At 74.8% G+C, this 54,216-nt stretch carries 58 protein-coding genes and 1 pseudogene (1 of these 59 running past the window's edge); 27 read left to right on the top strand and 32 right to left on the bottom strand.

Going from position 1 to position 54,216, the window contains the following annotated elements; all coding sequences use genetic code 11:
• Both IE172_RS07560 and IE172_RS07555 read right to left on the bottom strand, forming a co-directional pair.
• On the bottom strand, positions 1-226 hold the beginning of the coding sequence (locus IE172_RS07560) for a glycosyltransferase family 2 protein (protein WP_229885854.1). Its footprint begins 755 nt before the window's first position; the window shows 226 of its 981 coding nt (coding positions 1-226); the start codon lies at positions 224-226; its stop codon lies off the left edge, out of view.
• A 54-nt stretch (positions 227-280) separates the two neighbouring features.
• Positions 281-1,036, bottom strand: coding sequence for a HalD/BesD family halogenase (locus IE172_RS07555; RefSeq protein ID WP_190096302.1), 756 nt, complete (start codon positions 1,034-1,036; stop codon positions 281-283).
• Positions 1,037-1,386: 350 nt separating this feature from the next.
• Between IE172_RS07555 and IE172_RS07550 the strand changes: the two genes are divergently transcribed.
• Positions 1,387-2,370, top strand: coding sequence for a UDP-glucuronic acid decarboxylase family protein (locus IE172_RS07550; protein ID WP_190096301.1), 984 nt, complete (start codon positions 1,387-1,389; stop codon positions 2,368-2,370).
• 72 nt (positions 2,371-2,442) lie between these two features.
• On the opposite strand, the gene IE172_RS07545 is transcribed toward IE172_RS07550, so the two are convergent.
• Positions 2,443-3,429, bottom strand: a complete 987-nt coding sequence (locus IE172_RS07545; RefSeq protein WP_190096300.1) for a LuxR C-terminal-related transcriptional regulator — start codon at positions 3,427-3,429, stop codon at positions 2,443-2,445.
• Between the two features lie 161 nt (positions 3,430-3,590).
• Between IE172_RS07545 and IE172_RS07540 the strand changes: the two genes are divergently transcribed.
• From IE172_RS07540 to IE172_RS07500, 9 genes are all read left to right on the top strand, one after another.
• Entirely contained in the window at positions 3,591-3,887 is a 297-nt protein-coding gene (locus IE172_RS07540; protein ID WP_229885851.1) for a hypothetical protein, read from the top strand.
• A gap of 241 nt (positions 3,888-4,128) precedes the next feature.
• Positions 4,129-4,311, top strand: a complete 183-nt coding sequence (locus tag IE172_RS07535; RefSeq protein WP_190096298.1) for a hypothetical protein — start codon at positions 4,129-4,131, stop codon at positions 4,309-4,311.
• Complete coding sequence (locus tag IE172_RS07530; protein WP_190096297.1) at positions 4,308-6,203, top strand: AfsR/SARP family transcriptional regulator; 1,896 nt, start codon at positions 4,308-4,310, stop codon at positions 6,201-6,203. The genes IE172_RS07535 and IE172_RS07530 overlap by 4 nt, the downstream gene beginning before the upstream one ends.
• Before the next feature lie 116 nt (positions 6,204-6,319).
• Positions 6,320-6,550, top strand: a complete 231-nt coding sequence (locus IE172_RS07525; protein ID WP_190096296.1) for a hypothetical protein — start codon at positions 6,320-6,322, stop codon at positions 6,548-6,550.
• A gap of 30 nt (positions 6,551-6,580) precedes the next feature.
• Entirely contained in the window at positions 6,581-7,912 is a 1,332-nt protein-coding gene (locus tag IE172_RS07520) for a UDP-glucose dehydrogenase family protein (protein ID WP_190096295.1), read from the top strand.
• Between the two features lie 116 nt (positions 7,913-8,028).
• Positions 8,029-8,430: a protein-tyrosine phosphatase family protein gene (locus IE172_RS07515; protein WP_190096294.1), complete on the top strand. Its 402-nt coding sequence runs from the start codon at positions 8,029-8,031 to the stop codon at positions 8,428-8,430.
• A 272-nt stretch (positions 8,431-8,702) separates the two neighbouring features.
• On the top strand, positions 8,703-9,353 hold the full coding sequence (locus IE172_RS07510) for a DedA family protein (RefSeq protein WP_190096293.1): 651 nt from the start codon (positions 8,703-8,705) through the stop codon (positions 9,351-9,353).
• Between the two features lie 104 nt (positions 9,354-9,457).
• Positions 9,458-10,678 carry a sensor histidine kinase gene (locus IE172_RS07505; RefSeq protein ID WP_435808747.1) on the top strand — a complete coding sequence of 407 codons (1,221 nt, stop codon included), beginning with the start codon at positions 9,458-9,460 and terminating at the stop codon, positions 10,676-10,678.
• Positions 10,669-11,313, top strand: a complete 645-nt coding sequence (locus tag IE172_RS07500; RefSeq protein ID WP_190096291.1) for a response regulator transcription factor — start codon at positions 10,669-10,671, stop codon at positions 11,311-11,313. The genes IE172_RS07505 and IE172_RS07500 overlap by 10 nt, the downstream gene beginning before the upstream one ends.
• 114 nt (positions 11,314-11,427) lie before the next feature.
• Here the strand turns inward: IE172_RS07500 and IE172_RS07495 are convergent, their stop codons facing one another.
• Entirely contained in the window at positions 11,428-11,601 is a 174-nt protein-coding gene (locus IE172_RS07495) for a CsbD family protein (RefSeq protein ID WP_190096290.1), read from the bottom strand.
• Positions 11,602-11,739: 138 nt separating this feature from the next.
• On the opposite strand from IE172_RS07495, the gene IE172_RS07490 reads away from it, so the two are divergent.
• Entirely contained in the window at positions 11,740-11,910 is a 171-nt protein-coding gene (locus tag IE172_RS07490; RefSeq protein ID WP_145872017.1) for a hydrophobic protein, read from the top strand.
• 128 nt (positions 11,911-12,038) lie between these two features.
• Here the strand turns inward: IE172_RS07490 and IE172_RS07485 are convergent, their stop codons facing one another.
• Positions 12,039-12,473: an ATP-binding protein gene (locus tag IE172_RS07485; RefSeq protein ID WP_190096289.1), complete on the bottom strand. Its 435-nt coding sequence runs from the start codon at positions 12,471-12,473 to the stop codon at positions 12,039-12,041.
• Between the two features lie 162 nt (positions 12,474-12,635).
• On the opposite strand from IE172_RS07485, the gene IE172_RS07480 reads away from it, so the two are divergent.
• Positions 12,636-13,139: a TspO/MBR family protein gene (locus IE172_RS07480; protein ID WP_190096288.1), complete on the top strand. Its 504-nt coding sequence runs from the start codon at positions 12,636-12,638 to the stop codon at positions 13,137-13,139.
• 154 nt (positions 13,140-13,293) lie between these two features.
• The gene (locus IE172_RS07475; RefSeq protein WP_190096287.1) at positions 13,294-14,067 is read left to right on the top strand and encodes a polysaccharide deacetylase family protein; all 774 of its coding nucleotides are present in this window, start codon (positions 13,294-13,296) and stop codon (positions 14,065-14,067) included.
• Between the two features lie 57 nt (positions 14,068-14,124).
• On the opposite strand, the gene IE172_RS07470 is transcribed toward IE172_RS07475, so the two are convergent.
• Positions 14,125-15,585, bottom strand: coding sequence for a DUF5933 domain-containing protein (locus tag IE172_RS07470; protein WP_229885888.1), 1,461 nt, complete (start codon positions 15,583-15,585; stop codon positions 14,125-14,127).
• A gap of 493 nt (positions 15,586-16,078) precedes the next feature.
• Here IE172_RS07470 and IE172_RS07465 point away from each other — a divergent pair, with 493 nt between their 5' ends.
• Positions 16,079-16,654 (top strand): TerD family protein, encoded by a 576-nt coding sequence (locus IE172_RS07465; RefSeq protein ID WP_190096286.1) that lies wholly within the window; start codon positions 16,079-16,081, stop codon positions 16,652-16,654.
• Between the two features lie 152 nt (positions 16,655-16,806).
• Positions 16,807-17,391 carry a TerD family protein gene (locus IE172_RS07460; protein WP_190096285.1) on the top strand — a complete coding sequence of 195 codons (585 nt, stop codon included), beginning with the start codon at positions 16,807-16,809 and terminating at the stop codon, positions 17,389-17,391.
• Between the two features lie 152 nt (positions 17,392-17,543).
• On the opposite strand, the gene IE172_RS07455 is transcribed toward IE172_RS07460, so the two are convergent.
• The 6 genes from IE172_RS07455 to IE172_RS07430 all read right to left on the bottom strand — a co-directional run bounded on the left by IE172_RS07455 (position 17,544) and on the right by IE172_RS07430 (position 23,206).
• Positions 17,544-18,263, bottom strand: coding sequence for a ferritin-like domain-containing protein (locus IE172_RS07455; RefSeq protein WP_190096284.1), 720 nt, complete (start codon positions 18,261-18,263; stop codon positions 17,544-17,546).
• A 63-nt stretch (positions 18,264-18,326) separates the two neighbouring features.
• Complete coding sequence (locus IE172_RS07450; RefSeq protein WP_190096283.1) at positions 18,327-19,451, bottom strand: caspase, EACC1-associated type; 1,125 nt, start codon at positions 19,449-19,451, stop codon at positions 18,327-18,329.
• A complete protein-coding gene (locus IE172_RS07445) occupies positions 19,448-19,867 on the bottom strand; it encodes an effector-associated constant component EACC1 (protein ID WP_190096282.1) in 420 nt (139 codons plus the stop codon). The genes IE172_RS07450 and IE172_RS07445 overlap by 4 nt, the downstream gene beginning before the upstream one ends.
• Positions 19,868-19,920: 53 nt before the next feature.
• Complete coding sequence (locus IE172_RS07440; protein ID WP_190096281.1) at positions 19,921-21,150, bottom strand: hypothetical protein; 1,230 nt, start codon at positions 21,148-21,150, stop codon at positions 19,921-19,923.
• Positions 21,151-21,179: 29 nt separating this feature from the next.
• A complete protein-coding gene (locus IE172_RS07435) occupies positions 21,180-22,097 on the bottom strand; it encodes a hypothetical protein (protein ID WP_190096280.1) in 918 nt (305 codons plus the stop codon).
• Positions 22,098-22,234: 137 nt separating this feature from the next.
• Positions 22,235-23,206 carry a LysR family transcriptional regulator gene (locus IE172_RS07430; protein ID WP_229885849.1) on the bottom strand — a complete coding sequence of 324 codons (972 nt, stop codon included), beginning with the start codon at positions 23,204-23,206 and terminating at the stop codon, positions 22,235-22,237.
• 75 nt (positions 23,207-23,281) lie between these two features.
• Here IE172_RS07430 and IE172_RS07425 point away from each other — a divergent pair, with 75 nt between their 5' ends.
• Positions 23,282-24,190, top strand: a complete 909-nt coding sequence (locus IE172_RS07425; RefSeq protein ID WP_190096503.1) for a serine hydrolase — start codon at positions 23,282-23,284, stop codon at positions 24,188-24,190.
• 83 nt (positions 24,191-24,273) lie between these two features.
• Positions 24,274-25,302, top strand: coding sequence for an MBL fold metallo-hydrolase (locus tag IE172_RS07420; protein ID WP_190096279.1), 1,029 nt, complete (start codon positions 24,274-24,276; stop codon positions 25,300-25,302).
• Between the two features lie 16 nt (positions 25,303-25,318).
• Here IE172_RS07420 and IE172_RS07415 read toward each other — a convergent pair whose 3' ends face one another.
• The 6 genes from IE172_RS07415 to IE172_RS07390 form a co-directional block, all read right to left on the bottom strand.
• Positions 25,319-25,663, bottom strand: a complete 345-nt coding sequence (locus IE172_RS07415; protein ID WP_229885847.1) for an SCO4225 family membrane protein — start codon at positions 25,661-25,663, stop codon at positions 25,319-25,321.
• A 16-nt stretch (positions 25,664-25,679) separates the two neighbouring features.
• Positions 25,680-26,363, bottom strand: a complete 684-nt coding sequence (locus IE172_RS07410; RefSeq protein WP_190096278.1) for a response regulator — start codon at positions 26,361-26,363, stop codon at positions 25,680-25,682.
• Positions 26,360-28,642 (bottom strand): sensor histidine kinase, encoded by a 2,283-nt coding sequence (locus IE172_RS07405; RefSeq protein ID WP_190096277.1) that lies wholly within the window; start codon positions 28,640-28,642, stop codon positions 26,360-26,362. The genes IE172_RS07410 and IE172_RS07405 overlap by 4 nt, the downstream gene beginning before the upstream one ends.
• Before the next feature lie 724 nt (positions 28,643-29,366).
• A complete protein-coding gene (locus IE172_RS07400; RefSeq protein ID WP_190096276.1) occupies positions 29,367-30,578 on the bottom strand; it encodes an NAD(P)/FAD-dependent oxidoreductase in 1,212 nt (403 codons plus the stop codon).
• 91 nt (positions 30,579-30,669) lie between these two features.
• A complete protein-coding gene (locus IE172_RS07395; protein WP_190096275.1) occupies positions 30,670-31,614 on the bottom strand; it encodes an RNA polymerase sigma-70 factor in 945 nt (314 codons plus the stop codon).
• 87 nt (positions 31,615-31,701) lie between these two features.
• Positions 31,702-32,838 carry a sugar ABC transporter substrate-binding protein gene (locus IE172_RS07390; RefSeq protein ID WP_190096274.1) on the bottom strand — a complete coding sequence of 379 codons (1,137 nt, stop codon included), beginning with the start codon at positions 32,836-32,838 and terminating at the stop codon, positions 31,702-31,704.
• A gap of 305 nt (positions 32,839-33,143) precedes the next feature.
• On the opposite strand from IE172_RS07390, the gene IE172_RS07385 reads away from it, so the two are divergent.
• Both IE172_RS07385 and IE172_RS07380 read left to right on the top strand, forming a co-directional pair.
• Positions 33,144-34,046, top strand: a complete 903-nt coding sequence (locus IE172_RS07385) for an SCO2400 family protein (RefSeq protein WP_190096273.1) — start codon at positions 33,144-33,146, stop codon at positions 34,044-34,046.
• Between the two features lie 42 nt (positions 34,047-34,088).
• Positions 34,089-34,409: an antibiotic biosynthesis monooxygenase family protein gene (locus IE172_RS07380; RefSeq protein ID WP_190096272.1), complete on the top strand. Its 321-nt coding sequence runs from the start codon at positions 34,089-34,091 to the stop codon at positions 34,407-34,409.
• 24 nt (positions 34,410-34,433) lie between these two features.
• Here the strand turns inward: IE172_RS07380 and bla are convergent, their stop codons facing one another.
• From bla to IE172_RS07360, 4 genes and pseudogenes are all read right to left on the bottom strand, one after another.
• The gene (bla, locus tag IE172_RS07375) at positions 34,434-35,357 is read right to left on the bottom strand and encodes a class A beta-lactamase (protein WP_438817006.1); all 924 of its coding nucleotides are present in this window, start codon (positions 35,355-35,357) and stop codon (positions 34,434-34,436) included.
• A gap of 152 nt (positions 35,358-35,509) precedes the next feature.
• Positions 35,510-35,713, bottom strand: a complete 204-nt coding sequence (locus IE172_RS07370) for a cold-shock protein (protein WP_004985680.1) — start codon at positions 35,711-35,713, stop codon at positions 35,510-35,512.
• A 241-nt stretch (positions 35,714-35,954) separates the two neighbouring features.
• Positions 35,955-36,333 (bottom strand): annotated as a pseudogene (locus IE172_RS07365) (MerR family transcriptional regulator).
• A 168-nt stretch (positions 36,334-36,501) separates the two neighbouring features.
• Complete coding sequence (locus IE172_RS07360; RefSeq protein WP_190096270.1) at positions 36,502-37,239, bottom strand: TetR/AcrR family transcriptional regulator; 738 nt, start codon at positions 37,237-37,239, stop codon at positions 36,502-36,504.
• Between the two features lie 116 nt (positions 37,240-37,355).
• Here IE172_RS07360 and IE172_RS07355 point away from each other — a divergent pair, with 116 nt between their 5' ends.
• Together IE172_RS07355 and IE172_RS07350 are read left to right on the top strand one after the other, a co-directional pair.
• The gene (locus IE172_RS07355) at positions 37,356-38,552 is read left to right on the top strand and encodes a cytochrome P450 family protein (RefSeq protein ID WP_190096269.1); all 1,197 of its coding nucleotides are present in this window, start codon (positions 37,356-37,358) and stop codon (positions 38,550-38,552) included.
• 265 nt (positions 38,553-38,817) lie between these two features.
• Positions 38,818-39,189 (top strand): DUF6479 family protein, encoded by a 372-nt coding sequence (locus IE172_RS07350; protein WP_190096268.1) that lies wholly within the window; start codon positions 38,818-38,820, stop codon positions 39,187-39,189.
• 92 nt (positions 39,190-39,281) lie between these two features.
• On the opposite strand, the gene IE172_RS07345 is transcribed toward IE172_RS07350, so the two are convergent.
• The 3 genes from IE172_RS07345 to IE172_RS07335 all read right to left on the bottom strand — a co-directional run bounded on the left by IE172_RS07345 (position 39,282) and on the right by IE172_RS07335 (position 43,028).
• Entirely contained in the window at positions 39,282-40,034 is a 753-nt protein-coding gene (locus IE172_RS07345; RefSeq protein WP_190096267.1) for an Ig-like domain-containing protein, read from the bottom strand.
• 161 nt (positions 40,035-40,195) lie between these two features.
• Complete coding sequence (locus IE172_RS07340) at positions 40,196-41,899, bottom strand: glycoside hydrolase family 13 protein (protein ID WP_190096266.1); 1,704 nt, start codon at positions 41,897-41,899, stop codon at positions 40,196-40,198.
• A 142-nt stretch (positions 41,900-42,041) separates the two neighbouring features.
• Positions 42,042-43,028, bottom strand: a complete 987-nt coding sequence (locus tag IE172_RS07335) for a nucleoside hydrolase (protein WP_190096265.1) — start codon at positions 43,026-43,028, stop codon at positions 42,042-42,044.
• A 276-nt stretch (positions 43,029-43,304) separates the two neighbouring features.
• On the opposite strand from IE172_RS07335, the gene IE172_RS07330 reads away from it, so the two are divergent.
• Entirely contained in the window at positions 43,305-44,108 is an 804-nt protein-coding gene (locus IE172_RS07330; protein ID WP_190096264.1) for a hypothetical protein, read from the top strand.
• A 31-nt stretch (positions 44,109-44,139) separates the two neighbouring features.
• Here the strand turns inward: IE172_RS07330 and IE172_RS07325 are convergent, their stop codons facing one another.
• The 3 genes from IE172_RS07325 to IE172_RS07315 form a co-directional block, all read right to left on the bottom strand.
• On the bottom strand, positions 44,140-44,415 hold the full coding sequence (locus tag IE172_RS07325) for a hypothetical protein (protein WP_190096263.1): 276 nt from the start codon (positions 44,413-44,415) through the stop codon (positions 44,140-44,142).
• 98 nt (positions 44,416-44,513) lie between these two features.
• The gene (locus tag IE172_RS07320) at positions 44,514-45,272 is read right to left on the bottom strand and encodes a GAF and ANTAR domain-containing protein (protein WP_190096262.1); all 759 of its coding nucleotides are present in this window, start codon (positions 45,270-45,272) and stop codon (positions 44,514-44,516) included.
• A gap of 81 nt (positions 45,273-45,353) precedes the next feature.
• Positions 45,354-46,697, bottom strand: a complete 1,344-nt coding sequence (locus IE172_RS07315; protein ID WP_190096261.1) for a helix-turn-helix transcriptional regulator — start codon at positions 46,695-46,697, stop codon at positions 45,354-45,356.
• A gap of 97 nt (positions 46,698-46,794) precedes the next feature.
• On the opposite strand from IE172_RS07315, the gene IE172_RS07310 reads away from it, so the two are divergent.
• A complete protein-coding gene (locus tag IE172_RS07310) occupies positions 46,795-46,962 on the top strand; it encodes a hypothetical protein (protein WP_190096260.1) in 168 nt (55 codons plus the stop codon).
• 41 nt (positions 46,963-47,003) lie between these two features.
• Here the strand turns inward: IE172_RS07310 and IE172_RS07305 are convergent, their stop codons facing one another.
• Both IE172_RS07305 and IE172_RS07300 read right to left on the bottom strand, forming a co-directional pair.
• Positions 47,004-48,083 (bottom strand): hypothetical protein, encoded by a 1,080-nt coding sequence (locus IE172_RS07305; protein WP_190096259.1) that lies wholly within the window; start codon positions 48,081-48,083, stop codon positions 47,004-47,006.
• A 64-nt stretch (positions 48,084-48,147) separates the two neighbouring features.
• Entirely contained in the window at positions 48,148-49,278 is a 1,131-nt protein-coding gene (locus IE172_RS07300) for a PP2C family protein-serine/threonine phosphatase (RefSeq protein WP_190096258.1), read from the bottom strand.
• Positions 49,279-49,493: 215 nt separating this feature from the next.
• Here IE172_RS07300 and IE172_RS07295 point away from each other — a divergent pair, with 215 nt between their 5' ends.
• The 3 genes from IE172_RS07295 to IE172_RS07285 all read left to right on the top strand — a co-directional run bounded on the left by IE172_RS07295 (position 49,494) and on the right by IE172_RS07285 (position 51,987).
• Positions 49,494-49,934, top strand: a complete 441-nt coding sequence (locus IE172_RS07295) for a hypothetical protein (protein WP_190096257.1) — start codon at positions 49,494-49,496, stop codon at positions 49,932-49,934.
• A 93-nt stretch (positions 49,935-50,027) separates the two neighbouring features.
• Entirely contained in the window at positions 50,028-50,942 is a 915-nt protein-coding gene (locus tag IE172_RS07290; RefSeq protein WP_190096501.1) for a hypothetical protein, read from the top strand.
• Positions 50,943-50,985: 43 nt separating this feature from the next.
• The gene (locus IE172_RS07285) at positions 50,986-51,987 is read left to right on the top strand and encodes an endonuclease/exonuclease/phosphatase family protein (protein ID WP_190096256.1); all 1,002 of its coding nucleotides are present in this window, start codon (positions 50,986-50,988) and stop codon (positions 51,985-51,987) included.
• A 66-nt stretch (positions 51,988-52,053) separates the two neighbouring features.
• Here the strand turns inward: IE172_RS07285 and snpA are convergent, their stop codons facing one another.
• On the bottom strand, positions 52,054-52,728 hold the full coding sequence (gene snpA, locus IE172_RS07280) for a snapalysin (RefSeq protein WP_190096500.1): 675 nt from the start codon (positions 52,726-52,728) through the stop codon (positions 52,054-52,056).
• A 213-nt stretch (positions 52,729-52,941) separates the two neighbouring features.
• On the opposite strand from snpA, the gene IE172_RS07275 reads away from it, so the two are divergent.
• Positions 52,942-53,967 carry a LysR family transcriptional regulator gene (locus IE172_RS07275; RefSeq protein ID WP_190096255.1) on the top strand — a complete coding sequence of 342 codons (1,026 nt, stop codon included), beginning with the start codon at positions 52,942-52,944 and terminating at the stop codon, positions 53,965-53,967.
• Here the strand turns inward: IE172_RS07275 and IE172_RS34385 are convergent.
• On the bottom strand, positions 53,907-54,216 hold a 310-nt coding region (locus IE172_RS34385), incomplete at its 5' end, for an alkaline phosphatase PhoX (RefSeq protein WP_229885845.1). The two genes, IE172_RS07275 and IE172_RS34385, sit on opposite strands and share 61 nt — an antisense overlap.

Genomic DNA, 54,216 nt, shown 5'->3' with positions numbered 1-54,216 from the left:
AGGCGGATTCGAGGCCGAAGTTCCGGGCGAAGGAGAGGTACCGGACACGCGGGTCCTCGCGGGCGATCCGCTTGATGATGCCGAGCGTTCCGTCGGTGCTTCCGTCGTCGACGAAGAGGATCTCGGAGTCCTCGTACCGGTATATCTCCCTGCTGATTTCCAGATATGCCCGCTCGATGCATTCCTCCTCGTTGTAACAGGGCACCATCGCGGTGATGGAAAGCATGGCAGGCATTCTGGTCATCCTCTTCTCCCCGCTCTTCCTCCCGCCTTTCGTGAATCAGTCGAACATCGCGTTCATCGTCTCGTGGGTGGTCGCCTTCTGGCTGTCGGTGCGGCTCGCCCAGCAGGTGTTGAGGATGATGCGGGTCCTGTCGGCGTTCAGCGGGACGGTGCGGTGCAGCGTGGTGTCCGAGCGCAGGAAGTACAGGTCGCCGCGGGCGTGGCCGTACGAGCGGATCGGGTGCTGCTGCAGGTACTCCTCGACGCGCGGGTCGTCCTTGTTCCAGTCGGTGTGCGGAACGCACTGGAGCATGCCGCCGTACTCCAGGGAGGGCGCCTCGATCAGCCAGATGACCGTGAAGCTGAAGTCGCCCCAGTGCCAGCCGTGGGTGTCGCCCTTCTGGTGCTGGCGGGTGATGATGTACTTCTCCTCGTCCCACGGGCAGTCCATGACCTCCTCCTTGGCGAGGCGGGAGAGGAAGCCCTTGAGCGCCGGCGACTCGTAGACGGCCGGGATCAGCGACCCGTCGGTGGCGATCGCCTTCTGGCCGACGGTGGACATGAAGCGCGGCGAGTCGCCCGTCTCCTTGAGGCGGATGTCGATGCGCTTCTGGTGGGTGTCGATCAGCTGGTGGGTCTCCGCGGCGACCGCCTCGAAGACCTCCTCGGAGACCAGGCCGGGCAGCTTGACGTAACCCTCGCGGCGGAAGTGCTGGGAGAGCTTGAGGACCTCGTGGTCGTTGTCGAACCGCTCCGTGATGTTCTTGGCGATGAGCTCTTCGACGTTCGCTGCGGTAATCGCGTTCTGCGTCATGCGGGCTGCTCCTCGTGTGGCGTGCGGCCGGATCTCCATCCATCGGTCCGGTGACCCGGATCCTTTTCTGCCGCTGTCGGTGCACCGATTCTGTGGCGCGGGCCCGCGCGTTCGGTAGTGCTCGCCTCACCGATTTCACATGAAGAAACCACCCGGCCCCCGGCATGAGTTCTTCACCCCCGACATGAGGACCTCACACCGCCGTCCAGCGTGAAGAACGCAGCGTTGCGCCGACATTCTCCATGCGGTCCAATACCGGGACCCCGGGGGGTTTCACCGAATTCCCCCGCGAGTATCACGGGCATGCCCTGCACACGGATATTCCGCAGGGATTCAGGGAGGGATCGGGAATGACCAGGACAGCGGTGGTGGCCGGTGGCGCGGGCTTCGTCGGCTCGCATCTGTGCGAGCGGCTGCTCACGGACGGCTGGCGGGTCGTGTGCGTCGACAACTTCGTCACCGGGAGCGCCCGGAACGTGGCCCACCTCGCCGGCGAGAGCGGGTTCCGGCTGATCGAGGCCGACCTCGTCGAGGGGGCGCCACCGGTCGCGGGGAAGGTCGACGCCGTACTCAACCTGGCGTCGCCCGCCTCACCCGTCGACTACCTCGAACTCCCGCTGGAGACCCTGCGCGTGGGATCGGAGGGCACCCGGCACCTGCTGGACCTCGCCCGCGCCAAGGGCGCCAGGTTCGTGCTCGCCTCGACGTCGGAGACGTACGGCGACCCGCTGGTGCACCCCCAGCCGGAGAGCTACTGGGGCAACGTCAACCCGGTCGGCCCGCGCTCGGTGTACGACGAGGCCAAGCGGTACGCGGAGGCCCTCACCATGGCGTACCGCAGGAGCCTCGGTGTCGACGCCGGCATCGTGCGGATCTTCAACACCTACGGTCCCCGGATGCGCGCCCACGACGGCCGCGCCGTCCCCACCTTCATCCGGCAGGCGCTCGCCGGGCAGCCGCTCACCGTCGCCGGCGACGGCTCGCAGACCCGCTCGCTCTGCTACGTGACCGACCTCGTCGACGGACTGGTGCGGATGACCGGGGCGCGGCTCGCGGGACCGGTCAACCTCGGCAACCAGGAGGAGATCCCGGTGCTCCGGCTCGCCGAGTGGATCCGCGAACTGACCGCGTCCGCCTCCGGCGTCGTCCACGTGCCCCGGCCGGTCGACGACCCCTCCGTGCGCCGGCCCGACATCACGCGGGCACGCGAACAGCTCGGCTGGAGGCCGGAGTTCGGCACCGAACGTGGTCTGATCGAGACAATCGAATGGTTCCGCGGGCAAGCCGGGGCCGACCGCGAGACCCTGCAGTTGGCCGGTGCAGAGGAAAAGTAGGAACCGCTGACACCATGGGCGCGCGGCCGCACGAGGAGAACGGGACGGTGAGCGGGCATGCAGGACGGGACGTCAGCGCTGCACCCAGCCCTTGCTGTGCGCGAGCACACCCGCCTCGAACCGGCTGCGCGCGCCCAGACGCTGCATCAGGTCGGCGGTGATCCGCCGGACGGTGCGCACCGACACGCCCAGCTGGCGCGCCATCGCGTCGTCCGTCATCCCCTCCGCGAGCAGCCCGAGCACGGCCTGCTCCGGCGGCGAGGGCCGGTCGTCGTCGGCCCGCGCCGCGACGGTCTCGCCCAGCGGGCACGACTGCTGCCAGATCTGGTCGAAGAGGGTCATCAGGGCGGTGACCGCACCGGTGCCGTGCAGCACCAGGGCGCCCAGATCGGCGGCGGCGGGATCCATCGGCAGGATCGCCGTGGCACGGTCGTAGATCAGCATCCGGGGCGGCAGCCGGGGCACGGTGCGCACCTGGCCGCCGCGTTCGGTGAGCCACTGGGCGTACGCCCGGGTGGCCGGGCAGTTGCGGGCGCTGTCCAGGAAGACGTACCGCAGCCGCACCCCCCGGTCGGCGGCGGCCCGGTCCAGCGGCCGGGCCGCCTCCAGGTGCCGTTCGCTCTGCCCGCCGCCGGGCACGAACGCCGCGATCTCGGTGGTGCAGGTGTCGGCGAGGTGCTCGATCCTCGACTGGATCTCGTCCATGCTCCGGAGCTTGTGCACCTCGGTGGCCCGGCCGCTGGAGGCGCGGATGTCGGCCACCATCCGGGTCACCGCGAGGCGGCTCGCCCTGATCTGCCGCTGCCGCTCCAGGACTTCGGCCTCCTGGTCGATGAGCAGCGACGTCAGGCCGACCTCCGGGTCGACCGCCCGGCCGGGACCGCCGTCGGCCGACGGCCGCACCAGGGAGAGGGCGGCCAGCCGGTCGAGCGCCGCGCGGGCGCGCTCCTGACTCCAGCCCAGTCCTTCGCAGAGGCCGGCCACGCCGCCTGCCCCCTCCGCGAGCATGGTCCGGTACACGGCCTCCTCGTCAGGACCGAGACCCAGTTCCCCAAGCATGCTTCCCTCCCCCAAGGGTGGCGGCCCGGGCGACCGCCGACGTTTCCGGCGATTTCGGGCCGGAGTGCCGCTGTGGAGCCACACTCTATGCGATGGCCGGAAATCTGTGTTGATTCAATATGCATCAGGAAAATCTTTGCGGGGCAACCATCGTGTATCTAGTGAATGTCCGGCTTGACATCGTCGACGGCGTTCGCTCGCCCTCGCCCCCGGAGACCCGGGCCCTGCTGTGGGCGGCCGTCCGCCCGGGCGACGGCGTGGAGCACATCTACGCGCAGCCCTTCGGCCGGTCCGTGGAAGCGGTGCTCTTCGTGGAACGGCCCACCCTCGCCGAGGCGGAGCGGTGCTGCGACACCGTCCTCGACCGCTGCGCGGCCGGCGGCCCCCGGTTCAGCAGGCACTCCTGCGTGCCCCTGCCCCTCCTCGTCGAGCTGCTCACCGAGCAGAGCGAGCACTGAGGACCACGCTTCCCCGCACGTCCGGCCCACCCCGCCCGCCTGGTCAGCGTTGTCAGGGTCCTGCCACTGCAGCTCCCTGACACGCGTAACCCCTGTCCCCGACCGCCGGTGACGATCACAGTGATCTCACCGAAAGGGGCACCGGGTCCACGACACGGACCGCCCCGGAAGGATCCGGCCGGAACACGTCCGCGTGCACCCCGGCCGGAGCCAGACGACCGTTTCGTCCACAGGGGTACCGATGAAACTCTCGCTCCGCTTCCTCACCACGTCCACCGTCGCCCTCACCGCGGCGTTCGCCGCTGCCGTCACCCTCGGGGGCACCACCGGCGGCGACCCGGCGTCCGACCCGCACGTGGCCACGGTCGGCGCCCCGCAGGGCCCGCCCGCCACGGCCAAGCCCGTCAACATCTGGGGCCCGTGAGCACCGTGGCCGCGGAGGACAGCCTGACCCTGAACCTGCTGGGTCCCCTCGAGGCCCACCGCGACGGGGAACCGGTCGACCTCGGCGGGGCCAAGCCCCGGACCGTACTGGCCGCCCTGCTGCTCGCCCGGGGCCGGGTCGTACCCGACACGGAACTCACCGCACTGCTGTGGGGCGAGTCGCCGCCCGTCACCTGCTCGGCCCAGATCCACACCTACGCCTCCCGGGTACGCCGGCTGCTCGGCCCCGCCGTCACGGTGGAGCGCCGGCGTCCCGGATACCTGCTCCGGCTGCCGGAACACGGCGTCGGGGTCGACCTCCTGGAGTTCCGCCGGCACGCGGCGCGCGGCGCCGGGGCGCTCACCGGCGGCGCTCCCGGTACCGCCGCCCGGGTGCTGCGCCGGGCGCTCGGCGTCTGGCGCGGCACCGCCCTCGGCGGGGTCTGCGACCCGCTCGCCGACCTGGAACGCGACCGGCTCGAGGAAGAGCGGCTCACCACCCTGGAGCAGCGCCTGAGCGCCGACCTGGAACTGGGGCGGCACGCCGAGGTCGTTGCCGAACTCATCGCGCTGGTCGCGGCCCACCCGCTGCGCGAAGGGCTGCGCGGCCGGCTGATGACCGCCCTGTACCGCTCCGGGCGGCAGGCCGACGCGCTCGCCGCCTACCGGGCCGCACGCGCCACGCTCGCCGAGGAGCTGGGCCTGGAACCCTGCGCCGAACTCCAGCGGCTGCACCAGGCGATGCTCACCGGGAGCCCGTCGCTGCTGCCGCGCGCCACCGCACGGGCCACGGCGGCCGCGGACCGGGCCGGGCCGGCCGTGCCCGCCGAACTCCCGCCCGCGCCCTCCGACTTCACCGGCCGCGAGCAGGAGGTGGCGCGGCTGGCCGGGGCCCTCACCGGGGACCGCACGGGCCCCGCCGTCCACACGGTGACCGGCATGCCCGGTGTCGGCAAGACGGCACTCGCCCTGGTGAGCGCCCACCGCGTCGCGGACCACTACCCGGACGGGCAGATCCACCTCGATCTGCGCGGCTCGGGACCCGACCCGCTGCACCCGGCGGACGCGCTCGGCGCGCTGCTGCGCCTGCTCGGCGTCCCGCCCGGCCCGGCACCCGGCACGCTCGACGAACGGGTCCGCGCCTACCGGACCCGGATCGCGGGGCGCCGGCTGCTGCTCGTCCTCGACGACGCGGCGGACGAGCGGCAGGTCCGTCCGCTGCTGCCCGCGACCGAAGGCTGCGCGACCCTGGTCACCAGCCGTGCGGGCCTGTACGCCCTCGACGGACCGGGGCGCACCCCGCTCGGGCCGCTGCCCGCGGCCGACGCGCGCGCCTTCTTCGACACGCTCGCGGGAAGCACCCGTACCTCGGCGGAGCCGGGGGCGACGGCCGGCATCGTCCAGGCCTGCGCCGGGCTCCCCCTCGCGCTGCGCATCGCCGGGAGCCGGGCGGCGGCCCGGCCCCACTGGCCGCTGGCCCGGCTCGCGGACCGGCTGGCCGAACCCGGGCGCGTCCTGGACGAACTCACCCTGGCCGACCTGTCCCTGGCCGACCGCCTGTGGTCCGGCTACCGCGGGCTGGACCCGCACAGCCGGCGCGCCCTGCGGTTCCATTCGGCCCTCGGCCCGCACCCGCTGCTGCCGCACGTCGCGGCGGCGGCACTCGCGACCGCTCCCGGCCGGGCGGAGGAACTGCTCGCGGGACTCGCCGAGGCCCACTGGTGCGAGGCGGTCCGGTGGCGCGGCGGGTACGGGTACCGGCTGCATCCGCTGGTGCGCCTCTTCGCCCGCGCCCGCCTCGCCGAAGAGGAGGGGACGGTCCCGCTGCCCCTCCCGGTGCACCACTCGGCCCCACCGGCCGTGCCCGGCGGGGCGGTCCGCCACACCGGTTAGAGTCCGCGCGTACCGCCGCTCGCCTGCCGCCGGTCCCGCACCGGCGGGCGCCCCCCACGGCGTTCGCGCACCGACACCGCACCGCACGACACGACAGACACGAAGTGGAGCCGGCCATGCCCGCGCCGTTCGGATTCAGCTACGAGACGCGTGCCGACGGCACCGTCGTCATCACCCACCGGGGCCGCAAGGCCACCACCCTGCGCGGCCAGCGCGCCGTCCGCTTCACCGAGGAGGTGGAGGCCGGCGACGAGCAGGAGGTGATGGCGCGCTGGACCGGCTCGTACAAGTTCGGCAACGAGCGCACGGCCCGCAACCATCCAAGGAACCAGGGACGCCGGAACTGAGGGCGTCATGACGGAGGACGACTTCCGCCCATGAGCGACATCCCACGCAACATTGCCGTCTTCGGCGCGGGTTACATCGGCCTGGTGACGGGTGCGTGTTTCGCCCAGCTCGGTCATCGGGTGGTGGTGCGCGACATCCAGCCGGAGCGGATCCGGCTGCTGCGCTCCGGGGAGGTGCCCCTCTTCGAACCCGGGCTCGGCGATCTGATCGCCCAGAACAAGGAGCGGCTCTCGTTCACGCTCGACGCGGCCGACGCCCTGCGGGACGCCGAGGCCGTGTACGTCTGCGTCGACACCCCGCCCACGGCGTCGGGCGACGCGGACCTGACCCGGGTCTGGTCGGTCGTCGACGCGATCGGGGACGTCCCGGCCCTCGTCGCGGTGGTCGTGAAGAGCACGGTGCCGGTGGGCACCGGCGCCCGGGTGCGGGCCGCGCTCGACCGGGCCGGGCTCGGCCACGTGGGATACGCCTCCAACCCCGAGTTCACCGCCGAGGGCAGGGCCGTCGAGGACTTCCTGCGCCCCGACCGGGTGGTGATCGGCGCCGCGGACGAGGCCACGGCCCACTGGGTGCGGGACCTGTACGCCGGCGTGGACGCGCCGGTGGAGATCATGGACGTGGCCTCCGCCGAGATGGTCAAGCTCGCCTCCAACGCACTGCTCGCCACGAAGATCACCTTCATCAACGAGATCGCCACGGTGTGCGAGACGACCGGCGCGGACATCCGGCGGGTCTCCCGGGCCGTCGGCATGGACCAGCGCCTCGGCCCGCACTTCCTCGACGCCGGTCTCGGCTACGGCGGCTCGTGCTTCCCCAAGGACACCCGTGCGCTGCGGACCATGGCCAGCAACTCCGGTTACCCCTTCCAGCTGCTCAACGCCGTCATCGAGGTCAACGAACTGCAGCCGAGGCGGGCGGTGCGGCGCCTGAAGGAGGAGCTCGGCGGCCTCCGGGGCAGGCGGGTCGCGCTGCTCGGCCTGACCTTCAAGCCGGGCACCGACGACATGCGCGAGGCCCCCAGCGCGGTGATCGCCTCACGGCTGCTCGCCGAGGGGGCCGAGGTGACCGGCTGGGACCCGATGGGCCGCCCCGGACCGGTCGAGCCGTGGACATCGGTGACGCGGCACGCCTCACCGCTGGAGGCGGTGACGGGCGCGGACGCGGCGATCGTGGTGACCGAGTGGCCGGAGCTGAGGACCGCCGACTGGCGGGCCGCGGCCCGCCGCATGCGCCGCCCGCTGCTCTTCGACGGCCGCAACCTGCTCGATCCGGCCACCCTGTCCGCGGCGGGCTTCACCGTCATGGGCGTGGGCCGGGCGACCCGGCCCGCGGCGCGCGACGGGTTGCCGCGAACGGGCTGAGGGCGCGGCGCCGCGCGCTACCGTGTCCTGCCCGACAGGTGTGACGCCCCGCCCCGCCCGGGAGGCGGCGACCGCCGGCACGTCATCCGATCGAGCCGACCGGAACGGGACACCTCATGACCGGACCGTGGAACACCGCCACTCCCGCGGTGATCACGCTCCCCTCGGGGCGGAGGATCCGCGGACGCGGACGGAGACACGGCCTGCCGGAGGGCCAGCCCCCCACGCCGGCCGTGCACCTGACGGGTCGCCGGCCGCCCGCGCCGCCCTGGGAGTCCGTCTGGATCCCCTGGCGGGACTTCTGGCTCCCCGCCGACCCCGGGGAGGCCATGCGCACGCTCCGCACCGCCTACGACCGTGCCGGGGACGAACGCGTGGAGGTCTGCTGCGGGGGCGGCGTCGGACGGACCGGCACGGCACTCTCCGCGCTCTGCGTCGTCGAGGGCATGAACCCCGAGGAGGCCGTCACCTGGGTGCGGCGGAACCACCACCCCCGCGCGGTCGAGGTGCCGTGGTAACGGCGTTTCGTCCGTCAGGTCGCCGGCACGGCCGGACCGGGACGGCCGTAGGCACGAGCGGCCCGGCCCGTCCGCGCCCGGCCGGCCGGCCCCGGGACTCCGCGTCACCCCCGGGACCCTGCGGTTTCCCGCAGGGTCCCGGTGCGGGGAACCGCACCGGACCGGACGGCAACCCTCGTACCGCCGCCGGCACCCGGTTCCTAGGTTGGAGGTCATCGGGGGCAGCCGCCCCGCTGCCCCCGCCCCCACCTTGGAGACCGACTGTGCATCACATGACCCTGGCGCTCCCCCAGGAGCCCGCGGACGGTGTCGCGGGATGGGCCGCCGACCTCGTGGACGCGCTGGGCGGCCCCGGAGCCGGCCTGTTCGTCGCCCTGGAGAACGTCTTCCCGCCGCTGCCCAGCGAGATCATCCTCCCCCTGACCGGCTTCGCCGCCGGTCAGGGAGTGCTGAGCCTCGCCTCGGCACTGTTCTGGACGACACTGGGTTCGGTGGTCGGCGCGCTCGCCCTCTACTGGATCGGCGCGCTCATCGGCCGGGAGCGGATGTACACGCTGTGGGCGAGGCTGCCGCTGGTGAAGACCTCCGACCTGCGGCGCACCGAGGAGTGGTTCGCCCGGCACGGCACCAAGGCAGTCCTCCTCGGCAGGATGGTGCCGATCTTCCGCAGCCTGATCTCGGTGCCCGCCGGCATCGAACGGATGCCGGTGCCGGTGTTCGCCGCGCTCACCACGCTCGGCAGCCTGGTCTGGAACAGCGCCCTGGTGCTGGCCGGTTACTGGCTCGGCGGGCGGTGGAGCGAGGTGGAGACCTATGTCGGCGTCCTGAGCAAGGCCGTCCTGGTCCTGGCCGTCGTCGCCCTCGCCGCCTTCGTGACCGTACGGGTCAGGAGCCGCGGCACGGCCCGGCACCGCCGCGCCTGATGCGTACCGGCCGCCGCTCCCCCGCCGCCCCTCGCCCCGTGCTCCCGCCGACGGCCCCCGGCGATCTTGCCCGGGGCCGTCCGGCCGCCCTAGGCTCGGGCGCTGTGCAGGAGCACGTGACCGGCGCCGCGTCCCACGGCCCCGCGGCAGCCCTCGGCCCCGCGGACCCCGGCGACGACCGGAGCGCCGCCCCGCCGGCCCCGCGGGCGCGCCGGGTCCTGGGTGTGCTGCTCGGCTGCGCCACCGCCCTGCTCGGCACCCTCCACTTCCTCCTCGCCGGAGTCGTCCTCGGCCCGTTCCTGCTGTGGCCGCGCACCCGCCGCGACGCCCTGCGCGTGCTGATGGCCGGAGCGCGCCGCCTCACGGCGCTCGAACGGAGCCGCCGCTCGGTGTTCTTCGGCGACCGCTTCCCCGCGCACTACCGGGCCTCCGACCGGAAGGTCCTGCGCTACCTCGCCGTCCGCTGCTCCACGGGACTGCTGTGCGCCGTCGTGACCGGACTGCTCGTGTTCGGCGCCGTGCTGGCCTCGCTGCTGGTCAACGGGGCGGTCCGGGGCGGCCTCGGCTGGGAGGAGCTGCTGACCCAGGCGGTGCTGGGCGGCGTCCTGCTCTTCCTCGACGTGCAGGGCCTGTACTCGCTGGCCGCCCTGGACGCCCGCACCGCCCGCGAGTGCTTCGGCCCCTCCGAGCGGGAACTGCTCCGGCAGCGGATCGACGAACTCGCCGCCAGCCGGGCCGCGGTGGTGCGGGCGGTCGACGTCGAACGCCGGCGCATCGAACGCGATCTGCACGACGGCGTCCAGCAGCGTCTGGTCGCGCTGGCCATGCTGCTCGGCCGGGCCCGTCGCAGCCGTGACCCCGAGCGGGCCGACGCGCTGCTGCTCCAGGCGCACGAGGAGTCCCAGGGCGTCCTCACCGAACTGCGCGAAGTGGCCTGGCGGGTCTACCCCTCGGCGCTGGACAGCCTGGGTCTGGAGGAAGCACTGGGCGGGGTGGCCGAACGGTGCGGCATCCCGCTGCGCATCCGCTTCGAGGCCGGCGCGCCGCTGCCCCAACCCGTGGAGGCGGCGGCCTACTTCGTGGTGTCCGAGGCCGTCACCAACGCCGCCAAGCACTCCGCGGCCACCGCCGTCGAGGTGCGGGTGGCGCTCGACGGGGCCCGGCTCGCCGTACGGGTGGAGGACAACGGCCGGGGCGGCGCGGACCCGGCCGGCAGCGGGCTGGCCGGACTGCGCGGGCGGGTGGCCGCCCTCGACGGCGTGCTGCGCGTCGACAGCCCCCTCGGGGGACCCACCACCATCTCCGCGGAGCTGCCGTGCGCCTGATCCTCGCCGAGGACTCGACCCTGCTGCGCGAGGGCCTGGTCCGGCTGCTCGCCGACGAAGGCCACGAGGTGGTGGCGGCGCTGGGCGACGCGGTGACGCTCCTCGCGGAGGTCGCCAGGCACCGGCCGGACGTCGTCGTCGCCGACATCCGGATGCCGCCGACCCACACCGACGAGGGCCTGCGGGCCGCCGTGGAGATCCGCGAGCGCTTCCCGGACGTCGGTGTGCTGGTGCTCTCGCAGCACGTCGAACGCAACTACGCCGCCCAGCTGCTGGCCTCCACCGCCGAGCGGGTCGGCTACCTGCTCAAGGACCGGGTGGCCCAGGTCGAGGAGTTCCTGGACGCCCTGGAGCGGATCCACGCGGGCGGGGCCGCCATCGACCCCGAGGTCGTACGGCGGCTGCTCGTGCGCACCACGCACGGCGATCCGCTGACCCGGCTCACCCCGCGCGAGCGCACCGTGCTGGAGGCGCTGGCGATGGGGTACACCAACACGGGCATCGCGCGGAAGCTGCACCTCTCGCTGAGTTCGGTGGAGAAGAACCTCAACGCCGTCTTCACCAAACTGGACCTCCCGCACACCACCGGGTACAACCGGCGCATCCTGGCGGTCCTGCGCTACCTGGAGTCGTAGGGGGTCTCCGTCCCCACCGGGCGGCCCGGCGCGTCCGGGAGCGCCACGCCGCGCGGACACGCGGAAGGGCCGCCCGGGTCGGACCCGGGCGGCCCCTCGCTCGGCGCGGCGGCCTCAGTGCTTGAAGGCGTCCTTCGCCTTCTCCTTGGACTCGCGGGCGTCGCCCTTGCTCTTCTTGGCCTGCCCCTCGGCTGCCATGCGCTCGTTGCCGACGGCACGGCCCAGGGTCTCCTCGGCCTTGCCCTGCGCCTGCTCGGTCTTCGCCTTGGCCTTCTCGCCGGAACTCATGGAACACGCCTCCTCGTAGCGTTCTTGCCGCTGTCGTGGTGCAGCCCGGGTGCCCGCACTTCTCCTTCACAAACAAGGCGTCAATGAGGAGTGAGGGTGCCGACCGAGGGCATCCGGTGGCCCAGGAGGTTGATAACTATGGTTCCCCTGTTGCTCGTTCTGCTCCTTGCCCTGATCCTCTTCGGCGCGGGTTTCGCCGTGAAGATCCTCTGGTGGGTCGCCATCGCCGTGCTGGTGATCTGGCTGCTCGGCTTCGTCATGCGCTCCACCTCGGCGGGCGGTGGTCGCGGCCGCTGGTACCGATGGTGAGGCGTCCCTGCGCCCCACCACGCCCGTGAAGGGCCCGGCCACCGCGGTGGCCGGGCCCTCGGCGTGTCACAGGGCCCCGGCGCGTTGCCCGGCCGGGGGGGCGGGACGGCGGTGTGCCGTCCCCACCCTCAGATCAGGCGCATGCGGGCCATGACCTGCTTGCCGATCCGCAGCCGGCTGGTGTGCAGGTACTCGCACAGGCGGGTGACCAGCAGCAGGCCGTGGCCGCCTATGCGGTGCGGGTCGCGCGGCCGCACCACGGGCGGGTGCGGGGAGCTGTCACGGACGGCGATGTCGAGGCGGTCCGCGCCGGGCGCGAGGACCAGCAGGAGCGAGCCGGGGCCGGGTGCGTGGCGGACCGCGTTGGTGACCAGCTCGCTGACCACCAGGTGTGCGCTCAGGGCCGACTCCCGGTCGGCGGCGCGGCCGGCGCGCGCCAGCAGGGCGCTCACGGCGTCCCGCGTGTCCGCGATGGGGACACCCGTCAGATCCCAGGCGGTGGTGAAGCGCAGCGGTTCCGGCCGGGCGTCGTCCCCGGCCTGCGGCATGAGCGGGATGACCATGGAAGTGTCTCCGTCATTGCTCGGCGTCCTTCTGATCACGGATTGTCGCCTTCGATTGCGTTCGCTTACCCACTGTGTCCGTTTTCATGGGTCCCCTGCGGCGGATGCGGCGTCCGGTACCGGTCGTGAGCTGTCGGGGCGTCCGACGGGTACCCGTACGGGATGAGGCTCATCAGTGAGGACGCGCGACCGTCCGGCCGTGCCGCGTGGACGGCCGGTTCCGCCGTCGCCGTGGCGGCCGCGGCGGTGGCCGGCGCCCGGGCGGTCGACGCCGACAGCACCTGGTACCGGTCCCTGGACAAGCCGGCCTGGCAGCCGCCGGGCTGGACGTTCGGCGCCGTGTGGACACCCTTGTACGCGACCATCGCCTGGAGCGCGGGCCGCGCGCTGAGCGGGACGCGCGGCCGGCAGCGGGCGGGGCTGGCCGCGGCCCTGGCGGCGAACCTGGTGCTCAACGCGGGCTGGAACCACGCCTTCTTCCGCCGGCGCAGTGCGCGCGCGGGACTGGCCGGCACCCTGGCCCTCGACCTCAGCAACGCGCACCTCGTCCGCCGGGTGGCCGCCGCGGACCGCACCGCCGCGGCCGCGCTGGCGCCCTACGCCGCCTGGTGCCTGTTCGCGACCGCCCTGAACCTGTCCCTGGTCCGGCGCAATCCGTCCGCCTGAGCCGCATGGCCGGTCCGTCGCGCCGTTGTCCGTGAACTCCTGCGGAATCGTCCGTGATCGGTAACGGACGCATCCGCGGCCGTCCGTCCCCCGTCCCCCCAGGTGGTTCCCGAGGGGGACCGGGGTCGATCGACGGTGCGGAAGCGGGGCGGGCATGGCACGGCACGGTGGCGGGCGGGGCTGGTACGGCAAGGTGGCCGGTGCGGCACTCGGGGTGACGGCGCTGGCCGTCGGCGCGTCGGTGTGGACGGCGCAGGCCGAGGTCACGGGCGGTCCGCCGTCGCGGGCGGCCGCGTCCGCGTCGCCGGGCAGCGGTGCCGCGCGCGTCTCGGAGACCATCGTGCACGCCTCCGACGCGGGGCCGCGCGGCGTCAACGTCACCATCGACGACGGCCCCGACCCCCGGTGGACCCCGCAGGTGCTCGACCTGCTGCGCGAACACGGGGTGAAGGCCACGTTCTGTGTGACGGGCACCCAGGCCGAGGCCCACCCGGACCTGGTGAAGGACGTGGTCGCGGCCGGTCACCGGCTGTGCAACCACTCCGTCTCCCACGACACCGCCATGGACCGGAAGTCCGAGGCCTACCAGTCGCGGCAGATCCTCGACGCCGAACGCACGATCACCGAGGCGTCCGGGGGCGTGCGGCCGCTGTACTACCGGGCCCCCGGTGGGGCCTTCACCCCCTACAGCCGCGAGCTGGCCGCCTCCCGGGGCATGCGCCCGCTGGGCTGGAACGTCGACACCAAGGACTTCGAGCAGCCCGGCGCGGACGCCATCGTCGCCACGGTCGAGCGGGAGCTGCCGAACGGGCCGACGCTGCTCTTCCACGACGCGGGCGGCGACCGCTCCCAGACCGTCGACGCGCTGCGCCGTGTCCTCCCCTGGCTCAAGGAGCAGGGGTACACCTTCGGTTTCCCGGTGCGCTGATTCCCGGTGCGCCGAGGTCCGGCGCACCGGGCGTCCGGCCGTCCGGGGTCCGGCCGGTCACGTGCTGTCGACCACGTCCTGGGCGCGGTCGCCCGGCACGGGGTCGGCGGGCGCGGGGCGCACGGGGTCGGCGGGAGCGGGCGGCACGGGGTCGGCGGGAGCGGGCCGCACAGGGCCCGCGGGGGCGGGCAGCACAGCCCGGGCCGGCTCCGGCCCCGGGCCGGGGAGCGGGGCCGGCGCGGTCTCCCGCGACCACGCCCCGGTGACGCGCACGTAGCCGTACACGACCGAGGCCGTCGCCAGGAGGAGCAGCGGGCCGGCCACCCACGGGAGCCGGGCCATCTCCACGGGCAGCCAGCGGTACGACAGCAGCAGCGCGGTGAAGACCAGGGTGCCGTGGCCCGCCAGCCGGATTCCGGCGCGGTCCCAGCCGCGGTCGTACGCGCGCAGGGCCGCCTCGATGGTGAGGGTGAAGACGACGCCGGCGAGCAGGTCCACGCCGTAGTGGTAGCCGAAGCCCAGCGTCGCGCAGAGGGTGGCGACCAGCCAGAACGTCCCCGCGTGGCGCAGGGGGCCCGGGCCCCTGCGGGTGTGGATGAAGATCGCGACGGCCCACGCCGTGTGCAGGCTCGGCATGCAGTTGCGCGGGGTGATCCCGTCGAACGGCATGGACCTCGGGTCGTCGGCCGGCGGCAGGGTGCCCGGCCACAGGTCCCCCACGGACCAGGGGGCGGTGGCCGGCATGTCCGGGGCCCAGAGGCTGATGGCCGACCAGTGTTCGGTGCCCGTGCCGTAGGCGAAGAGCGGGCCGACCACCGGGAAGATCATGTAGAAGGCGGGTCCGACGAGGCCGATCACCAGGAACGTGCGCACCAGGTGGTGGCGCGGGAAGCGGCGCTCGGCCGCCACGTGGCGCAGCTGGTACAGCGCGGCGACGACGGCGGCGACCGCGAGATTGCCGTAGACGAAGTCGAGGAAGTTGAAGCCGACCGCCCCGGTGGCCTCCACCACCCGGCCCACCAGCCACGACGGGTTGCCCAGCGCGTGGTCGGCGGCGGCCAGGTACTGGTCGAGCACCATCGGGCGGGTCTTGGAGGTGATGAGCAGCCAGGTGTCGCCCGTCTTGCGGCCCGCCATCAGCAGCAGGGCCAGGCCGACGCCCTTCAGCAGCAGGGTGCGTTCCGGGCCGGTGCGGCGGGTGACGGCGACGACCGCGACGCCCAGGGTCACCCAGAGGGCACCGTTGCCGAAGGGGTGGCCGCCGGCGGTGTCGATGTCGGCGGCCCACCGGACGGCGAGGAAGGCGAGGTCGATGCCGGCCGCCGCGCCCACCGCCACGAACCGCTGCCGCCAGGTGAGCACCACCGTCATCAGCGCCATGGAGGCGTACAGCAGGCCCCCCGACTTGGGGGCGTGGATCACCTCGCGCGCCTGGAGGGTGAGCGGCCCCGGTGTGCCGTAGTGGCGCGCGGCCAGCTCCAGCCCGACGAGGAAGCCGAGGGTCACCACGGCGGCCAGGGTCCACAGGACGGTCCGCGGCCGGCGCCGTACCGGGGCCTCGACGGCCTCGGTCGTCCCGCTGGCCCCGGTCGTCCCGGGTATTCGTGTGCGCTGAACGTTCTGCGGCGGTATGTGTCTCAACTTCTGTCAGCTTTGTTAGAAGGTGCTCGCGTCGGGGCGGATATCGTCCCATCTTCTGATCAGGACCGTGCCCTCCCTGCGAGGAACAGCCGTTCGGGAACAAGACGGGAGGGACGCGCCGGGCGTTCCGTCCTCACCTCTCACCCGCCCCGCCTCACCACCGCGCCCACCACCTCACGCTCTACATACGTGTAGAAGATAGGGTGTACGGACCCGCGCCGAGGGACGCGGCGGTGGAAGGGAGCGCCGGAGCGGCTGTCGGGCAGGTCCCGGAACTGACCGACCCCTCAGGACGTCTTCCATGTCCTCGATACACCTGGTCCCGTCCGCCGCACGGACCGTGACCACACCTGCCGAGAAGGAGTACGCAATGGGAATCTCCCTGGCCAAGGGCGGCAACGTCTCACTCAGCAAGGAGGCACCGGGCCTGACCGCCGTGCTGGTCGGCCTGGGCTGGGACGTACGCACCACGACCGGCACCGACTACGACCTCGACGCCTCGGCCCTGCTCCTCGACGCGTCGGGCAAGGTGCTCTCCGACGGGCACTTCGTCTTCTACAACAACCTCACCAGCCCCGACGGCTCGGTCGAGCACACCGGTGACAACCTCACCGGTGAGGGCGAGGGCGACGACGAGGCGGTCAAGGTGAACCTCGCCGCCGTGCCCGGCACCGTCGACCGGATCGTCTTCCCGGTCTCCATCCACGACGCGGAGAACCGCGGCCAGAGCTTCGGCCAGGTCCGCAACGCCTTCATCCGGGTCGTCAACCAGGCCAACAACGTGGAGATCGCCCGCTACGACCTGTCCGAGGACGCATCGACGGAGACCGCCATGGTCTTCGGCGAGCTGTACCGCAACGGCGCCGAGTGGAAGTTCCGCGCCGTCGGACAGGGCTACGCCTCGGGACTGGCCGGCATCGCCGCCGACTTCGGCGTCAACGTCTGATCCGACCGCCCCGGCCGGGCGGGGGGCAGCCCGGCCGACGGGCTCCCTGCCCCCGCCCGGCCGCCGCGGCTGTGACAGACCCGCCATTTCGGATCTTCACGGCACCAGGCAGACTCTGGGCTGTAGATCCGCAGACGGAGGATGACTCACGCATGATCACGCTCACCAAGGAAGACGGACCCGCGGACCTGGACGGGGTCACCCACCTGTCCATCGGTGTCTCCTGGGACCCCACCGCCGGCAGCAGCGGCGGAGTGCTCGGCAAGCTGCGCCGCAAGACCGGCACCGACCTCGACCTGATAGCCGTCGCCATGCAGGGCGGGGACCCGGTCCGCCTCGCCGGCCTCGACTCGCTCGACCCCATGGGCAACGGCTCGCTGCTCCACAGCGGCGACAACCAGACCGGCCACGGCGACGGGGACGACGAGACGGTGACCGTCGAGTTCGCCCGGCTGCCCTCCGCCATCACGTCGGTCGTATTCGTCGCCGCCGCCTACAAGAAGGGCAGCTCCTTCCAGAAGGCCCGCAACATCAGCTTCAAGGTCTACGACGCCACCGGCGGGAGCACCCAGCAGGTCGCCGACATCTGGCCCAGCCTGCTCAGCCAGGACAACGGCTGTGCCGTGGCGAAGGCCGTGCGGGTCAACGGCTCCTGGAAGCTCGAGGTGATCAACGAGACGGGCAAGGTCAAGCAGGGCGACGAGCACGCCCTGATGCGCTTCGCCGTCAGCAAGTAGCGCGTCCGCGAGGGGCGGGCGCGGGCAGCGCGTCGCCGCTCGCGGAGGCCTCTGCCCCGGGTCGCTCCCGGCACCCGCGGGTGCGCGCCCCGCTCCACCAGGGGTCCCGGACGCCCGGCCGGCACGGGAGCGACCGGACGGACCGCACCCGGTCAGGACGGATCGGCACCGGGCGTCAGCACCGCGGTGACGACCTCGCCGGACGAGGCGGCGACGTCGGACACGAAGCGCCGCCGGGTCAGGCCGAACCGCCGCAGGGCCGGACCGTGGTCGACCGCCACGACGAGGGAGGCCGCGAGGAGGAGGAGCCGCCACAGGCTCATCACCGGGCGGCGCAGAGGGCCCGGCAGCTCCGCCAGGGAGACGCGCAGGCGCGCGCAGTGGAACGGGACGTGGCGCAGCTCGTCGGCGAGGATCCGGGCCGCCACGTCCGTGGTGAGCGGATCGTCGGTGCCGTCGCGCAGGGCGCGGTAGTAGCGCAGTGCCACCACCTCCGCGACCATCAGCACCAGCAGCTCCGTGCGCAGGCCCATGAGGCGCCGCAGCCGTACGAAGACCGTGTCGCTCCAGTGGCGGGTGAGTACCGGCACCCCGCCCGCGGCCAGCAGGCGGGCGAGGAGACGCGCGTGGTTCTGCTCCTCCGCCACGAAGAGCCGGACCGCCCGCGCGTAGTCGGGGTCGCCGGCCGCGTCCGCCTTGGCCACGAGGTCGGCGCCGTCGCCGTCCTCGCCGACCTGGAAGCGCCGGATCCCGGCCCACACCGCCGGCGGGAGCGTCGCTCCCCGCTCCCAGTCCGGATCGCCCTGCGCCCGTCTGCGCCCGCGCTCGTCCTCGAACCGCCCGGTCCACTCGGCGAAGCCGCCCGTCCGCACCCGATCTCCCCTCCGCCGTACCCCGGAAAGGGGAGACGCTCACCGGCACCGAAGCGTTCCCCGTTACCCGGGCCCCGAGGGCCGGAGCCGCCCGTTCCAGTGGGTCAGGGCGCGTTCCGTGGCGGGCAGGGCCGGGTGGGCGGGGGAGGCCGCGCGGAGGGTGTCGGCCAGGGCGGAGAGGAGGGCCGCGGCCCGCGCGGGGGAGCCAGCGGCACCGGTCATGACGGCGTGGTTGCGGCAGGCGCTGATGGCGAAGTCGTCCAGGGGCCCCAGGACTTCCGGCGCGTCCCGGGCCAGGCCGGCCAGGACCGTGAGGAGTTGGGGGAGCCGCGCCGGGTCGGGTACCGGGGTGTCGGGTGACGGCTCGGTGAGCTTCTTGAGCCGCTGGGCGAAGGCGCCGCGGGCGCGCAGCCCCGCCGGTGTCCGGTGGGTGCCGTGGGCGGGGTTGACCGCCAGCGCGAGGTGGCCCGAGCCGTCGACGGTCTGCTGGTGGGGTGCGGGGTATCCGGTGGGGACGATGCCCGTCCGCGGTGCGGGGGTGGTCGGCAGGACCACCGCCAGCCGGTCGTAGAGGGTGGCGAGGGACAGGTCGCGGGGGCCGTCGGGTATGCCCTCGTCGAGGATCCGGAGCAGTTCCCCGCCGAAGCCCGTCAGGGTGCCCCCGGGCGGGAACAGGGCCTTCTGGGTGCGGCCGCACGCGGTGAGCAGGTGGATGCCGTGGCCGTCCGCGCCGAGGGCGCGGCCGGAGAAGCAGCAGTCGAGGAGGGCGACCTTGTGCCGCGCCGGTGACTCCCGCAGCAGACCGGCGACTTCGGCGAACGGCAGGGACGGGCTCGGGTCGCCCCCGCCGCCGTCCTGGCCGGACGGGGTGAGCGCCAGACAGAGGCGGTCGCCCCGGCCGAGCAGACCGTGGCCGCAGTAGGAGAAGAGCAGCAGGTCGGCGTCCGGCCGGCGGACCATCCGGCGCAACGGTTCGAGGACGTGGCGGGCGTCGGCGGGGTCGGGGACCACCGTGGTCCGCCGTGCGTCGAACACCCCCCGGTCACCGCTGAGGGCGGCGCCGAGGGCCCGGGCCGTGGTCACCGCCTGGGGCATGGCGGGCAGGGAGCTGGGCCGGACGTGCCGGCCGGTGCCGACGAGCAGCGCGTACGCGGCGGTGGGGGCGGGAGGCCACACGGCCCAGGTCACTCACCGGCTCCGGGCGGCTGCGGGGGCACCGCGAATCGTGACAACCGGTCCATGACCTGCGTCAGTTGGGCGTCGTCCTCGACCGTGCCACTGATCCGGGTGCCGTCGGGCCGCACCGCCTCGAACTCGATCCGCCGGTGGGTGGTCCGCCGCTGCTGGAGCCAGAGGAAGAAGGCGTTGGTGGCCGCGGCGATCACCGCGGCGGAGGCGTTGACGATGTCCACGGCGACGGCGACGTCCCCCTGCTCGCCGGGGGCGGGCGGCGCGGTGCGCAGGCCGGCCCTGCCGCCCAGCTGTTCCGTGTCGTTGATCCACTCGGCCAGGTCCCGGTTCAGGGCGTCGGCGTGCCCCTGCGGTCCCGGGAAGGTGAAGGTCAGAGCGTTCTCCGGCGCCTTCGGCGCGGGGGTTGCGGACATCTCCAGTGGCTCCTGTTCGTCAACGGGTCGTCGGGCGGCCGGCCTCCGGGCGGTCAGTCACCGGGACCGAAGTCGGTCCAGCCGGCGTCGGTCCAGCCGGTGCCGGTGCCGCCGGTGGGCACGCGGGAGGGGTCCGCGGCCCGGGGCTGCGGGGCGAACAGCTCGGGCTCGCCGGGCTCCTCGTGCGGCAGGCGGAACACGGCGGCCGCCTCGTCGGCGTCCACGAGGTCGGCGAGGGCGGTCACCGTCCCCGGATCGCTCAGCCACAGCTGTCCCGCGGCCGGCGGCCGCAGGAACGGGGGGACCTCCTGCCAGGAGGCGTCCGGCTGCCAGTCCCGGTTGACGCCCAGCAGGTTGCCGCAGGCCACCCGGTGGTCCTCCTGGCCGCGCGGACGCACCACGACCGCGCCGGCGCTCCGCGGTGCGAGGGTGTGGCCGACCAGGCCGGCCAGCACCTCCGGGAACGGGGCCTCCCCCTCGACGGCCACCGAGACCCGCACCCGGTGCAGCCGCCCGGTATAGCGCCGTGCGGCGGCGTCGTACAGACGGTGCGCCTCCCGGGCGAAGGGGTCACCCGGCACCGGAAGCCCGTACAGGGGGTCGGGTGTGCCCGGTGCCGCGAGCGTCCCGAACGCCTGCGCCCTCATCGTCAGGCCCTCGACGAGCCCGGCCGGGGCGGAGCACGGTTCGAGGCACACGCTGACCACCGTCCGCCGCGGCTCCGCGGCCAGCTGGGTCCACACCGGGGTCCAGGACGCGGCGGCGGCGTCGAACAGGGAGACCGCGGTCGCGACGCGTTCCGCTCCCCACGGGCGGGTCAGGGTCCGGCAGGTGAGGCGCTTGCGGATCTCGGCGACCCCGCCCCACCCCGGCGCGAACGGGGCGAGCAGACGGGCGATCCGGTCGGTGTCCCCGACCCGGGTCGCCGTCACGTGCGCCGGGAACCGCTCCAGGACGGGGAGCGCCTCCCGCACGGCCCGCAGCGCGGCCGCCCGGTCCGCGCCGTACACCTGGGCGACGAGGAAGGCCCCGATCCGGCCGCTCTCCGGGTCGCCGATGAACCTGAGGTCCCAGCGGGCGGTGGTGCGGTCCGTCCACAGGGCCGCCAGCCAGGTCCGCTCGGCGGCGACCCGGTCGGCAGCGCGCCGGGCCTCGGAGAACTCGGGGTGCAGGCCCCCGGGCAGGGCGGCAGGACTCAGCGAGAAGGCGGCGTACGCCCAGGTCTCCCCGCCGGGGGCGGCACGCAGCAGCACGCTCCCCGCTCCCGCTCCCGCTCCGGCCATCGGCCCTCCCCCTCCTTGTCCGCTCCGCCTCAGCTCCGGGGCGGGACGCCGTCCGCCCGCGGGCCGGCCTGCGGCGGACCCCAGGACCCCGTGGCGCCCGGGGCCGTGTCCGGGACCGGCGGCGCGGCCGGCGCCACGCCCGGAGCCGGGGCCGACCGCGCGGGGGCGGGCTGCACCGGCGGCAGCCCTTGCGGGAAGGCGTAGGCGGCGGGCACCACGACCTGGTCCACCGCCGTCGCCAGTCCCTCCCGGCAGGCCGCGTGCACCGCCTCGCGCATCGCCCGCACCCCCTCGGTCCGCATCATGATCCGCTCCGGGCCCAGCCGGCCCGTGATCGACGCCAGCAGGTCCGACACGAAGCCGCCGATCAGGGCGTACCCGCGGCGCGAGCGCCACATCTGCCATCCCAGGTACAGGCTCGTGCCGTACGAGAAGACCGAGACGTAGACCTGGCACCTGCCCTCGGAGAGCACCAGGCGGTTGCGGACCTGGTCGCGGCCCAGCCCGGTCGCGATGATCCGTTCCGCGCGGTCGACGGGGACGTAGCGGCGGGCGAGCGTGCCCGCGATGGAGACGTACGCCGAGTCGAGCGATCCGCTCCGGTCCGCGAGCAGGACCCGCCACTCGGCGATCGGTTCGACCAGCCGCATCCCGAGCAGGGTCACCCAGAAGGCGAGGCCCGACGCGACGTACGCCAGCCCGAGCACGACGGCGAACCCCTCGCCGCTGCCCCCGACGAGGAGCAGCAGGGCGAGGAAGAAGAGCGGCAGGAACGCCAGGAACGAGGCGAGCAGGGCGTAGACGAACAACTGGAGCAACTGCCGCCAGCCGACGGAGTCGTCGAGCTCCGTCTCCACCGGCAGGTGCTTGAGGTTCTTGTCGAGATACGCGGCGTTGGCGTCGCCGCCCCGCCATCCCGGCAGGCTGGTGTACCCGTTCTCGTTCACATGTCCCCCCTGGACGGTCGCGGATCCAAGGTAGCGAGGATTACCCACCGTTGCCGGACGGTCACCCGCATCGGAGGTCTCGAAAGTGTGACGGAGCGGCTCCCGGGACTCCACGGGTTTTCGTGCGCACCGCGGACTCAGGGGCCGTAGATCACCGACCAGGGGCGCGGGGTGTCGTCCCGGGGACGCGGGACGGTGGCGCGGTGGGCGGCCGCGGTGTGGTCGCGGGAGAGGACGCCGGCCGCGAGGTCGGCGAAGCGGCGGGCGGCCGGGTGGGGGGTGCGTGCGGCGGGCCAGGCGCCGCTGACCCGCTGGGCGAGGGGACGTCCCGCCAACGGGCGCCAGGCGACCCGGGGTTCCTTGCGGGCCACCGTTCCCTGGTCGAAGGCGACCGCGTGGCCCGCGGCGACGAGGGCCAGCAGGAACTCGGGGTGGGAGGCGTGGCGGAGCCGGCCGGGCACGAAGCCCCCGGCGCGGCACACGTCGAGGATCCGGTCGTACCAGCCGGGCGCGTGGGCCCGGGGGAAGAGCACCAGGTCGTGGCCCGACAGGTCGGCGAGCCCCGGTTCGGTGAGCCGGGCCAGGGGCGAGGTCCGGGGCAGGACCACTCCCAGGTCCCGGGAGACCTCGGGCCCGAGCCGCAGTTCGGTGGCGTCGACGGGATGGTGCACGAGGCCGACGTCCAGCCCGCCGGAGACCAGCAGCCTGACCTGTTCCTCCGTGGCGACCTCCTGGAGGTCGACGGCCAGCCCCGGCGCGTCCTCGGCGCAGGCGGCCAGCAGCGCGGACAGCACCGCGGCCGTGGTGTCCGGCGGCACGCCCGCGCGGAGCGTGCCGAGGCCCCCGTCGGCGGCCCGGCGGGCCAGCGCCCGCAGCCGCTCCTCCCGGGCGAGGAGGTCACGCGCCTCCTCCAGGAGTGCCGCCCCGGCGGCGCTCAGCCGGACACCGCGCGGCGAGCGGTCGAACAGCTCCGCCCCCAGCTCCCGCTCCAGGGCGCGGATCGCCTGGCTGAGCGGCGGCTGCGCCATGCCCAGCCGCTCGGCGGCCCGGCTGAAGTGCAACTCCTCGGCCACGGTGACGAAGAGACGCAGGTGGCGCAAGAGATTCACAGCCGGGATCGTACGGGAGCGGCTGAGGGATGATCGGGACCGTCGACGCGTAAAGGATGAGCGGTGGTCGCACGGATGGCGGGGGTCGGGGAACGGGTCCGGCGGGTCTTCGCGGACGCGGGGGCCGAGGGACGGCTGCACGCCGCGCCCGTCCGGGCGGCGGCGGGGGACGGGGACGAGGTCGCGGTGGGGGCCGACGATCCCGTGGTGATCGCCTCGATCTTCAAGGTGCTGCTGGTGCTGGAGTTCGCCCGGCAGGTCGTCGCCGGGCAGCTCGACCCGCGGGAGCGGGTGCGGGTCACCGCGGCCGACCGGCTCGGCGGCTGGGGCACCGCGGGCTGTCTGGACGACGTGGAGCTGTCGCTGCGCGACCTGGCCCACTTCGCGATGTCCGTCAGCGACAACACGGCCGCCGACCTGCTGCTGGAACGCGTGGGCCTGGACACGGTACGGCTCCTCGCGGCGGAACTCGGCCTGGAGCGCACCCGGATCGTGGGCGGCCCGCGCCGGCTGCTGGAGTCGATGCTCGCGGAGGCCGGGGCGCGCGACGAGCGCGAGTTCGCCGTCCGCTACCCGGCCCTGCCGGAGGACCGCAAGCGCCGGCTGGCCGTCCTGGACCCCCGCCACACCACGGCGAGCACACCCCGCGAGATCACCCGGCTGCTGCGGCTCGTGTGGAACGACGCGGCCGGTCCCGCGCAGGCCTGCGCCTTCGTACGGGACCTGATGGGGCGGCAGGTCTTCCGGCACCGGCTGGTGTCGGGCTTCCCGGACGAGGTGACGGTGGCGGCCAAGACCGGGACCCTGCCGGGGCTGCACATGGAGGCGGGTGTGGTCCGCTACCCCGACGGCGCGTCCTACGCGGTCGCCGTCTTCGCCCGCACCCACGACCTGGCCGCCTCCCGCGCCACGGTGGACGCCGCGATCGGCCGGGCGGCCGGCATCGCGGTCGGTGCGCTGCGCGAGGCCGGGGACGGCCGCTGACCGGGCACCATACGCGTTCGCGTATCGCACGGGCCCGGTTCCGGTCTTGGACAGGACGGTTCGGCTGCTGATCTGCTGCCGCCATGACCCAGGAACCACGTGTCACAGACATATCCGGTGTCCCCCCGCGCCGCGGGTTCGGCCGGCGCGCGGTGTTGCGCGGCGCCGCGCTCGGAGCCACCGTCCCGCTGGTAGCGGCCACCGCCCCCGCCGCCACGGCCGCCGGGAAAGCCCCCCGGCGGGACGGTGGACCGGACGCCGGCGCGGTGGCGCTGCGCTGGCTGGGCACCGCCGGCTGGCGCATCGACGTGGGCGGGCGGACCGTGCTCTTCGACCCGTACCTCACCCGCTTCCCCACCGGCCTGTTCGGCGACGGCTTCGACCCCCGCACACCGCTGCTGAGCCGGCCGGAGGCCGTCGACCCGCACACGGGACGCCCCGAGGTCGTCCTGGTCAGCCACTCCCACTGGGACCACCTCGCCGACGTGCCCCACATCGCCAGGACCACGGGCGCCCGCGTGGTCGGCACCGAGACCACGTACCACCTGCTGGTCGCGCTGGGCGTGGACGCGGGGCAGATCTCCGTGGTGAAGGGCGGCGAGGTGCTGGACTTCGGCGGGATCGTCGTGGAGGTGGTGCCGAGCCTGCACAGCCGCAACAAGAACTGCTCCTACTTCGCCCCCGGCACCCTGAACGCCCCGCCCGCGGCGGTCCCGGCCACCATCGCCGACCTGCCCGAGGGCGACACCCTCGCCTTCCAGGTGACCGCGGGGGCGGACGGGCCGTCGGCGTTCCTCATGGGGGCCAGCGACTTCTCCGAGCGGGCGGTGCGGGGCCTGCGCCCCGACCTCGCGATGATCGCCGTACCCGCCGGCACCTCCACCCACCGCTACCTGCCGCGGCTGCTGCGCGCCCTGGACCACCCCCGCGTGACCGTCCCCGTCCACTGGGACAACTTCGAGGTGCCGCTGGGCGGGACGCCCGTACGGGACCCGGCCATGGACCTGGACGCGTTCGTCGCGCAGGCCCGGCAGACCTCCCCCGCGACCCGCGTGGTCGTCCCGGACCCCCGCACGGTGTACGACGGCGCCATGCGTCCCCTGCACGCGTAGCGCGGGCCCGGTGGGCTCAGCGCGCGGCCCTGCCGCCGCGGCGCAGCGCGCGGGAGCAGGTGCCGATGACGACGGCGTTGACCAGCGCGCCGAACGCGACGGCGAGGACGAACATCGCCGGATGCTCCGGCAGGACGCCCAGGACGACACTGAACGGGGCGGTGGCGAGCAGCGGGATGACTCCCGCGAGGGACGCGTCCTCGTTCTCGCCGGCGCTCACCACGTACGCCCATACGGTCAGGGCCGCGCACAGCCCGAGGTAGAGGAGGGCGGCGACGTCCGTGAGGGCGTGGCGCAGGCGCGCCGGCAGGGTCCGGCCGGGTCCGGTCACGGCGGTGGTCTCCTCGGCGGTGCTGGTCATGGTGGCTCCTGGGTGATCACAGAGGGGTGCCGGGCGGGTTCGGGCGGGCGAGGCCGAGGTCGTAGGCGAGGATCGTGGCCTGGACCCGGTCGCGCAGCCCGAGCTTGCGCAGTACGGCGTTGACATGGGACTTGACGGTGCCGACGGTGATGCCGAGCTGTGCGGCGATCTCCGCGTTGGTGAGTCCGGAGGCGACCAGGGCGAGGACGCCCCGTTCGCGGTCGGTCAGGTTGTCCAGGGCGCCGGGGCTCCGCTCCCCCGGAGCCCCGCCGGCCGCGCCGGAGGCGTAGTGGCCGATCAGGCGGCGGGTCGCGGACGGCGCGAGGACGCTCTCGCCCGCGGCCACCACCCTGATGCCCCGCAGCAGTTCGGAGGCGTACACGTCCTTGAGGAGGAACCCGGACGCCCCGGCCCGCAGTGCCTCGAAGACGTACGCGTCGAGGTCGAAGGTGGTCAGCACCAGCACCCGGGGCGCGTCCGGGCGGCCGGTGATGATCCTGGTGGCGGCGATGCCGTCGAGTTCCGGCATCCGCACGTCCATGACGACGACATCGGGCGCCAACTCCCCGGTGAGACGCACCGCTTCGGCTCCGTCGCCGGCCTCGCCGACGACCGTCATGTCCTCCTCGGCGTCGATCACGGCGGCGAACCCCGCCCGCACGATGCCCTGGTCGTCGGCGACCAGCACCCTGAGACTCATCGTTCCCTCTCCTCCCCGCCGCCCGTGGTCAGCGGCAGCCGGAGGCGGACCGTGTCCGCGGGCCCGGTGGTCAGGGTGCCGTCGAGCGCCGCGAGACGGGGCGCCAGCCGCTGCCGCACGGCCGGGTGGGCGGCGGGTGCGACACCGGTGGCCGTGATCGTCAACGTACTCTCCACCGTGTCGAGTTCGAGCAGCGCCGGACGGTCGTCGTCGCCGGTGGCGAGCAGGGTCTCGGCGGCGTGGTAGGCGGCCAGGTCGACGGCGGTGGGCAGCTGCTCCGGCACGCGCCCGCTCAGCCGTATCTCGACCTCGCGGCCGGTGGCCCGGCACTGGCGGGCGAGCAGGTCCAGCGCCTGGAGGGTGGGCTGGGGGCGCAGTGCGCGCTCCGCCTCGCCCTCGCGGACGGTGTCGAGCAGCGAGCGCATCGCGGCCAGGGCCTCCCGGGCGCGTTCGGCGGTGGCGTCGAGGCGTCCCGCCTCGGCCTCCGTGACCATGTCGGCGGTGCGCGCCAGCACGGTGGTCTCCAGTCCGCCGGCGATGCGGCGGCGTTCGGCCCAGGCGTCCCGGACGGCCTCCTCGGTCCAGGCGGCGAGGCGTTCGTCCCGGTCGTCCCGGGCGGCCCGTTCGCGGCGGCCGCGCCGCAGCCCGCACCAGTGGGCGGTGCCGGCCGCGAGAAGGGCCCCGGCCGTCGCGGAACCGGCGACCGCCCAGACGGGGGCGGTCGTGCCCCGGTCCAGTACGGCGGCGGTCACGGCCGCCGCCTGCACCACGGCGGCGACGGCCGGGAGGAGGACACGCGGGCGGGCACCGGCCGCGTCCACGGCGAGCGCCGCGCAGAGGGCGAGCATGCCCAGCGCGGGCGGGAGGACGACCGGGCCGCCGTAGTCGCCCGCGGCCATCGCCACCGGCCAGAGCGCGGTCAGGGCGAACAGCACGCCGTGCGCGGTGCGCGGCGCGCGCCGCAGCCACAGGAGGGTGACCGCCTGCGCGGCGGCCAGCAGCGCGAAGAGCACGCCCGCCGACACCGGCCCGGCCGGCACGGCCTCCGCCCGGACGACCAGCACCGGCAGCAGCGGCTGCAGGACGAGTCCGACGGCAGCCGTCACCTGCGCCAGGCGGTAGCCGCGCGTCCCGGGCCGCTCGGTGAGGGCTGCGGTCCGCCCGGGCAGGGCGGCGCGCACCTCCCATCCGCCCTCCTCGGTGGGGCCGGTGGTCAGGGTGCCGCCCGCCTCCCGCGCCCGGGAGCGCAGGAAGCCCTGCCCGCGTCCCCCGCCGAGGCCCGCGCCGTGCGCCGGCGTGCCGGGGAGCGGTGCCCCGCTGATGACCACGACGTCCGTGCGGTCGTCGCCGTACCGGCACCGCACGCGCGTGGGCGCGCCGGGGGCGTACCGCGCCACGTTGGTCAGCGCCTCGCGCACGATGCCGTACGCCGCGTCCGCGACGGCTCCGTCCGGCAGCGGGTCGATCTCGCACTCCACCGGCTGGTCCAGGCGCCGGAATCCGGCGACCAGGTCGAGCAGCCGTTCCTCCGGTGACGGAAGGTCCTCGCCCGAGGGGGCCGGGGCCCGTACCGCGCCGAGCGCCCGGGTCACCTCGTGACCGGTGTCGACCGCGAACCGCAGGGCCTCCGCGGCGAGTTCGGGGCGGCGCTCGCGCAGGCCCAGGGCGGCGCCGGCCGTGACCACCACGGCCGTCAGGTGGTGGGCGCTGACGTCGTGCAACTCCCGTTCCATCCGGCGCCGTTCAACCGCCGGGAGCCGGTGCCGCTCGGACTCGGCGCGCCGCAGCAGCCGTTCGGACGTCCACCGGGTGCGACGGGCGCGCCGGAAGAGCAGGCCGGCGCCGCAGGCGGTGGCGTAGAGCAGGGCGGTGAGGACCAGGTCGAGTCCGTCGCGTTCGCTGATCCCGTGCAGGGTGAGCCCGTACAGGAGTTGCCACAGCGCGAGCGCCGCCACGCACAGCACGGCGGTGAAGGTGTCCCGTTCGGTGGCCACCGTGTACAGGGCGAGCGCGACGCCCGCCGTGCCGAGCACCGCCGTCGCCCCGGCGGGCAGCGGGCCCGCACCGAGTGCGCACGCGGCGGCGGTCACCACGACGGTGGTGACCGGGCGGGCGCGGCGCAGGGCGAGCAGGGCCGTGACGGGGCCGGCGACCAGGGCCGCCACGAGGAGGGCGGACGCGGACGGGACGTCCCCGCGCACCAGCGCCGCCCCCGGCCACACCAGGGCCTGGGCGCACAGCAGCAGGACCGGGATCAGCCGGTCGTCGATTCGCTTCATGACGGATTCAGGCTAGGGCGGCACCCGCACGCCACGACTCCGGCTGAAGGGGGATTCCGGCCTCTTACCCGGGTTGCAGACGAGGGACGGAGGGTGGAGGAGCGGCGCTTCTCCACCTCCGGTTCCGCACGGCTCCCGTCCCGTGGCCCGAGGACCGCGGGACAGCCCGGTCCTCAGCTCGATCACGTCGGAAGGGCGGCGGGACACCCCGTCACCGCGACCGCCTTTCCGTCCCGGGGGCCCGTCATGCCCGAGCGCATCGTCGTGTCGTCGCTCGCTCATCGGCGCGGTCGTCGTCGGCGGGGTGGCCGCCGGCGGATTCGCCGTGGCCCGGTCCGCCACGGGGCCGGTCCTGACGGACATCCCGGTCCACCGCGCCCCCGTCCGCCGGCGCCCCGGGCGCGGTCGCCTGCACCGCGGACGTGAGCGACGAACCGGGCGGCCGGGATGCCACCATCTGTGCATGGCCCGGGAGTTTGAGGTCCGACCCGACCGAGGCGGAGCGGCGGTACGTGGGCGGTGCCACCGGGACCGTGCCGGCACGGACACGACCTCCCGCCGCATCTGCGCACTGCGGGTGCGGCGGGAGGAGGGGGCGGGCCGGCGTCGCGACCCCGACGGCCCGGGACGGCGGCACGGTGTGCGCACCGCGCGCCGCCTCCTTCGGCCTCACCGGCCGGCCCGGGGGTTCCTGCCGGGGTGCCGGCCCCGCGGGCGGTCGGGGTCAGGCCGCCGTCTCGGTCGCCGGCCGCGTCGTGGCCGCCGGTGCCGCGGGGGCCGCGGTGCGTACGGCACGGCGCCGGGTCGGCAGTCCGAGCGTCGGGTGGGCCACGGCCCAGGCGGCGCCCTTGCAGACCAGTTCCTTGTAGAGGGCGGCGAGCCGGCCGGTCAGGGCCGCGTTCACGGAGCGGTCGTCGGCGGTGACGTACTGGATGAGTCCCTCCTTGCGGCCCAGCGAGACGCACTGGTTGAAGTAGCGGATCGTCACGTGGGGGAGCTTCCCGCCGGTCAGGCGTGCCGCGATGGAGTCGGCGGCCTGCCAGGCGGTGGGGGTGCCCGTGGCGCAGGACATGCGCAGCGGCTTGTCGCCGGGGCCCGTCACCATGGCCGCGTCACCGACGGCGTACACCTCGGGGTGCGAGACCGAGCGCATGGTGGCGTCGACGACGATCCGGCCCGATTCCGTGGTCTCCAGGCCGGTGGCCCGCGCGATCGGGTGGACGGCGAAGCCGGTGGTCCACACGGTGAGCGCGGACGGGAGGGAGACGCCGTCGGCGGTGGTGACGCGGTCGGCGTGGACGGCGGTGACGTCGGTGTGCTCGTGGGCGGTGATGCCGAGCCGGCCGAAGACCTCGCGCAGGTGCCCGCGGCCCCTGGGCGAGAGCCAGTCGCCGAGTCCGCCGCGGGCGGCGAGGGCGACGTCGAGGTCGGGGCGGGCCTCGGCGATCTCGGTCGCGGCCTCCAGCCCGGTGAGACCGCCGCCGACCACGACCACCCGCTGTCCTGCCTCCAGCAGGGCGAGGCGTTCGCGCACCCGCAGGGCCCCTTCGCGGCCGGCGATCTCGTGGGCGTGCTCGGCGGCGCCGGGGACGCCCTGGTCGTTCCAGCCGCTGCCGAGGGCGTACACCAGGGTGTCGTAGTCCAGCTCGCTCTCGCCGTCCGCGTCCCGGACGGTGACGGCCCGACGGTCGACGTCGACCGCGGTGACCCGGGCGACCCTCAGGGCCGCGCCGGTGCCGGCCAGCAGGTCGGCGAGGGGCCGGTGCCGGAGCGGCCGGCCGGCCGCGAGCTCGTGGTTGCGGACGCGCTCGACGAAGTCGGGTTCGGCGTTGACGAGGGTGATGGCGGTGTCCTCACGGCGCAGCCGCCTGGCCAGGCGTCCGGCGGCGGAGGCTCCGGCGTAACCGGCTCCGAGGACGATGATGCGGTGCTGCATGGCCTGCTCCTGTCGTCGGCGGGTTCGCCCCTTGAACCGGGCGGCCCGCCGATTCCTGACAGAAGCCGATGTGACCTGCGTCACACCTTGGTCAGAAGGCGTGGAACAGGGGCTCCCCGCGGTCCTCGGCCGCCCAGCGCTCCGTCAGGCGGGCGAGCTTGTCGGGGTTGGCCTGGCTGCGGATGGCGGCGATGCCCTCGGCGGTGACCTCCAGGCACATGACACCGACGACCCGGCCCTCGACGACCGCCACCAGGGCGGGACCGCCGTTGACGGTCGTGACGTGGATGCCGGGGGACCCGCCGACCAGGGCGCGCTTGCCCTTGCCCGGCGTGAACAGGCCCCGCATGAACCGGGCGACCGCGAGCGCGCCCTCGAACGCCTTGGTGCGGGCGGGAACCTTCCCGCCGCCGTCGCCGACCGCGACGACGTCCTCGGTGAGCAGCCGCACCAGCGGCTCGGTCCGCCCGCTGGTGGCGGCCGCGAGGAACTCGTCGACGACCCTGCGGGCGGCGGCCTCGTCGACCTCGGCACGCGTCCTGCCCCGCGCGAGGCGCTGCCGGGCACGGTGCAGCAGCTGCTGGCTGGCGGCCTCGGTGAGGTCGAGGATCGCCGCGATCTCCCGGTGCGGGTAGTCGAACGCCTCCCGCAGCACGTACACCGCCCGCTCGTTCGGGGCGAGCCGCTCCAGCAGCACCAGCACCGCGTACGACACCGACTCCCGCTGCTCGGCGGTGTCGGCGGGGCCGAGCATGGGGTCGCCGGCGACGAGCGGCTCGGGCAGCCACTGGCCGACGTACGTCTCGCGCCGCGCCCGGGCGGAGGTGAGCTGGTTGAGGCACAGGTTGGTGAGGACCTTCGTCAGCCACGCCTCGGGGACCCGCACGCTCCCGACGTCGGCACCCTGCCACCGCAGGAACGTCTCCTGCACCGCGTCCTCGGCCTCGCTCGCGGAACCGAGCAGCCGGTAGGCGATCGCCTCCAGCCGCGGCCTGGAGGCCGTGAACAGCTCCACGTCGCTCGCGCTCAGGGCCATGCCCCGGATCCTAACGCCGGGTGCGCGGGGCGGTCCTCCCGCGGCGGGCCGGCGGCGGAACCCGGGCGGGGCCCGCGCACGGGGCGGTCAGGGGGTGAGGCCGATCTCCGCGCAGGCCGCCGCGTAGGGCTCGGTGCAGATGTCCCGCACGGTCCAGACGCCGTCGCCGACCACGGTGTCCTCGATGTTCTCCCTGGTGAGGGCGGTCACCGGGACCAGCATCGCGGGGATGTCCCTGCGCGTGGAGCTGTCGACGCGGTCCCGGGCCAGCGCGTCGAACTGGATCGCGCGGTCCTGCACCTTGGCCACCGCCATCTCCGCGGCCCCGGTCGCCTCCTGCAGGAAGGGCTTGTACACCGTCATGTACTGGGTGCCCGCCACGACCCGCTGCACGGCCGCGAGGTCCGCGTCCTGCCCGGTCACCGGCGGCAGGTCGGTCACCCCGGCATCCTGGAGGGTCTTGATGACGGCGCCGGCCATGCCGTCGTTCGCCGAGTAGACGGCGGCGACGTTGCCGGCGCCGACCTCCGCGATCGCCTTGCGCATGTTCTCCGCGGCGACCTCCGGCAGCCACTTCTCGGTGTCGTAGGCCCGGGCGATGTCGACCCGGCCGTTCAGCTCGCCGAGCGCGCCCTTCTTGAACAGCGCCGTGTTCGGGTCGGCGGGCTCGCCGTTCATCATCACGACCTTGCTCTTCTCGGCGTCGTCGCCGAGCGCGTTCACCAGGGCGCGGCCCTGCACCTGGCCGACGAGTTCGTTGTCGTGCGAGACGTACGCGTCGATCGGGCCCTCGGCGAGACGGTCGTAGGCGATGACCGGGATGTCCGCCTGCTTCGCCCGGCGCACGTCCGGCGCGATCGCCTCGGAGTCCACCGCGTTCACCAGGATCACGTCGACGCGGTCGGCGACCATCTGCCGGAACTGCTCGCTCTGCCTGGTGCTGCTGCCCCCGGCGTTCGCGTAGACGACCTCGCCCTGCTGGTCGGTGAGCGAGGCGACCCGCTGCTCGATCAGCGGGTGGTCGAACTTCTCGAAGCGTGCCGTGTCCGTGTCGGGCAGCAGCAGGCCCACGGTGATGTCGTCGCTCCTGGTGGCCGGCCGCGCGTCCTCGCCGGCGGCGCCGACGACACCGCAGCCGGCCAGCGTGAGGGCCGACAGCGTGGCGGTGAGGAGGGTGACGCGGCGGCGTACGGCCGTGGAGATCGGGGTGGTTCGGGGGTTCACGGGAGGCGCCTTCCGGGGGGGGCGTGCAGCGTGGGCGGCCACGTGGCCGGGCGGCCGACGCGGCACCTCGGCAGGGCGTCGGGGCCGGTTCGCGGCCACGCCCTGGACGTCGCTCAGCAGTGTGTCCGGTGGGGGGCGGCGCGGCGGGCGTGCTCACGACCTTCTCGCGCGGCGGCCCGAGAACGTGCGCAGGAGAGGCACACGGACTGCACACAGTCGGTCGTGGGCGTGGCTAGCGTTGCTGTCTCCCGCTCCGGGCCGGCTCCCTTCCGGGCGGCCGGTACGACGACTCAGGAAGACAGCGGATGGACTACTGCTCCACGTGCCGCCGGCATCTCAACGGCGCCCTGGTCTGCCCCGGTTGCGGCGCCTACGCCTCCGACATCGCGCCCCGTGCCGACGGCGGCCACTCCGTCCACGCGACGGCGACCGCCACCGCCCTCCCCTCGACGGCGACCGTCACCTCCCGGCCCGCCGGCGCCGCGCCGCCCGGCCCGGCGCCGGACGAGACGCCGGCCGAGGCGCCGGCCTTCGGGGCGGCCGACCTGCCGCCGGAGACGTCCGCGGCCTCGGGCACGGGCACGGGCCGGGCGGCGCGGCGCCGGCAGCTGGCGCGCTGGAAGAAGACCCAGCGGCGCGCCCTGGTCGCCACCGCCGTGGCCCTGGCGGGCGGCGGCCTCACCCTCGCCTCGACGGACAGCGGCAGCACCGACCGCGCCCGGGCCGCCGGCGCGCCCGACGTCCGGGGCATGGGCGGTGGCGCGACGGATCCCGCGGACGGCTCCACCGGCCCGGGTTCGCCCTCCGCCTCCCCGGACCGCACGCCGCCCCCGCCCCCGGCCGGCGACGGGAGCCGGGCGCCGGACGCAGCCGCGCCCGCCGCCAGCGCCGGCGGTCCCGTCACACGGACGGAGCCGGTGTCCCCGCCGCGGACGACCGCTCCGGACTCCGTCTCCCGCTCCGGCGACCGCGTGAGCGAGGCCCCGGACACGGTCCCGGACGCGGGCCGGGGGCAGGCTCCCGGCACCGGGGGCGCCGCGCTGCCCACAGCCCCGCCTCCCGCCGCGGACGACGGCACCGGGGGCACCGGCCGGGGCGGGGAGTCCCGGCCCGCCCCCTCCACCCCGGCGACCACCGCCCCGGAGACCGGCACGGAGAACCCAACGGACTCCTCGCGCCTCTGCCTGCTGGTCATCTGCCTGGGCTGACCCGGCGCGTGCCGGACGCCGCCGCTGCGGAACAATCGGGACATGAGCATCGTCAAGATCAACGTACTCACGGTCCCGGAAGAGCAGCGCGAGACGCTGGAGAAGCGGTTCGCCGCGCGGGCGGGGGCGGTGGAGGGTTCGGACGGGTTCGAGTGGTTCGAGCTGCTGCGCCCGGTCGAGGGAACCGACACCTACCTCGTGTACACCCGCTGGCGGTCCGAGGAGGACTTCCAGCGCTGGATGGCCGGCCGCGGCGAGGCCGCGCACGGCGGCGAGCAGGGCGGGAAGCCGCGCCCTGCCGCCACGGACGCCACCCTGTGGTCCTTCGAGGTGGTCCAGCAGGCCGCGCCGAAGCAGGGCTGACGGCTCGCACGGCCGCCCTCCGGGTCAGCCCAGGGCGGTGAGGACGCGGCGGGTGGCCTCGGCGATCAGCGGATCGGCGGGGTCGGCGTCGCGGTCCGGGCGGTCGGTGAGGACGGCCAGCACCAGCGGGGCGCCGCCGTCGTCCGGCCACAGCACGGCCACGTCGTGGGCCCGGCCCCACTCACCGGTACCGGTCTTGTCGCCGACCCGCCAGCCCCTGGGCACACCGGCCCTGATGCGCGAGTCGCCGGTGGTGTTGCCGACCAGCCAGTCCGTCAACAGGGCCCGTTCGGCGGCCGGCAGCGCGTCGCCGAGCACGAGGGCGCGGTAGTCGGCGGCGACGGCGCGGGGGGTCGTGGTGTCGCGCGGATCCCCCGGGGGGTTGCCGTTCAGCTCGGGTTCGGCGTGGTCCAGGCGGCTGGTGGAGTCACCCAGGCCGCGCAGGTGGGCGGTGAGGGCGCGCGGCCCGCCGAGGTCGCGCAGCAGCAGGTTGGCGGCCGTGTTGTCGCTGTGCCGGACGGCGGCGTCGCAGAGGCCGCGGACGGTCATGCCCGTTCCGGTGTGCCGCTCGGTGACGGGTGAGTACGGGACGAGGTCGTCCCGGGTGTAGGGGACGCGCTCGTCCAGTCGGGCGAGGCGACGGCGGTCCAGGACGGCTCCGGCGGCGAGCGTCTTGAAGGTGGAGCAGAACGCGAAGCGTTCGTCGGCGCGATGGACGACCGCGGCTCCGGTGCCGGTCGCCAGGGCGTACACCCCGAGACGGGCCCCGTACGCACGCTCGAGTGCGGTGAGGCTCCGCGGGGTCACCGGCGCGGGCACGGACCGGCCGGGTGGGGCCGCGGTGCCGCTGCCGCCCGCGCGGGTGGGTGCGTCGTCGGTGGCGCATCCGGCCACCGGGGCGAGGGCGGCGGCCAGCAGCAGCTCACGGCGGCGGGGAGAGGGGGCCACGGGAACGCTTCCTTTCGGACATGCCGGCGGCATCGCGGTCGGGTGATCGGATACCGAATAGCAGGTAAATGAATCGCGCCGATCGGGGGAAAACAAAGAGCAGGGGCCCGCACCGAAGTGCGGACCCCTGCTCTTGAACGCCTGCGTACAGGTCAGGCGGGAACGATGTTCTCCGCCTGCGGGCCCTTCTGGCCCTGAGTGACGTCGAAGGTCACCTTCTGGCCTTCCTGGAGCTCACGGAAGCCCGAGGTGGCGATGTTCGAGTAGTGGGCGAACACGTCAGCGCCGCCGCCGTCCTGCTCGATGAAGCCGAAGCCCTTTTCCGAGTTGAACCACTTCACCGTACCGGTGGCCATATCAAATCTCCTGAGACAGTGCCGGAACTCGCACTTTACGAATCCCTACATCGTCGCGATGATCACCTGCCCGGAGACCCGGTAGCAAACTGGCAACCACAACTGCAACTGGCGTCAGCCTAGCACGGAGAGGGCTCACGGCAAGCGAGGAAAATCACTGGAATAAAACGCCGATGGCGTGTTTAGGGAAAGACTTTTTCCGCAGCGGGAGAGGAAATTCTGTTCCGGCGGGAGGAGATTTTCACCCGGGTCCGCGGGCCGCGCCCGCCGCCCGCCGGCGCAGCTCCTCGTTGGCCCGTTCGGCCTGCTCCAGGCGCTCCTCGAGGCTGATGATGCGGCACGCGGCGTCGACCGGTGCCCCGGTCGGTCAGCTCGCGGGCGCGGGCCGCCAGCCGCAGCTGGTGGCGCGAGTAGCGGCGGTGACCACCGCCGGAGCGTGCCGGGGTGATCAGCCGCGCCTCACCCAGCGCGCGGAGGAACGCGGGTGTCGTTCCGACCAGTTCGGCGGCCCTGCCCATGGTGTAGGCCGGGAAGTGGTCGTCGTCGAGCCGGTCGGCGACGGGGAGCCGGTCCTGTTCCGGCTGCCGGCCGTCGGCGTACGGCTGACTGTCCCGGGGCATGCGCACCTCTCCGCGGACCACAGGGGGCACGGTCCGCCACGGGGACGGGTTCCCCGCGAAGGAACTCTAGTCGGCCGGGTGGAAAACCTGTCGCGGCGGAGGCAGATGTTCCCGCCCGGCACGGCCGGCGCGACCATCACCCGCCCGGGTGCTTCCCCCCTCCGGCCGCTACCCCGAGCGCTTCCCCCTGGCCCCCTGGGCCGTTCGGGTGCGGTGCGGGCCCATCTCCCCGAGCACGGTCGCCAGCTCGTCCTCGGTGAGTGCGGCGCCGGGGAGGGGGCCCGGCGGGGCGGTGCGGAGGCCGTCGAGGAGCAGGGCGAGGGGGCGCTGCCAGGCGTCGGGCGCGCCGGCCGTGACGAGGGGCGGGACGGCGCGGCCGAGGGCGGCCAGGGCGAACAGCAGGTCCTCGGTGGTGACGTCGGGGCGCACGGTGCCCTGCTCACGCGCCCGGCCCAGCAGGAGTTCCACGGTGCGGCGGTTGTGGGCGTGCACGGTCTGGAGGACCTCGACGTCCGCGAGGCGGGTGGTCATGAGGTCGTTGGTGCCGCGGTCGGCCGCGAGCGTGGCGAAGACGGTGCGGAGGTAGCCGGTCAGCCCTTCCCAGGCGTCCGGCACGGCGCGGGCGTGCTCGCCGGCCGTCATGGTGCCGGTGAGCTGGTCGCGGAAGACGGCGTCGACCAGGGCGGCGCGGGTGGGGAAGTGCCGGTAGAGCGTGGCGTTGCCGACGCCGGCCCGGCGGGCGATCACGTCCAGCGGGGCGTCGAGGCCCTGCTCGGAGAAGACGGCGTGCGCCGCCCGCACCAGGAGGTCGCGGTTGCGCAGCGCGTCCCGCCGCTGCCGGGGCGACCGGTCCCCGGGGGCGTGCTCGCGGCCCTCCGGGCCGGCGGGTTTCTCACCGACGGTCATCGTCTTCTTCTCTTCCTCCGGACCCGAACGGGGAGCGGCTCCCCGACGGGATGTTAACGTCGGAGACCTAAACGGGGACTGCTCCCCATTTATCTCGGCGGAGAGGGGACGACGACGTGCGAGCGCCCACACTGGAGGATCTGGCTCCCGCGGGACACGACCTGGCGGCCGACCCGTTCCCCGTGCTCGCGGCCCTGCGGGACGAGGGCCCGGTCCACCGCGTCCACGTCCCGGGCAGCGGTGACGCCTGGCTGGTGGTCACCCGGGACGCGGTACGGGCCGCGCTGACCGATCCCCGTCTGCGCAACGACATCCGGCACTCCGCCACCTGGGAGACCGACGGCGGGCACGCCGTCGGCCGGAACATGCTGCAGAGCGATCCGCCGCACCACACCCGGCTGCGGCGGCTGGTGGCGGGCCGCTTCACCCCCGCCCGGGTCGCCGCGCTGCGGCCGCGGATCGAGACCGTGGCGGGCGAACTGCTGGACCGGATGCCGCCGACGGGTACCGCCGACCTGGTGAGCGGCTTCGCACTGCCGCTTCCCATCACGGTGATCTGCGACCTCCTCGGCGTGCCCGGGGCCGACCGCGCGGCCTTCCACGCGTGGTCCGACGAACTCGTCGTGCCCACCGGGCAGGAGGCCGCCGCGGCCTCCGCCGCCGCGCTGGCCTCGTACCTCACCGGACTGATCGCCGAGAAGACCCGCACGCCGGACGGCTCCCTGCTCGCGGACCTGGCCGCCGCCGGCCCGCCGGACGGCACCGGGGCCGGCCTCACCGCCGGGGAACGGCTCGGCATGGCCTTCCTGCTCCTGGTCGCCGGCCACGAGACGACGGTCAGCCTGATCTCCGCGACGGTGCACAACCTCCTGACCCGCCCGGACCAGCTCGCCCTGGTACGCGCCGACCCCGCCCTGGCGGGGGCCGCGGTCGAGGAGTCACTGCGCTTCGGCACACCGGTCCACGCGGGTGCGTTCCGCTTCGCGGCGGAGCCACTGGAACTGGCGGGCACCGAGGTGGCCGCCGGCGACGCGGTCCTCGTCTCCCTCGCCGCGGCCTCCCGCGACCCCCTGGCCTTCCCGGACCCCGACCGCTTCGACCTCACCCGACGGGCCCAGGGTCACCTGGCCTTCGGGCACGGCGCGCACCACTGCCTCGGCGCCCCGCTCGCCCGCGCGGAGGCCGCCGTCGCCCTCCGTCTGCTGCTGGAGCGCCACCCTTCCCTCGCCCTCGCCACCGGTCCCGCATCGCTCACCTGGCGCACGAGCACACTGGTGCGCGGCCTGACCTCGCTGCCGGTGCGGCTGGGGTAGGCGGCCGGCCGGGGGAGGCCGTGCGTTCCGGAGGCGGGGTGCGGGAAGGCCGGGGCCGGGCCCCGAGCAGCACACGTGGGGACGCGACGGCCCGTCCCGGCCTTCCCTCCGGCCGAAATCTGCCACGGTGCCGAGTCCGCCGCCCGCCGGGACGAGCCGAACGAGGAGCCACCCCCGACCGCTGGCGGGAGGCCCCCGCGACCCTTGGCCAAAGATTCGGACATTCCGTGAGCTTTATCCCATTTCCTCGTCCATACTCGGAAGCATGAGCACCGCAACGTATGTATTTCTGGCGGCCGGTCCGGGCGTGTGGAACGTGACCGCGGCCTTCGTCGGCGGGCTGATCGTGGCCGGCGCGCTGATCTGGGCCGTACGGGTCGGCATGCGGGTCATGGACCAGGAGTCCCCCCGCCCCACCCCCGAGCAACAGCCGAAGCTCCCGGACGGCGGCGCGGTCCGCGAGATGCGGGAGATGCGGGAACCGGACGAGATGCCGCGGGTGGAGAAGGGCGGGTCCCGGCTGATGCCCTACGAGATCCACCATTCCGGGTCCAGGACCTGCGAGGACCAGAAGCGCAAACGCTGGCTGCCCGGATCCAGCGGGGCCTTCGGCAGCGGTGGCCCGGGGCACGTCTGACCGGACGGCTCCCGGGCAGTCGCGCGGCCGCCGGAGCGGCCGCGCCGACGTCTCCCGGCGCGCCGCCCGCCCGAGGTGGCGCGGGCGGTGGGCTACGGGGCGACGGTGATCTGGATCTGCTCGCTCGCCGCGCTCACCCCGTTCAGGGTGGCGGTGGCCTGGAGCCGGTTGGGGCCCCCGGGCAGGGCCCGGGCGGGGGTGCAGCCCCAGAGACCGTCGGAACCGGTGGTGTCGGCGCACACCTCGTCGTCGTCCTTGTCGGAGACGGTGATCTGCGCGCCGGGGTGCGCCCGGCCCGCGATGGCCGGCCGCCTCTCCAGCGGAACCCCTGACTCCGGCCGGGCCAGGGTCGGTTCGGCCAGTCCCACGGTCACGTGGCACCCGCCCGTCGCCCTGACCGCGCCGTCCGCGTCCGCGAGCCGCAGCGCGCAGCCGCTCAGCCGGGTGCCGGGCACCGCGTCCGCGGGGACCGCGATCACGAACGGGAAGGCGCCGTCCCGCCACGGCCGCTCGGCCGAGGCCGCCGTGTAGCGGGCGGTACGGCCGTCGGCGGCGACCGCGCCCCGGTAGCCGGGGGCGTCGAGGGGTGCGCCCGTCACCCGCGCCCCGGCCGGCGCGGTCAGGGTCAGCGTGGATCCGGTGCCGAGCGCCGGCCCGGTGAAGCCCCTGGCCTCGACGATGCCGTCCCGGCCGGGCGGGATCGTCACGTCGCCCCACAGCACCGCGGGCAGCGCGGCCGGAGCGGGGAGGCCCGCGGCGCCCGCCGTCCCGGTCTGCAGCCACACGCCCACGAGCATCCCGGCCGCGCCGCACGCGGCGGCGGCTTTCCTGCTGGACCTGTTCATCGTCGGCGGTCTCCCTGTACGGCCGTCACGGACACACCTGGAAGCGATTCTCACGGTGCCCTGCCGGGTCCGCCCGCGCTGGACGGCCGTACGGGTTCCCGCCGCCGTGCGCCGCCCCGGCGCGGCGGGCGCCGGGCGGCGCCGGGCCGGGGCGGCACGGTTCAGCGGGCGAGCCAGGCCGTGGTGTCGGGGGCGAGGCGGCCGTTCTCCAGCGGGGCGCTGGTCAGCAGGACCTCGCCGGCCGGGAGGGGGACCGGGTCGGAGGACAGGTTGGCCACGCAGCGCCAGCCGTCGCCGCGGTCGAACCCGAGCACCCCGGCCGGTGTCTCCTCCGCCCAGGTCAGCGTCTCGCCGTCCAGCAGTTTGCGGCGCAGCCGCAACGCCGTGCGGTACAGCTCCAGGGTGGAGCCCTCCACGCCGTCCTGCGCCTCGACGGCGTACGCCGCGAAGGACGGCGGCTGCGGCAGCCACGCGCCGGCCGCCCCGAACCCGTACGACGGGCCGTCCGTCGTCCACGGCAGCGGCACCCGGCATCCGTCGCGGCCCTTGCGGACGTGCCCCGTCTGTTCCCAGATGGGGTCCTGGAGGACCTCGGTGGGCAGGTCGGCGACCTCGGGCAGGCCGAGCTCCTCGCCCTGGTAGACGTAGGCCGAGCCGGGCAGCGCCAGCATCAGCAGGGTGGCCGCGCGCGCCCGGCGCAGACCGGCTTCGGGGTCGACGGCGGGGGCGTGGCCGCCGGACAGCAGCCAGGCGTTGCCGTCGGTGCCCGGCGGGAGCACCAGCCGGGAGGCGTGCCGGATCACGTCGTGGTTGGAGAGCACCCACGTCGCCGAGGCGCCGGCCGCGCGGGCGGTGGCGAGGGAGTCGGTGATGACCTGGCGGAGCGCGTCCGCGTCCCAGGGGGTCTCCAGGTACTCGAAGTTGAAGGCCTGGCCCAGCTCGTCCGGCCGGGCGTACAGGGCACGCCGCTCGCCGGGGATCCAGGCCTCGGCGACGGCCGTCCGGGGCGGCGAGTAGGCGTCGAGGATCTTGCGCCAGTCGCGGTAGATCTCGTGCACCTCGTCGCGGTCGTAGAACGGGTGGGTGCCGGGCGGGAAGTCGGCGAGGGCGGCCTCACCGCCCGCCGCGTGGGCGCCGAGGTCGCGCAGGGGCTCGCTCAGGTCCTTGACGAGGGCGTGCGCCACGTCGACCCGGAAGCCGTCCACGCCCCGGTCCGACCAGAACCGCAGGGTGGCGCGGTGGTCGTCGCGGACGTCCTGGTGCCCCCAGTTGAGGTCCGGCTGCTCGGCGGCGAACAGGTGCAGGTACCACTGCCCGTCCGGCACCCGCTGCCAGGCGCTGCCACCGAAGACCGACTGCCAGTCGGAGGGCGGCAGTTCGCCCTGCTCGCCCCGGCCGTCCCGGAAGACGTAGCGGTCGCGGGCGGGCGAGCCGGGGCCGGCGCGCAGCGCCTCCTGGAACCAGACGTGCTGGTGGGAGGTGTGGTTGGGGACGACGTCGACGATCACCTTCAGGCCGAGCCGGTGGGCCTCGCGCACCAGCGCGTCGAAGTCGTCGAGGGTGCCCAGGCGCGGGTCGACGTCGCGTGGGTCGGCGACGTCGTAGCCGCCGTCGGCGAGTTCGGAGGGGTAGAAGGGGCTCAGCCACAGGGCGTCGACCCCGAGGGCGGCCAGGTGGGTGAGACGGCGGGTGATGCCGCGCAGGTCCCCGAGTCCGTCGCCGTCGGCGTCGGCGAAGCTGCGGGGGTAGACCTGGTAGACGACGGCCTGGCGCCACCAGTCGGGGTTCCGGGAGGAGAGGTCGGGCGTGGCGTCGGGTGCGGGACGGGGCGGCAGGGCGTCGGACGGGTTCGGGCGATCGGTCACGCGGTCTCCTCTGGGTGCGTGCGGGTACCGGCGGAGAATCTGTCCAGAACACCGTAAAAGCGAACGCACCGGCAGCGGGGAGCCATACCCTGCGGGTGGCGTACGGCGCCCTTCACCCGGACCAGAGAATCGAACGGATGCCCTACTGGACGGCCGGGCGTTCGACCGTCGCCAGGTACAGCCGCACGTAGCGCTCCACGTCCACGTCGAGGCCGACGTCGACCAGGGGCTGCTCGCGCACCCCCTCGTGGAGTTCGGACTCGCCGGCGCGGGGACGGCGGTCGACCACGGTCTGGCCGCGCGCCGGGCCGGGGGCGAGGGAGACCTCGACCGGGAGGCGGTGGGTGGTCAGGCCCTCCGGGTCGGCGACCGCGCACAGCGCGCCGGCGTCACCGAGACCGCCCGCGTCCTCGGCGGGGTCGTCGGGGCCGCTGCCCGGGTGGGCCGGCCGGTGGGCGAGCAGGTCACCGGCCAGCCGGGTGCCCGGTTCGGTGCTCGCGCGCAGCCGCCGCACCTCGGCGCCCGGGACGACCACCCGGGTGAACACGTCCAGTCCGTACATGGTGATCGGCACGCCCGCGGTGAGGAGGATCGCGGCGGCCTCCGGGTCGTGCCACACGTTGAACTCGGCGACCGGGGTGGCGTTCCCCGCGCCCGCCGCGCCGCCCATGAACACGATCCGCCCGATGTTGCGGGTGACCTCGGGATGGGTCCGCAGCAGCAGCGCGACGTTGGTGAGCGGGGCGGTGGGCACGAGGGTGACCGGGCGGGGCGAGGCGAGGATCTCGCGGCGCAGCAGGGTGACCGCGTCCACACCGGCCGGGGTGCGGCGCGGAGCGGGCAGGCCGAGGTCGCCCATCCCGTCGTGGCCGTGGACGTGGCGGGCGGAGCGCGGCTCCTCGATCAGCGGCCGCTCGGCACCCCGCGCGACCGGGACGTCGGACGCGCCCGCCCGTTCCAGCACGGTGAGCGTGTTGCGCACGACGCCGTCCACGTCGGTGTTCCCGGCCACGCAGGTGACGGCGCGCAGGTCGATCCCCGGGTGGCGTACGGCGAACAGCAGGGCCAGGGCGTCGTCGACCCCGGTGTCGCAGTCGATGATCACCGGGACGGGCGGAGCGTCGGTCACGGCGGGGCTCCTTCCGGGGGCGGGCCTGCCCTGTGACCCTACGCGCGGTCCCCGGGCACGGTACGGCGATCCGCGGCGGCGCTGCCCGCGGTGGGCGGGACGCCGTGCCGCCCGCCGTCCCGGTCCCCCGGCCGTACGGCGAACCGCCCGTCCCCGTCCTCCCCCCGTGGGGGCCTCTCACCCGGACGGCCCGCCGCGCTGGTGACGCGGTCGCCCCGGTGGTGGCGTAGGAGCACGGCCGCTCGTGCACGGCCCGGTCCCCCAGGAGGCACCCCGATGACCCATGCCCCGGCCGCCGCCCGCGTCCTCGTCGCCTCCGCGCTGTCGGTGACGGCCCTGCTCACCGCGGCGGGGTGCGTCGCCGACGACCGGAACGTGCCGCGCGCGCTGCCCGAGGCCGTCTCCCAGTCCCCCGACCCGTCGGCGTCCGTGTCGCCGTCCGCCTCCGCCGGCGAGCGGCCCCCGCCCGGGCTGAGCGAGGCGCAGCTGCGGGAGGCGCTGATCACGGACGCGGACCTGGGGGCGCCGTGGACGACCGGCCAGGGCGCCGCGACCTGGCGGGACGGACTGCTGAAGGGCACCACGGACGACCCCGACTGCCGCCGCCTCCTCGACGTCCTCTACACGGAGGAGCTCTTCGGCACGCCGGCCGGCCCGCGCGTCACGGCCACCCTCGACGACACCGACAACGACAGCCAGCTGCGCTACCAGATCGCCGCGTACCGTCCCGCCGACGTGGACCGCGCCCTCGACTGGCTGGGCACCCTGCCCGCGAAGTGCGGACGCTTCGAGGCGACGACCCCCCGGGCCGGCGCCCAGCTCGTCGAGGTGGCGCGGCTCCCGCTCCCCGAGGCGGGCGACGCGCGGGCGGCCGTGCGCCTGCGCATGACCGGGGAGGCGCCCGACGGGACCCGCACCTCCCTCACCCTGAACCTCGCGGCGGTCCGCGTCGGCGAGGACACGATCACCCTCACCAACGCCGGTCCGGGCGCGGTCCTCCCGGAAGTCACCCAGGCCCTCACCCAGCTCGGCGCGGACCGTCTGGCGGAGGTCGCCCGCCAGGAGCGGCTGCGGGTCTGATCGGCAGGGCCCGCCCGCTCCGTGCGGTCCGTCAGACCATGCGGTCCACCGCCTGCTTCGCCTCCAGCAGGTCCGCGCCCGTGCTCTCGCGGTACAGCTTGATCGCCTGGACCTGCTTGCCCTCGCGGACGAGGCCGATGATCTCGTCCTTCCTCGGGATCTCCTCCTCAAGGCCCAAGTGCCCCAGCACCAGGTCGAGTTTGCGCTCGACGCGGGCGGCGCGGCGCTCGGCGCGGGAGAGGCCGGTCTGCACCGTCATGACGCCGGCGATCACGAGGCAGGTGAGGAAGAGGATGGCTATGTCCATGCTCCCGCAGCGTAGTCGGCGTCCGCAGCCGGCGGATCGTGCTCAAGGCGTGTTTCTCGCACGGTGGTTGACAGCCCGTCGTGCTCGACGGGCCGTGCTCACCGCGTGTCGAAGCGGCGGCGGTGGGAGACGACGTCCAGGGCGACCTCCACGGCGGTACGGCCGTGGGCGAAGGCGTCACCGCGCAGCCGGGCCAGGGCCTCGTCCGCGCCGATGCCCAGCTGGACCATGATCATGCCGACGGCCTGGTGGACACGGTCGTGATCGCCGGCCAGTCCCGCCAGCCAGGGTCCCTCACCCTCCGGGAGGTCGTACGGCAGGTCCATCAGCGCCGCGGTCATCACCCCGGCCACCAGGACCGCCGCGCGCAGTTGCCGGTCGGTGAGCCCGCCGGGGGTGTCGCGGTAGAGGTCCAGGGTGCCGACACAGGCCGCGTCGCTGCCCAGGGGGAGCGCGTACACGGCCCGCACTCCGGCGCCGAGTGCCTGCTGGGCGAAGACGGGCCAGCGGTGCGCGCCGTCGCCGGCGGCGAGGTCGCGGACGAGTACGGGGCGGCCGGTCCGCAGGACATCACGGCAGGGGCCGTCGCCCAGCGTCGCCTGCACCTGCGCGAGATGCGCGGCGTACGGACCGGAGGCGGCGAGTTGTACGGGCATGGCGTCACCGCGCAGGGACACGCTCGCGCCGTCCACCGGCAACAGCGCGACGGCCACCGCGCACAGGCGGCCCGGCACGTCGGCGGGCCCGGCCCCGCGCAGCCCCGTCGTGATCGCCTCGGCGACCTGCTCGTACACCCCTGCGCCGGCGCCCGGGCCGTCCGGGTCACCCGCGGGGTCGTGCCCGGGCCGCACTCCCATCGCCTCCCGTCACGTCCGAAAGCGCCGCCCGACTACCCCTGCGCCCGCCCCCCGAAACGCCGCCGCCTCCCGGGCGGCGGGTCAGAGCTGGGGCTGGGCCGGAGCCGGGCCCAGGGTGGTGGTGCCGGGGGCCGTGCGGTGGCCCAGACCGGTGCGGTAGGCGTCCAGGGCCGCCTCGACGCGGCCGCCGCGGCGCAGCAGGTCGCCGAGGAGACGGCACAGGTCCGCCAGGTCACCGGCGGCGCCCGCCCGCTCCAGCAGGCTCAGCGCACGGACGTAGTGCTCCTCGGCCTCCTCGGCCCGCCCGGCGTCCTCGGCGATGATGCCGAGCAGCCGGTGCGCCGCCGCCGCGTGCACCGCGCCCCGCTCGGGGGACAGCCCGCCGAGCACGTCCCGCAGCAGCTCCGCCGCCTCCCCGGAACGGCCGCGCCGGTGCAGCACGTCCGCCAGCTCGACCGTGAGCTGACTGCTGTAGAGGACCGCGCGGGTCGCGGCCAGCATGTCCAGCGCCTCGCGCATCTCCTGCTCCGCGCGCTCCAGTTCGCCGTTCTGCGCGTACACGTACCCCCGCATCCAGTGGCAGTGGGCCAGTTCGGTGCGCAGCCGCAGTCCCCGGTACAGCTCCGCCGCCTTGGCCAGCGAGGCGTCCGCCTCGGCCAGGCGGCCCTCGGCGAGCAGGGTGCGCGCGACGGAACGGTGCATGCGCGCCACCAGCGCCGGGTCACCGGACTGCGGGGCGAGGGCCAGCGCGAACTCCGCCGCCTGCGCGGCCCGCGCGTGCGCGCCCATGTCCATGTACGGCCCGATCGCCCCGGAGTAGAGCAGCAGCAGCGCGTCCGGGTCGTGCAGACCGCCCCGGTTCAGCTCGTCCAGCGTGGATTCCAGCAGGTAGACCGCGTACCGCAGCTCCCCCGCCAGGTAGTGCGCGACGGCCCGCCCGCGCAGCGCCGGCACCCGGGCGGTCAGCGGGGCGTCGGCGAGCCGCGTCTCGGCCCGCTCGAAGTACTGGCGCCCCTCCTCCAGCTCCCCCGTCTCCAGGCAGCACTCCCCGAGGCCGAGCAGCGCGGCGGCCTGCTCCTCGGCCAGTCCGTGCGTCTCCGCCTCGGTGAGCAGCCCGGTGTACTGCTCCACCGCCCTCTCCGCCTCACCGGCGGCCAGCGTGCGCTGCGCCTCGGTCAGCCGCAGCCTCAGTTCGGTCACCAGCCGGGCCGGACGCCCGGTCGCCAGTTCGTCGAACTCGACTCCGAGACGGCCGGCGAGGTGCCGCAGCGCCTCGTCGGAGGGGCGCACCCGGCCCGCCTCCAGCGTGGAGACGTACGCGGGCGTATACACCGGCTCGGCCAGCTGTTTCTGGGTCAGTCCGCGCGCGACGCGCAACCGCTGCACCCGGCGCCCGATGGTCCCCGGCTCGTCCCGATCCCCCATGCCAACTCCCCCGTCGCCCCTTGCCGTTGGTGTCCGGCAGCCCCTAGGTTAAACCGCGCGTTAAACGTGTTTAACCCGTCGCTGTTGCGAGGTCGCCGTGCTGGAACCCACACGCTCCACCGAGCGTTACGCCCGAGGCCTCGCCGCGGCCGTCGCCGCGGTCGCGGCGCTGGTCCTGGCGGCGCACGCGGGCCCGGCCAGGGCCGCCGCCGACCCCGGACCCGACCTGCCCGCCACGACCCCCGTGGAAGCGGTGGTGCGCTAGGAAGTGCCGCCCTGCCCGGCCGCGCGCAGCCCGTACGTCACTCAGCCCTGCGTCTGCAACTGCCGCAGCTGCCGCCGCACGTGGTCCAGCGCGCCCTCCCGCCGGCCGGGGACCCGCCCGCGCAGTTCCGCCAGCACCACGCCCAGCTCACGGGCGCGGACCGGATCGCCGATCCGGCCCCACTGGTGGTGCGCCCGGTCCACGGCCGCCTCGACGGCGGGCGCGTCGGCCGGCTGGCCGGCGGCCAGCCGCGCGGTGGCCACCGACAGCCAGCCGCGGCAGCTGCGGGCCGCGTCTCCGGCCAGCATCGCCAGATCCGCCCGGACCTCGCTCCAGTGCATCGCCTCCTCGGAACCGGGCCCGTGGGCGAGGCCGGCCGCCTGCTCCAGCCGCGCGGCGAGCGCGTCGGCGTCCGCGTGCCGGCCGGACCGCACGGCCGCGGTGACGGCCGCGTGCGGATCACCCGGGAGCGGCCCGCTCCGCGCCAGCAGCAGGTCCCTGCCCGCGCTCTCCGCCGCGATCCGCGTCAGCGCTCCCTGGTGCAGCTCCTCCTCCGGCGGCCGCCGCCCGCTGCGCAGGATCGTCGCGACCGCCTTCATGTACTCCGGTGCCGCGACCGCGCGCCGCGACGGCGGCGGTGCGACGCGGCCGTAGACGGCGTTGTCCCGCCCGCAGTCCAGCGGGAAGGGACCCGGCGGCCGCCGCGCGCACAGCGACTGCCAGCTCTCCGCGTCGGCGTGCAGGTCGAGGAAGAGCGTCGTCGCGCCCGCCGGCCGCAGCCGCAGTTCCTCCCGGAACCACTGCCAGGGCAGCGCCGTGTACCGCACGGTGGTGGGGGTCGTCCGGGCGAGCGCCAGATGCGGCTGCCGCTGCCGGCGGTCGAGCTGGAGCTGGCCGGTGACGTACACGGTCAGCGGTCCCGGCGCGGCGGCCGCCGCGCGCAGCCGGGTCAGCACGGCCTGCGGCTCCAGCGGGTCGGCGAGCTCGACGACGTTCGCCGTGTCCGTGCCGGCCAGCACGGCGGGCGGCACCGCGGCGAGGACCGGCAGTACGGACGCCGCGTCGACCAGCCGCCCGCGGCCCAGCGGCGCGGCCGCCAGCAGCAGCACGGTTCCGGGCATGGTCCCCTCCCCCTGTCGATCACCCACGGCAGCACGGTAACGGCTGCGGCTGCAAAGGGTGGGGTCACTTCGGTGAACGTCCCCCTTCGTTCCCTTCGCGCGCCGCCGCGCGGGTCCGCCTCACCGCGAAGGCGGTGGTGTCGTCGGCCAGATGTCCGCCGGAGTGCCGCAGGGTGCCGTCCCGCACGAAGGCGACCAGCCGGGCCGGCGCGGCGATCCGCGGGTCCGCCGCCACCGCGCGGGTGACCTGCTCGGCGAGCCGGTAGAAGCGGCCGTCCGCGTCCCGGGCCTCGGTCACCCCGTCCGTGACCACGAGCAGCGTCTCGTCCGGGGCCAGCGGCACCCGGCGGGTGCGGGGCGCCCCGGGCGCGAGGTCGCGGTAGCCGAGCGGCAGCCCGCCCGTGACCGGCAGCATCCGTACGCCCGCGGGGCCGATGGCCAGCGGCGGCTCGTGCCCGAACACGATCACGTCCACGACGTCGACCCGGTCGGCCGGGAAGCCGAGCAGCACGGCGGTGGCGAACCGGTCGCCGTCGTTGCGGCCGAGCGCCGTGGTGTACTCGCGGTGGCGAATCATCCGCGTCTCCAGCCGGTCGGCGACCGACGCCAGCTCCTCGTCGTGATAGCCGCCCTCGCGGAAACTGCCGAGCAGCACCGACGCCGTCTCCACCGCGCCCAGCCCCTTGCCCTGCACGTCACCGACGAACACGCGGGTGCCGTACGGGCCCGGCTGGATGTCGTAGAAGTCGCCGCCCACCCGGGCGTCGGCGTCCGCGGTGAGGTAGATCCCGGCATGCTCCAGGCCGCCCCATCTCTTCGGCAGCGGCCGCAGCACGGTACTGCGGATGGTGTCGGTGACGTCCCGCATGTGCAGCGCGCGACGCTCGCCGCGCACCCGCACCGCGCAGGCCAGCGTGGCGAGGATCCCGCCGGCGGCGACGAGGATGAAGTCCGGCAGCCCCGCCTGGAACTGGTGCGGCCAGGCACTGTCGACGACGCTGTACACCAGCATCGCCAGCACGGCGTACAGGGCCGTGCCCCACACCCCGCAGATCGCGGCGGCGGTGCCCGGCACCAGCACGATCCAGGAGAGGATGCGGAACTCGCCGGTGGTGTTGTAGTCGGCCACCGCGATGGCGACGAGCAGCAGCAGCGGCGGCACCCAGGCGACGCTGAGGCCCCTGACCTGCAGCATCTCGTGACGGTGCACGACATCGCGACGGCCGGCCCGCGGGTACCGGTCGGGCAGGCCGTGTCCCCCGCTGCCCACACTCACCGCCCCAGCGAAACACGGGCCCGCACGGCCCGCATCCGGTCCCGGGCGGACCGCCGGATCCGCGCGGCCGACTTGCCGCCGGGTCCCCGCGGGTGTGCTCTGGAAGGCGGGGGCGAGGAGAGAGGAGCGCTCACATGGCGCACGCGGCACCCCGGACCCGGGGAGCGATCGAGCGGGGCGGCACGCCGGACATCTTCAGCGCGAAGGCCCACCGGGCGGCGCTGGTCGCGCTGCCCGTCGTCCTCGGACTCGTGTACGGCTACTGGGCGGCCGCCAACCGGCGTTACGGCGGGCCCGTCACCGGCTGGAACCTCCTGTTCGGCTTCCTCACCGCGCTCGTCTTCGCCGTGGTCCTCATCGCGCTGCTCACCCTGGCCCCGAAACTCCGGCGGGAACTCCACGCGGTGGCCTGGGCCGCCTTCTGCGGCATCGCGGTCGGCTTCCTCTTCAGCCAGTCCGGCGGCAGCGTGCTGCGTGGCGCGGCCCTGGGCCTGGGCGTCACGGCAGGCGTCTTCGCCATCATGTTCTACCGCTTCTACACACAGGAGGACGCCCAGGGCCACCGCCTGCCCTGACCTCGCTCCGGGCACCGGCCGGGCCCCGCGACACCCGTACGCGCTCCACCGGTCGCGCACCGGGCCCTCACCCCGTTGCCTGAGGACGTGCCCCTGCGCGACGCCCTCTCCGCCACCCTCCTCACCCTCGCCTGCCTCCTCGCCCCCTGCGGCACCCTCGCCGCCTGGGCGACCCACGGCGTCGCCGACACCGGCCGCTACGTCGACACCATGGCCCCCCTGGCCACCGACCCGGCCGTACGCAACGCGGTCGCCGACGCCGTCGGCGACGAGGTCGCCCGCACACTCGCCCCCGCCGGCGCGGACACGGACACCGGCGCCGCCCTCGCCCCGTTCGTCCGCGACGCCGTGCACTCCTTCACCCGCACCGAGGCGTACCGCATCGCCTGGGAGGCGGGGAACAGAGCCGTCCACGACGCGGTCCTGCACGCCCTGCGCGACGACACCGCGCCCCGGGGCCCGGTCACCGTGGACCTCGCCCCCGTCACCGCGCGGGTGAAGCAGCGGCTCACCGCCGACCACATGCCCTACGCCCACCGCATCCCCGTCGAGCACACCGAGGTCCCGGTGGTGCCGGCCGAGGAGGTGGCCGGACTCCGGAAGGGGTACCACGTGCTGGACGCCGCCGCGTTCTGGCTGCCGCTCGCGACGGTCGTCCTCGCCGTCACCGGGATCGCCGTCGCGGCCCGCCGCCGCCGCGCGCTCACCGCCACCGGCCTGGGCACGGCGCTGGGCGGCGCCCTGCTGGTCCTCGCCGTCGCCGTCGGCCGCCGGCTCACCCTGGCCGACCTGCCCGACCACCTCCACCGCCCGGCCGCGGCCGCGATCTACGACGCCCTCACCGCCACCCTGCGCACCGCCTCCTGGCTGCTGCTCGCGCTGGGACTGACGGTGGCCCTGGCCTCCTGGCTGACCGGCCGCCGCGGACCCCGGCGCGGCGCCCCGTCACCGGCGACCGCCCCGGACGGCCGTTTCCGGCGACCGCCCGCCACGCTTCCCCGTCCATGAGGGAGGATTCGGGCATCGCACCCGCGAGCGGAGGACCGGAACGTTGGACACTGCGACTGCCGACCCGACCGTCACCGACGACACGGGGGGACGGCGGCCCGGGAGAGGGCGACGGTTCAGCACCTGGTGCGCGGCACTGCTGTTCGCCGGGGTGAGCACGGTCGTCGGCTGCCGCGCCGCCGACACCGACGGCGTCACCCCGGTGCCCCAGCTGCTCGCCTTCCTGCCCTGGCTGCTCGTGCCCACCGCCGCCGGTCTGCTGTTCACCCTGCTCGCCCGCTGGTGGACCGGCGCCGTGTGGGGCGTCGTCCTGCTCGGCCTGCTGGCCTGGTACATCGAGCCGTACGGGAAGACCGGCGACCCCGCCGGGCCGCCCGTCGCCGAGCTGCGGGTGCTGACCGCCAACGTGGAGTTCGGGCAGGCCACCGGCGCGCTGACCGACGCCGTGCGCCGCGAGAAGCCGGACCTGGTGTTCGTCCAGGAGTGCGAGTACACCTGCGACGCGGCCCTGAAGCGGGAGCTGGCGGCCACCCATCCGCACCGGCAGGCCGTGGAGGGCGGCGGCTCCGAGGGCTCCGTCATCCTCAGCCGCCACCCGCTCCGGCCCGCCGACGGCGTTCCCGGCACCATGGGCATGCCCGGCGCGCTCGCCGACGTCGACGGCCACACCGTACGGCTCCAGCTCGCCCATCCCATGCCGCCGCTGCCCGAGCAGGTCCGCCTGTGGCAGCGGGAGCTGGGCCGGCTGCGCGACGCGGCCGCCGCCGGCCCGGACACCCCGGCCGTCTTCGCCGGGGACTTCAACGCCACCCAGGACCACGCGGCGTTCCGCCGCATCCTCGACACCGGCCTGCGCGACGCGGCCCGCCTCGACGGCGCCGACCGCACCCCGACCTGGCCGACCCGCACGACCCCGGCGTTCGGCGCCCAGATCGACCACGTCCTCGTCTCACGGCACTTCACCGCGACCCGAGCCCGCTTCCTCGACCTCCCCGACACCGACCACCGCGCCCTGCTCGTCGACCTGACCCTGCACAAGGCCTGAGCGCGCGGGCCACGGTGCTCGCCGGGCGCGGGCGGTGGTGCCGCCGGGGCGGCAACCGGCAACCGCCTACCGCGCGGACTTCTGCAACGCCTTCTCCGCCTCGTCCAGCGCCGCGGCGAACCCGTTGGCCCACAACTGGTTCACCCGCGACCGCTCCGCCGAGTTGGGGTACGCGTTCGTGCACGACGGGCCGGGCCCGCCCCCGGACATCAGCTCACTGCACGGCCCCGAGTAGTGGTCCGGGAGCCCCAGCACGTGCCCCGTCTCGTGCGCGGTCACCCGCGTGGAGTCGTAGGTCTGGTTCTGGCGGTAGTCGAGGAAGATGTACCCCCGCCCGTGCCCGTCCGTCGACGCGTACGAGCCGCGCGAGTCGTTGCCCTCGCGGTACGAGAAGTCGGCACCCGACGTGCCGGCCTGAAGTCTCACGTTGGAGACCGAGCTGTTCCAGATCTGCGTGCTGCGGGCTATCTGCGTGGCGAACGACGGCGCCCGGGACGCGTTGTAGACGACGGTCACGGCCGCGGCACTCGACGGGTTCGCGGCCCGCTTCTCGGCCGCCGACTTCAGCACGGCCTCGAAGAACGCGCGGTTGGCCGCGGCCTCCTCCGGGGACCCGTCGTACGCGGCGAACGAGGGCACCGCGTCGAGCGGTGCGGGAGCGGCGGTCGCCGGGGCCGCACCGAGACCGAGCGCCGTGACGCTCAGGCCGGCGGCGGCGAGGACGGACAGGGGCATGCGCATGCGTGTACGCATCGATGACTCCTTCGGTGGGGGTGAGTCACGTGTCATCGGTGAGTGTCCGCGCCGCCCCGGCGGCTGTGATGATGGCAACCGGTGATAGGGCCGGGCTATCAACGCACTCCGGCCAAGCCGTCCCGCCCGCCCGACTCCGCCTGAACGGACGGGGTTTGTGAGTCTGGTGAAAGCTGAACTTCCGCCTTACCCTCCCAGGGCATGGAGCTCGAGGTCAGGCACCTCAGGGCGCTGTGCGCGATCGCCGACACCGGCAGCCTGCACCGCGCCGCACGTCAACTCGGCGTGGCCCAGCCCTCGTTGAGCACGCAGTTGCGGCGCATCGAACAGGAGCTGGGCGGCGCCCTGTTCGTGCGCGCCCGCACCGGCTGCCGCCCCACACCGCTGGGCCGGCTGGTCCTCAGCCGCGCCCGCCCGCTCGTCACCGAGCTGCGCTCCCTGGTCACCGAGGCCCGCGCCGCCGCCGTCGGCGGCCGGCAGCTGCGCATCGGCTCCACCGCGAGCCGCGCCCTCGCCGGCTGGCTGCGCCGACTGCGCCGGAACTGGCAGGAGCCCACCCTGCACATGGACGTCTCCGCCAACGCCCTGCTGCGCATGGTGGCCGACGGCCAGCTCGACGTGGCCTTCGTGCACGAGGTCGAGGGCTGCCCCCTGCACGTCCCCGAAAGCCTGCGCACCCGGGTCCTCGTCGAGCGCGAACCGCAGTGCGTCTCGCTCCCGGCCGACCATCCGGCCGCCGCGCGGCCGGTCGTCCACCTGTCCGAGCTGGCCGGTGACCGCTGGATGATCGACCCGGCGGTCGACGGCGAGTGGGACGCCGTACGCCGTGTCCTGCGCGCCGCCGGCATCAGCCCCCGGGTCCTGCACGGCGACTACCACACCGCCGCGTCGCTGGTGGCCATCGGCGAAGCCGTCACCGTGTGCCAGCCGACCTCGCCCTCCCGCCCCGAGACGGCCGTGCGCCGGCTGTACGGCGACCCCCTCGGCGTACGGCTGCTGCTGGCGGCACGGACGGACACGGAGCTGGAGGGCGTCTATCCCGACCTGGCCGACGCCTACCGGGAGGTGGCACGCCAGGCCCCGGCGTACCGGGAGTGGCCGGAGGACCTGGTGCCACCGGGCCCCTGCCCCCCGGCCACTGCCTTCGACGGCTCGCGTCAGACGTCTCAGACGCCGATGTCCCGGCCGTCCGCGCGGTACACCGCGACGACGGACGGACGGACGTAGGTGCCGGGCCCGTCCGGCCAGGTGCTGGCGGGCCGGTCGACCGTCGCCCCGTCCACCTCGCCCGGGTGCTGCACGGCGACCAGCACCCGCCGGTCCTGGATGACCGGACCGCAGGTCTCCGCGCCCTTCGGCACGGTCAGGAACTGCTTCAGCTCACCGCGCCGGTCACCGCGCGTGGCCACGCCGAAGAGACCGTCGTGGGAGCCGAGGGCGCTGCCGTCGGTGGAGATCCACAGGTTGCCGTGGTCG

Origin of the sequence: Streptomyces griseoflavus (assembly GCF_014649995.1) — a bacterium.
GTDB classification, from domain to species: Bacteria; Actinomycetota; Actinomycetes; order Streptomycetales; family Streptomycetaceae; genus Streptomyces; species Streptomyces griseoflavus.
This window is presented reverse-complemented; position numbering and strand designations above follow the sequence as displayed.

What these genes read in the sequence shown, in the direction of transcription:
- IE172_RS07410 (WP_190096278.1), bottom strand. Translation starts at nt 26,363, where the DNA reads ATGAGTCTCAGGGTGCTGGTCGCCGACGACCAGGGCATCGTGCGGGCG.
- IE172_RS07385 (WP_190096273.1), top strand. Translation starts at nt 33,144, where the DNA reads ATGGACTACTGCTCCACGTGCCGCCGGCATCTCAACGGCGCCCTGGTC.
- IE172_RS07525 (WP_190096296.1), top strand. Translation starts at nt 6,320, where the DNA reads ATGCCCGCGCCGTTCGGATTCAGCTACGAGACGCGTGCCGACGGCACC.
- IE172_RS07350 (WP_190096268.1), top strand. Translation starts at nt 38,818, where the DNA reads ATGAGCACCGCAACGTATGTATTTCTGGCGGCCGGTCCGGGCGTGTGG.
- IE172_RS07515 (WP_190096294.1), top strand. Translation starts at nt 8,029, where the DNA reads ATGACCGGACCGTGGAACACCGCCACTCCCGCGGTGATCACGCTCCCC.
- IE172_RS07320 (WP_190096262.1), bottom strand. Translation starts at nt 45,272, where the DNA reads ATGGGAGTGCGGCCCGGGCACGACCCCGCGGGTGACCCGGACGGCCCG.
- IE172_RS07345 (WP_190096267.1), bottom strand. Translation starts at nt 40,034, where the DNA reads ATGAACAGGTCCAGCAGGAAAGCCGCCGCCGCGTGCGGCGCGGCCGGG.
- IE172_RS07485 (WP_190096289.1), bottom strand. Translation starts at nt 12,473, where the DNA reads ATGGTCATCCCGCTCATGCCGCAGGCCGGGGACGACGCCCGGCCGGAA.
- IE172_RS07545 (WP_190096300.1), bottom strand. Translation starts at nt 3,429, where the DNA reads ATGCTTGGGGAACTGGGTCTCGGTCCTGACGAGGAGGCCGTGTACCGG.
- IE172_RS07460 (WP_190096285.1), top strand. Translation starts at nt 16,807, where the DNA reads ATGATCACGCTCACCAAGGAAGACGGACCCGCGGACCTGGACGGGGTC.
- IE172_RS07400 (WP_190096276.1), bottom strand. Translation starts at nt 30,578, where the DNA reads ATGCAGCACCGCATCATCGTCCTCGGAGCCGGTTACGCCGGAGCCTCC.
- IE172_RS07275 (WP_190096255.1), top strand. Translation starts at nt 52,942, where the DNA reads ATGGAGCTCGAGGTCAGGCACCTCAGGGCGCTGTGCGCGATCGCCGAC.
- IE172_RS07395 (WP_190096275.1), bottom strand. Translation starts at nt 31,614, where the DNA reads ATGGCCCTGAGCGCGAGCGACGTGGAGCTGTTCACGGCCTCCAGGCCG.
- IE172_RS07520 (WP_190096295.1), top strand. Translation starts at nt 6,581, where the DNA reads ATGAGCGACATCCCACGCAACATTGCCGTCTTCGGCGCGGGTTACATC.
- IE172_RS07480 (WP_190096288.1), top strand. Translation starts at nt 12,636, where the DNA reads ATGAGGCTCATCAGTGAGGACGCGCGACCGTCCGGCCGTGCCGCGTGG.
- IE172_RS07475 (WP_190096287.1), top strand. Translation starts at nt 13,294, where the DNA reads ATGGCACGGCACGGTGGCGGGCGGGGCTGGTACGGCAAGGTGGCCGGT.
- IE172_RS07295 (WP_190096257.1), top strand. Translation starts at nt 49,494, where the DNA reads ATGGCGCACGCGGCACCCCGGACCCGGGGAGCGATCGAGCGGGGCGGC.
- IE172_RS07300 (WP_190096258.1), bottom strand. Translation starts at nt 49,278, where the DNA reads ATGCTGCAGGTCAGGGGCCTCAGCGTCGCCTGGGTGCCGCCGCTGCTG.
- IE172_RS07555 (WP_190096302.1), bottom strand. Translation starts at nt 1,036, where the DNA reads ATGACGCAGAACGCGATTACCGCAGCGAACGTCGAAGAGCTCATCGCC.
- IE172_RS07405 (WP_190096277.1), bottom strand. Translation starts at nt 28,642, where the DNA reads ATGAAGCGAATCGACGACCGGCTGATCCCGGTCCTGCTGCTGTGCGCC.
- IE172_RS07380 (WP_190096272.1), top strand. Translation starts at nt 34,089, where the DNA reads ATGAGCATCGTCAAGATCAACGTACTCACGGTCCCGGAAGAGCAGCGC.
- IE172_RS07445 (WP_190096282.1), bottom strand. Translation starts at nt 19,867, where the DNA reads ATGTCCGCAACCCCCGCGCCGAAGGCGCCGGAGAACGCTCTGACCTTC.
- IE172_RS07495 (WP_190096290.1), bottom strand. Translation starts at nt 11,601, where the DNA reads ATGAGTTCCGGCGAGAAGGCCAAGGCGAAGACCGAGCAGGCGCAGGGC.
- IE172_RS07510 (WP_190096293.1), top strand. Translation starts at nt 8,703, where the DNA reads ATGACCCTGGCGCTCCCCCAGGAGCCCGCGGACGGTGTCGCGGGATGG.
- IE172_RS07425 (WP_190096503.1), top strand. Translation starts at nt 23,282, where the DNA reads ATGGCGGGGGTCGGGGAACGGGTCCGGCGGGTCTTCGCGGACGCGGGG.
- IE172_RS07535 (WP_190096298.1), top strand. Translation starts at nt 4,129, where the DNA reads ATGAAACTCTCGCTCCGCTTCCTCACCACGTCCACCGTCGCCCTCACC.
- IE172_RS07490 (WP_145872017.1), top strand. Translation starts at nt 11,740, where the DNA reads ATGGTTCCCCTGTTGCTCGTTCTGCTCCTTGCCCTGATCCTCTTCGGC.
- IE172_RS07325 (WP_190096263.1), bottom strand. Translation starts at nt 44,415, where the DNA reads ATGGACATAGCCATCCTCTTCCTCACCTGCCTCGTGATCGCCGGCGTC.
- snpA (WP_190096500.1), bottom strand. Translation starts at nt 52,728, where the DNA reads ATGCGCATGCCCCTGTCCGTCCTCGCCGCCGCCGGCCTGAGCGTCACG.
- IE172_RS07360 (WP_190096270.1), bottom strand. Translation starts at nt 37,239, where the DNA reads ATGACCGTCGGTGAGAAACCCGCCGGCCCGGAGGGCCGCGAGCACGCC.
- IE172_RS07440 (WP_190096281.1), bottom strand. Translation starts at nt 21,150, where the DNA reads ATGGCCGGAGCGGGAGCGGGAGCGGGGAGCGTGCTGCTGCGTGCCGCC.
- IE172_RS07330 (WP_190096264.1), top strand. Translation starts at nt 43,305, where the DNA reads ATGACCCATGCCCCGGCCGCCGCCCGCGTCCTCGTCGCCTCCGCGCTG.
- IE172_RS07550 (WP_190096301.1), top strand. Translation starts at nt 1,387, where the DNA reads ATGACCAGGACAGCGGTGGTGGCCGGTGGCGCGGGCTTCGTCGGCTCG.
- IE172_RS07315 (WP_190096261.1), bottom strand. Translation starts at nt 46,697, where the DNA reads ATGGGGGATCGGGACGAGCCGGGGACCATCGGGCGCCGGGTGCAGCGG.
- IE172_RS07305 (WP_190096259.1), bottom strand. Translation starts at nt 48,083, where the DNA reads ATGCCCGGAACCGTGCTGCTGCTGGCGGCCGCGCCGCTGGGCCGCGGG.
- IE172_RS07370 (WP_004985680.1), bottom strand. Translation starts at nt 35,713, where the DNA reads ATGGCCACCGGTACGGTGAAGTGGTTCAACTCGGAAAAGGGCTTCGGC.
- IE172_RS07465 (WP_190096286.1), top strand. Translation starts at nt 16,079, where the DNA reads ATGGGAATCTCCCTGGCCAAGGGCGGCAACGTCTCACTCAGCAAGGAG.
- IE172_RS07420 (WP_190096279.1), top strand. Translation starts at nt 24,274, where the DNA reads ATGACCCAGGAACCACGTGTCACAGACATATCCGGTGTCCCCCCGCGC.
- IE172_RS07415 (WP_229885847.1), bottom strand. Translation starts at nt 25,663, where the DNA reads ATGACCAGCACCGCCGAGGAGACCACCGCCGTGACCGGACCCGGCCGG.